The organism is Ktedonobacterales bacterium (genome assembly GCA_036557285.1).
GTDB lineage: Bacteria > Chloroflexota > Ktedonobacteria > Ktedonobacterales > DATBGS01 > DATBHW01.
This window is the reverse complement of sequence record DATBHW010000003.1, coordinates 1-57,671: the sequence shown is the minus strand read 5'-3', so window position 1 is coordinate 57,671 and position 57,671 is coordinate 1. Positions and strand designations below refer to the sequence as shown.

Annotated in this window: 51 protein-coding genes (1 of these 51 running past the window's edge); 23 read left to right on the top strand and 28 right to left on the bottom strand. The window is 60.7% G+C overall.

From position 1 onward, the window contains the following. Together VH599_00670 and VH599_00665 are read right to left on the bottom strand one after the other, a co-directional pair. Positions 1-544, bottom strand: partial view of a DUF1269 domain-containing protein gene (locus VH599_00670; protein ID HEY7346798.1) — the 5' portion only. The gene continues 104 nt to the left of window position 1, outside the view; 544 of the gene's 648 nt are visible here — the first part of the coding sequence; it begins with the start codon at positions 542-544; its stop codon lies beyond the left edge, outside the window. A gap of 139 nt (positions 545-683) precedes the next feature. Continuing rightward, positions 684-1,181, bottom strand: coding sequence for a peroxiredoxin (locus VH599_00665; protein HEY7346797.1), 498 nt, complete (start codon positions 1,179-1,181; stop codon positions 684-686). A gap of 125 nt (positions 1,182-1,306) precedes the next feature. Between VH599_00665 and VH599_00660 the strand changes: the two genes are divergently transcribed. Both VH599_00660 and VH599_00655 read left to right on the top strand, forming a co-directional pair. Then, a complete protein-coding gene (locus VH599_00660; GenBank protein ID HEY7346796.1) occupies positions 1,307-1,489 on the top strand; it encodes a hypothetical protein in 183 nt (60 codons plus the stop codon). Between the two features lie 138 nt (positions 1,490-1,627). Further along, entirely contained in the window at positions 1,628-2,305 is a 678-nt protein-coding gene (locus tag VH599_00655) for a hypothetical protein (protein ID HEY7346795.1), read from the top strand. Between the two features lie 100 nt (positions 2,306-2,405). Here the strand turns inward: VH599_00655 and VH599_00650 are convergent, their stop codons facing one another. Further along, a complete protein-coding gene (locus VH599_00650; protein HEY7346794.1) occupies positions 2,406-4,148 on the bottom strand; it encodes an AMP-binding protein in 1,743 nt (580 codons plus the stop codon). Positions 4,149-4,334: 186 nt separating this feature from the next. Then, complete coding sequence (locus tag VH599_00645; GenBank protein ID HEY7346793.1) at positions 4,335-4,577, bottom strand: hypothetical protein; 243 nt, start codon at positions 4,575-4,577, stop codon at positions 4,335-4,337. 71 nt (positions 4,578-4,648) lie between these two features. On the opposite strand from VH599_00645, the gene VH599_00640 reads away from it, so the two are divergent. Both VH599_00640 and VH599_00635 read left to right on the top strand, forming a co-directional pair. Further along, entirely contained in the window at positions 4,649-6,409 is a 1,761-nt protein-coding gene (locus tag VH599_00640; GenBank protein HEY7346792.1) for a hypothetical protein, read from the top strand. 95 nt (positions 6,410-6,504) lie between these two features. Next, on the top strand, positions 6,505-7,101 hold the full coding sequence (locus VH599_00635) for a Uma2 family endonuclease (GenBank protein HEY7346791.1): 597 nt from the start codon (positions 6,505-6,507) through the stop codon (positions 7,099-7,101). Here the strand turns inward: VH599_00635 and VH599_00630 are convergent. From VH599_00630 to VH599_00615, 4 genes are all read right to left on the bottom strand, one after another. Then, entirely contained in the window at positions 7,098-7,601 is a 504-nt protein-coding gene (locus tag VH599_00630) for a ClbS/DfsB family four-helix bundle protein (GenBank protein HEY7346790.1), read from the bottom strand. The two genes, VH599_00635 and VH599_00630, sit on opposite strands and share 4 nt — an antisense overlap. A 65-nt stretch (positions 7,602-7,666) precedes the next feature. Beyond that, positions 7,667-7,861: a hypothetical protein gene (locus VH599_00625; protein HEY7346789.1), complete on the bottom strand. Its 195-nt coding sequence runs from the start codon at positions 7,859-7,861 to the stop codon at positions 7,667-7,669. A 620-nt stretch (positions 7,862-8,481) separates the two neighbouring features. Beyond that, positions 8,482-9,342 carry a tetratricopeptide repeat protein gene (locus VH599_00620; protein ID HEY7346788.1) on the bottom strand — a complete coding sequence of 287 codons (861 nt, stop codon included), beginning with the start codon at positions 9,340-9,342 and terminating at the stop codon, positions 8,482-8,484. Between the two features lie 138 nt (positions 9,343-9,480). Beyond that, positions 9,481-10,614, bottom strand: a complete 1,134-nt coding sequence (locus tag VH599_00615) for an AI-2E family transporter (protein HEY7346787.1) — start codon at positions 10,612-10,614, stop codon at positions 9,481-9,483. A 441-nt stretch (positions 10,615-11,055) separates the two neighbouring features. Between VH599_00615 and VH599_00610 the strand changes: the two genes are divergently transcribed. The 10 genes from VH599_00610 to VH599_00565 all read left to right on the top strand — a co-directional run bounded on the left by VH599_00610 (position 11,056) and on the right by VH599_00565 (position 26,309). Next, positions 11,056-12,156 (top strand): phenylalanine--tRNA ligase subunit alpha, encoded by a 1,101-nt coding sequence (locus VH599_00610; GenBank protein ID HEY7346786.1) that lies wholly within the window; start codon positions 11,056-11,058, stop codon positions 12,154-12,156. A 15-nt stretch (positions 12,157-12,171) separates the two neighbouring features. Next, positions 12,172-14,757: a phenylalanine--tRNA ligase subunit beta gene (pheT, locus tag VH599_00605; GenBank protein HEY7346785.1), complete on the top strand. Its 2,586-nt coding sequence runs from the start codon at positions 12,172-12,174 to the stop codon at positions 14,755-14,757. Positions 14,758-15,261: 504 nt separating this feature from the next. Then, positions 15,262-16,395, top strand: a complete 1,134-nt coding sequence (locus VH599_00600) for a LacI family DNA-binding transcriptional regulator (GenBank protein ID HEY7346784.1) — start codon at positions 15,262-15,264, stop codon at positions 16,393-16,395. A 238-nt stretch (positions 16,396-16,633) separates the two neighbouring features. Further along, complete coding sequence (locus tag VH599_00595; protein ID HEY7346783.1) at positions 16,634-18,304, top strand: ABC transporter substrate-binding protein; 1,671 nt, start codon at positions 16,634-16,636, stop codon at positions 18,302-18,304. 102 nt (positions 18,305-18,406) lie between these two features. Then, positions 18,407-19,390 (top strand): ABC transporter permease, encoded by a 984-nt coding sequence (locus tag VH599_00590; GenBank protein ID HEY7346782.1) that lies wholly within the window; start codon positions 18,407-18,409, stop codon positions 19,388-19,390. Positions 19,391-19,396: 6 nt separating this feature from the next. Continuing rightward, complete coding sequence (locus VH599_00585; GenBank protein HEY7346781.1) at positions 19,397-20,356, top strand: ABC transporter permease; 960 nt, start codon at positions 19,397-19,399, stop codon at positions 20,354-20,356. A 13-nt stretch (positions 20,357-20,369) separates the two neighbouring features. Next, complete coding sequence (locus VH599_00580) at positions 20,370-21,488, top strand: ABC transporter ATP-binding protein (protein ID HEY7346780.1); 1,119 nt, start codon at positions 20,370-20,372, stop codon at positions 21,486-21,488. Next, positions 21,485-22,600, top strand: coding sequence for an ABC transporter ATP-binding protein (locus VH599_00575; GenBank protein ID HEY7346779.1), 1,116 nt, complete (start codon positions 21,485-21,487; stop codon positions 22,598-22,600). Before VH599_00580 ends, VH599_00575 begins: the two co-directional genes overlap by 4 nt. 23 nt (positions 22,601-22,623) lie before the next feature. Next, positions 22,624-24,057, top strand: a complete 1,434-nt coding sequence (locus tag VH599_00570; GenBank protein ID HEY7346778.1) for a GH1 family beta-glucosidase — start codon at positions 22,624-22,626, stop codon at positions 24,055-24,057. A 269-nt stretch (positions 24,058-24,326) separates the two neighbouring features. Beyond that, on the top strand, positions 24,327-26,309 hold the full coding sequence (locus VH599_00565; protein HEY7346777.1) for a serine/threonine-protein kinase: 1,983 nt from the start codon (positions 24,327-24,329) through the stop codon (positions 26,307-26,309). A 40-nt stretch (positions 26,310-26,349) separates the two neighbouring features. Here the strand turns inward: VH599_00565 and VH599_00560 are convergent, their stop codons facing one another. The 9 genes from VH599_00560 to tkt form a co-directional block, all read right to left on the bottom strand. After that, positions 26,350-26,763 (bottom strand): VOC family protein, encoded by a 414-nt coding sequence (locus tag VH599_00560; GenBank protein HEY7346776.1) that lies wholly within the window; start codon positions 26,761-26,763, stop codon positions 26,350-26,352. A 201-nt stretch (positions 26,764-26,964) separates the two neighbouring features. Continuing rightward, positions 26,965-27,837 (bottom strand): LLM class flavin-dependent oxidoreductase, encoded by an 873-nt coding sequence (locus tag VH599_00555; protein ID HEY7346775.1) that lies wholly within the window; start codon positions 27,835-27,837, stop codon positions 26,965-26,967. A gap of 399 nt (positions 27,838-28,236) precedes the next feature. Then, positions 28,237-29,487 carry a glucose-6-phosphate dehydrogenase assembly protein OpcA gene (locus VH599_00550; GenBank protein HEY7346774.1) on the bottom strand — a complete coding sequence of 417 codons (1,251 nt, stop codon included), beginning with the start codon at positions 29,485-29,487 and terminating at the stop codon, positions 28,237-28,239. Beyond that, positions 29,484-31,124 (bottom strand): glucose-6-phosphate dehydrogenase, encoded by a 1,641-nt coding sequence (zwf, locus tag VH599_00545; protein HEY7346773.1) that lies wholly within the window; start codon positions 31,122-31,124, stop codon positions 29,484-29,486. Before zwf ends, VH599_00550 begins: the two co-directional genes overlap by 4 nt. Before the next feature lie 60 nt (positions 31,125-31,184). Continuing rightward, the gene (gnd, locus tag VH599_00540) at positions 31,185-32,087 is read right to left on the bottom strand and encodes a decarboxylating 6-phosphogluconate dehydrogenase (protein ID HEY7346772.1); all 903 of its coding nucleotides are present in this window, start codon (positions 32,085-32,087) and stop codon (positions 31,185-31,187) included. A 27-nt stretch (positions 32,088-32,114) separates the two neighbouring features. Next, complete coding sequence (tal, locus tag VH599_00535; GenBank protein ID HEY7346771.1) at positions 32,115-33,266, bottom strand: transaldolase; 1,152 nt, start codon at positions 33,264-33,266, stop codon at positions 32,115-32,117. A 243-nt stretch (positions 33,267-33,509) separates the two neighbouring features. Continuing rightward, positions 33,510-33,962: a ribose 5-phosphate isomerase B gene (gene rpiB, locus VH599_00530; GenBank protein HEY7346770.1), complete on the bottom strand. Its 453-nt coding sequence runs from the start codon at positions 33,960-33,962 to the stop codon at positions 33,510-33,512. A 49-nt stretch (positions 33,963-34,011) separates the two neighbouring features. Then, positions 34,012-34,302, bottom strand: coding sequence for a hypothetical protein (locus VH599_00525; GenBank protein ID HEY7346769.1), 291 nt, complete (start codon positions 34,300-34,302; stop codon positions 34,012-34,014). Positions 34,303-34,392: 90 nt separating this feature from the next. Beyond that, positions 34,393-36,441: a transketolase gene (tkt, locus tag VH599_00520; GenBank protein ID HEY7346768.1), complete on the bottom strand. Its 2,049-nt coding sequence runs from the start codon at positions 36,439-36,441 to the stop codon at positions 34,393-34,395. A gap of 287 nt (positions 36,442-36,728) precedes the next feature. Between tkt and trxB the strand changes: the two genes are divergently transcribed. From trxB to VH599_00505, 3 genes are all read left to right on the top strand, one after another. Further along, a complete protein-coding gene (trxB, locus tag VH599_00515; protein ID HEY7346767.1) occupies positions 36,729-37,961 on the top strand; it encodes a thioredoxin-disulfide reductase in 1,233 nt (410 codons plus the stop codon). Positions 37,962-38,466: 505 nt separating this feature from the next. Next, on the top strand, positions 38,467-39,192 hold the full coding sequence (locus VH599_00510) for a sigma-70 family RNA polymerase sigma factor (GenBank protein HEY7346766.1): 726 nt from the start codon (positions 38,467-38,469) through the stop codon (positions 39,190-39,192). Between the two features lie 8 nt (positions 39,193-39,200). Then, positions 39,201-39,464: an anti-sigma factor gene (locus VH599_00505; protein ID HEY7346765.1), complete on the top strand. Its 264-nt coding sequence runs from the start codon at positions 39,201-39,203 to the stop codon at positions 39,462-39,464. A 26-nt stretch (positions 39,465-39,490) separates the two neighbouring features. Here VH599_00505 and VH599_00500 read toward each other — a convergent pair whose 3' ends face one another. The 3 genes from VH599_00500 to VH599_00490 form a co-directional block, all read right to left on the bottom strand. Continuing rightward, on the bottom strand, positions 39,491-40,819 hold the full coding sequence (locus VH599_00500) for a VWA domain-containing protein (GenBank protein ID HEY7346764.1): 1,329 nt from the start codon (positions 40,817-40,819) through the stop codon (positions 39,491-39,493). Between the two features lie 38 nt (positions 40,820-40,857). Beyond that, positions 40,858-41,439 carry a MerR family transcriptional regulator gene (locus tag VH599_00495; protein HEY7346763.1) on the bottom strand — a complete coding sequence of 194 codons (582 nt, stop codon included), beginning with the start codon at positions 41,437-41,439 and terminating at the stop codon, positions 40,858-40,860. Positions 41,440-41,570: 131 nt separating this feature from the next. Further along, the gene (locus VH599_00490; protein ID HEY7346762.1) at positions 41,571-41,744 is read right to left on the bottom strand and encodes a hypothetical protein; all 174 of its coding nucleotides are present in this window, start codon (positions 41,742-41,744) and stop codon (positions 41,571-41,573) included. Positions 41,745-41,853: 109 nt separating this feature from the next. Between VH599_00490 and VH599_00485 the strand changes: the two genes are divergently transcribed. Next, positions 41,854-42,009 (top strand): hypothetical protein, encoded by a 156-nt coding sequence (locus VH599_00485; protein HEY7346761.1) that lies wholly within the window; start codon positions 41,854-41,856, stop codon positions 42,007-42,009. A 591-nt stretch (positions 42,010-42,600) separates the two neighbouring features. Here the strand turns inward: VH599_00485 and VH599_00480 are convergent. Further along, positions 42,601-43,488 carry an alpha/beta hydrolase gene (locus VH599_00480; protein ID HEY7346760.1) on the bottom strand — a complete coding sequence of 296 codons (888 nt, stop codon included), beginning with the start codon at positions 43,486-43,488 and terminating at the stop codon, positions 42,601-42,603. A gap of 229 nt (positions 43,489-43,717) precedes the next feature. On the opposite strand from VH599_00480, the gene VH599_00475 reads away from it, so the two are divergent. Genes VH599_00475 through VH599_00465 form a run of 3 tightly spaced genes read left to right on the top strand, consistent with a single transcriptional unit; the run spans position 43,718 to position 46,024 of the window. Further along, positions 43,718-44,650, top strand: coding sequence for an ABC transporter ATP-binding protein (locus tag VH599_00475; GenBank protein HEY7346759.1), 933 nt, complete (start codon positions 43,718-43,720; stop codon positions 44,648-44,650). Next, positions 44,650-45,360 carry an ABC transporter permease gene (locus VH599_00470; GenBank protein HEY7346758.1) on the top strand — a complete coding sequence of 237 codons (711 nt, stop codon included), beginning with the start codon at positions 44,650-44,652 and terminating at the stop codon, positions 45,358-45,360. Before VH599_00475 ends, VH599_00470 begins: the two co-directional genes overlap by 1 nt. Positions 45,361-45,370: 10 nt before the next feature. Continuing rightward, positions 45,371-46,024, top strand: a complete 654-nt coding sequence (locus tag VH599_00465) for a ComF family protein (GenBank protein ID HEY7346757.1) — start codon at positions 45,371-45,373, stop codon at positions 46,022-46,024. Positions 46,025-46,059: 35 nt separating this feature from the next. Here the strand turns inward: VH599_00465 and VH599_00460 are convergent, their stop codons facing one another. The 7 genes from VH599_00460 to VH599_00430 form a co-directional block, all read right to left on the bottom strand. Further along, positions 46,060-47,550 carry a hypothetical protein gene (locus VH599_00460; GenBank protein HEY7346756.1) on the bottom strand — a complete coding sequence of 497 codons (1,491 nt, stop codon included), beginning with the start codon at positions 47,548-47,550 and terminating at the stop codon, positions 46,060-46,062. Beyond that, on the bottom strand, positions 47,510-48,922 hold the full coding sequence (locus VH599_00455; protein ID HEY7346755.1) for an MFS transporter: 1,413 nt from the start codon (positions 48,920-48,922) through the stop codon (positions 47,510-47,512). Before VH599_00455 ends, VH599_00460 begins: the two co-directional genes overlap by 41 nt. A 107-nt stretch (positions 48,923-49,029) precedes the next feature. Further along, positions 49,030-50,424 (bottom strand): MFS transporter, encoded by a 1,395-nt coding sequence (locus VH599_00450; GenBank protein ID HEY7346754.1) that lies wholly within the window; start codon positions 50,422-50,424, stop codon positions 49,030-49,032. A 122-nt stretch (positions 50,425-50,546) separates the two neighbouring features. Then, positions 50,547-51,440 carry a helix-turn-helix domain-containing protein gene (locus VH599_00445; protein HEY7346753.1) on the bottom strand — a complete coding sequence of 298 codons (894 nt, stop codon included), beginning with the start codon at positions 51,438-51,440 and terminating at the stop codon, positions 50,547-50,549. A gap of 97 nt (positions 51,441-51,537) precedes the next feature. Further along, positions 51,538-52,524, bottom strand: coding sequence for a hypothetical protein (locus VH599_00440; GenBank protein HEY7346752.1), 987 nt, complete (start codon positions 52,522-52,524; stop codon positions 51,538-51,540). 7 nt (positions 52,525-52,531) lie between these two features. Then, positions 52,532-53,731, bottom strand: coding sequence for an MraY family glycosyltransferase (locus VH599_00435; GenBank protein HEY7346751.1), 1,200 nt, complete (start codon positions 53,729-53,731; stop codon positions 52,532-52,534). Between the two features lie 187 nt (positions 53,732-53,918). Continuing rightward, complete coding sequence (locus tag VH599_00430; protein ID HEY7346750.1) at positions 53,919-55,055, bottom strand: DUF4388 domain-containing protein; 1,137 nt, start codon at positions 55,053-55,055, stop codon at positions 53,919-53,921. 473 nt (positions 55,056-55,528) lie between these two features. On the opposite strand from VH599_00430, the gene VH599_00425 reads away from it, so the two are divergent. Continuing rightward, positions 55,529-56,698, top strand: coding sequence for an NDP-sugar synthase (locus tag VH599_00425; GenBank protein ID HEY7346749.1), 1,170 nt, complete (start codon positions 55,529-55,531; stop codon positions 56,696-56,698). A gap of 203 nt (positions 56,699-56,901) precedes the next feature. Continuing rightward, positions 56,902-57,642 (top strand): signal peptidase I, encoded by a 741-nt coding sequence (gene lepB / locus VH599_00420; protein ID HEY7346748.1) that lies wholly within the window; start codon positions 56,902-56,904, stop codon positions 57,640-57,642. Positions 57,643-57,671: the final 29 nt, after the last annotated feature.

Sequence of the window (57,671 nt, the reverse complement as noted above, 5' to 3'; positions counted from 1 at the left end):
TTGTGCGCCCGGCAATGCTGGCTTCGTCGGCCCCAACAGCGGTGTAGGCGACACCGTGACCAGCTTCTAGCTGCTCGGCAATGTCTGCTTTGATTGATTCGGTCACTACGTTGGCCCCATAGTCTGCCAGCATCTCCTCAACGTCTTTGACCCAGGTATGTTCGATCACCGCCACCAGGGCTGAACTGCCGGGGGTCAGCGCCTGGCCGAGCTGTTTGAGCCGCTCATCGGAAAAGCCGGAGTCGTGCAGCCTGGCGGCCAGCCCCCCGATGAGCGCGCCCGCCCCGGCTGCCAGAACCAGCGGCCCCGCCAGCAGCCCGGCGACGGCCCCGACAACGCCTCCGATAGCCGCGCCTTTGCCGCCGCGCATATCTTTTGCCTCTTTGATGTGCAGCTTGCCCTCCTCATCGCGGTGGAGGACAGCGGCATTTTCGATGCCAATGACCTGTTCTTTCTTCGCCTCTTTGAGACGCTTTAAGGCTTCTTCTGCTTCGTCTTCCTGTTGGAAGGCTGCCACAATGACCTGGATAGGAACATCGCTCATGGCTCATCCTCCTGTGTGCTGCTTATCGCCTGCCCCTTGCTGAGAGGCGAACGGATAGTGAGGGCTACCCACCACTACAGCGTTTCTCTTTGCAGAAGGTGTGCCATTTGGATAGCGATCAGCATATGGCGCTGGGGCGCTATGCCTCCTGCTCGCCGCGCAAGGTTTCCAGGGTCTTGAGTGCTTCGGCCACATGGGTCTTCGCGTGAAACTGATCGGTGAACAGATGGCGCACCACACCTTGCTTATCAATGATGTAGGTGACGCGCCCTGGGATCAGCCCAAACCTGGCAGGCACGCCGTAGTGCTTGCGAATGACGCCGTGGGGATCGCTCAGCAGGATAAAGGGGAGCCGGTGCTTCGCGGCAAACTGCTGGTGCGATGCCTCCGAGTTAGAACTGATGCCGATAACTTCCGCGCCAGCATCCTTGAAGACTTCGTAGCTGTCGCGGAAGGCGCAGGCTTCGGCGGTGCAGATGGAGGTGTTATCCGCCGGATAGAAGTACAGGACAACGTTGCTTTTTCCCAGGAAGTCTTTCAGGTTCACTTGATCGCCTGATTGTGTTGCGAGGGTGAAGTCGGGAGCCTGGTCGCCGACCTGCACCCGGCCTTTGACTGCCGTCTGTTGTTTTGCCATGCTGGTCATGTCTCCTTACGTTGGTACCGCTTCTGAAGCGTTTCTTTCTGGGGGTTTGCCCTTCCTGAGAGGAGATACGCTTGCGCTTTACAAGGGGTGGTCTTCGCGGCGCAAGAGAAACGCCCTTGCTTTCAAGTCCCACCACCTATCGGGGGTTGCCACTTGTAGCGCCGCCATCCTGGCGGCTCAACGCTGGCCTGCTGGTCCGGTGGCCTGGGGGCGAACGCTCGCCAGGGCGCAGCGGTGGCCGCCTGGAAGGCGGCGCTACCAGTACCATGCCTCGCTTGCCACCACCTCATGTTTGCTAGAACCTTGCTTTCATGCCGGCTTGACTTTGGCGGTATGCTGAGATGGAGGAGCCGTCTGGAAGGCGGCGCTGCAAGTGACTACCACTCGCATTCAATGGGATGTGGCCTTATTTAGTCAGCATGGAGGGACGTACATCAATGCCTGATAATCTGCCTCAACGGGTCGGCTCCCAATCAGGCGGCTCTGCCGCTCACCCGCCGGAGACGCAGACGCCTCTGTCGCCAGGCGGCGCGCCTGCTGTGGCGAGCAAAACACATGGGCTTGCCCGCTTCTGGGCCAAGCTGGGGCTGCCCGGCCAGATTGCATTAGGAGCGGGCCTGGCGGCGCTGGTCTGCTTCTCGCTGCCCTGGTATGCCGCGCCCGATCGCTCGAAGATTATCAATCGGATGTTTCACACCGCTGCTCATATTGGCTGGAGCGCCGCCGTCAGACTAAGTGGCATCGGCCCGCCTCCTGGCTCGCTGGACCTGTTCCCGCAGCTCTGGTTGATCCCGCTGAGCGCGCTCGCTTTGCTGGTGACGGCCTGGCTCGCAGGTCAGCGCCGCGTCGCGCAGCGACTGGCGGCGGGCATCACGCTGGCGCTTTCGGTCCTGGCGCTGTTGGTGGAACTGAGCTTTTATCTTCAGATACAGGCTCTTGAAGGATTCTTTGGGGTTCAGGAGGAAGAAGGGTCGCTCATCCTCCCGCCAGCCTACAGCGTGACGTGGGGGTTCTGGGTGGCTGTTGCGGTTAGTGCTGTCGCTGTGGCCGCCAGTATCTATACGCTCCAGCCGCGCCCGCTACAGCCGGAGGATGTTGAGGAGTCGGCGTGTTGAAGCCATAGCCGATAGAAGCAGTGAACAGAGCGCCGCCCCGGCAAGCTCCTCTTTGAGTTGCCAGGGCGACGCTGCAACGGGTTGACGGTCCGAGCGAGTATCAGGCGGTCTGGATGTTGGCTGCTTCGCGCAGGCCGAGTTCCTCGATGGACTGGTTGCGCATGATGAACTTCTGAATCTTGCCGGTGACGGTCATGGGGAAGGCGTCCACGAACTTCCAGTAGCGCGGAATCTTGAAGCTGGCGATCTGGCCTTTGCAGAAGGCAACCAGTTCTTCGCTGGTGGCGGTCTGGCCCTCCTTCAGCTTGACCCAGGCCATCACCTCTTCGCCATATTTGGCGTCGGGGACGCCAATGACCTGCACGTCGGCGATCTTGGGGTGCGTATAGAGGAACTCTTCGATCTCGCGTGGATAGACGTTTTCGCCGCCGCGAATGACCATATCTTTGATGCGCCCGACGATGTTCACATAGCCATCCGCGTCCATTGTCGCAAGGTCGCCCGTGTGCATCCAGCGCGCGGCATCTATGGCCTTGCGCGTGGCCTCTTCGTTATCCCAATAGCCCAGCATAATCGAATAGCCGCGTGTGCAGAGTTCTCCCTTCTCGCCGCGTGGCACGATCTGGCCGGTATTGGGATCAACGATTTTAACCTCGACGTGCGGGTGAATCTGGCCGACGGTGCTGACGCGCTTTTCCAGCGCGTCGTCCAGATGTGTCTGGAAGGAGACGGGGCTGGTTTCGGTCATGCCATAACAGATTTCGACATCTTTCATGTGCATGAGATCAATGACCTGGCGCATCACCTGCACCGGACAGGGCGACCCGGCCATGACGCCAGTGCGCAGCGAACTCAGATCATATGTGGCGAAATCGGGGTGCGCCAGTTCGGCGATAAACATGGTCGGCACGCCATAAAGCGAGGTGCAGCGTTCGGCCTGGATGGCCTCCAGCACCGCGCCTGGCTCGAATGCCTCGGCGGGATAGACCATCGTAGCGCCCAGGGACACGCAGCCCAGGTTGCCCATGACCATGCCGAAGCAGTGGTAGAGCGGAACACAAATGCACAATCGGTCCTGTTCGGTAAAACCTTGCAGCGCAGCCACGAAGTACCCATTATTCAGGATATTGTGATGACTCAGTGTCGCGCCTTTAGGGTTGCCAGTAGTGCCAGAGGTGTATTGGATGTTGATGGGGTCATCGAACTCTTGCTCGGCCTGCCGCTCGGCCAACTGCGCAGGAGTGATCTCGCTGGCGCGACTCATCACATCGGCCCAGGTCCACATGCCTGGAGTGCGCTCGTCGCCCAACCGGATAACATGCCGCAGGTGGGGGATACGCCGGGCATCCAGATGTCCTGGCTCACTGCGTTCCAACTCCGGGCAGAGCGTCTGCATCATCTCCAGGTAGCTGGTCGCGCGAAAATTGGGCGAAAGCACCAGTGCGGTGCAGGTTGATTGATTGAGCGCGTATTCCAATTCATTCAGCCGGTAGGCAGGATTGATATTGACGAGAATTGCGCCAATCTTAGCAGTGGCAAATTGGGTGATACACCATTCGGCGACGTTGGGCGCCCAGATGCCCACGCGCTGCCCCTTCTGGATGCCGAGCGCCATCAGTCCACGCGCACACTGGTCCACCTCGCGGCGCAGGTCGGCGTAGGTGTAGCGCAGATGCTGGTGGCGCGAAACCAGGGCCTCGCGGTCTGAAAAACGGCTGACGGTCTGATCGAATGCGTCGCCAATGGTCAGGCCAAGCAGCGGAGTCTGGCTGGCTCCACTCACATAGCTCCATTGCAGCGTGCTTCGGTCATGTCCATTGGCTGCCTGTCCGGCGGTTGTCATTGCTGCCTCCTGTGGATGCGCCAGCGATGGCGCTGACGCCTGCTGCTGCGTTGCGCAAGGGCTACCCTGAGAGAAGGGAAGCATCAGTATTTCGATTATAGCGACGTGGCGGATAGCCGTCAACATCTGGCGGGCCGGGTACAGGGCGCTGTAAACGCCTGCTGGCCGTTTCTACCGCCAGCGCCATTAGGGTTCCACCAATGATCGGGGGTTGCCGCTGGTAGCGCCGCCGTCTCGGCGGCCAACGGTGGCCTGCTGGTCCGCTGGCCTGGAGGGCGCACGCTCGCCCTGGCGCAGCGTTGGCCGCCTGGAAGGGACGCGCGAGCGACCAACGGGAGCGAGACTGCCGAGGCCCAGCCGAGGCAAGCGGCCCTTCCAGAAGGGAGGCGGCGCTACAGGTGGCCCCCGCTTTTTGGTAGAACCCGCCATTAGCGCCTCGTTGACATGGAACGCCTGGCTATGCTACCCTTCTGTCAGGCCGACACAAGGGAGGATAAGCAATGGCGGTTATCCAGGGCAAAACGGTACTCATCTTTGGCGGGTTTGGATTGGCGGGCAGCGCCATCTCTCGCCTGGCGCTGGCAGAGCGGCCAGCCCGACTGATCGTGTCCTCGCTGCACAATGAGCGTGAAGAACAGACTCTGCGCGCGCTGCGCCAGGAGTTTCCTGATACGGCCATTGAGGCCGAGTGGGGCAATATCTTTGTCCGCGAATCGTTGAAAGATTTCAGCCCCGATCAAATCCGCGCCGACCCCGCGCTTCGCCAGACTTATCTCGACGATATGTTTGGCGAGCTTTCTCTGGACGAAGATGCAGCCATCCTCTCTCACTCGATGCTCTATCGGATGATCTTGCGGCATCAGCCGCACATTCTGATTGATTGCATCAATACCGCGACAGCCTTCGCCTATCTGAACGTCTACGAGAGCGCGGCGGAACTGCGCGCCACGCTTGCCGCCGGACGGGATGCCCCACAGGGCAGCCGCGACGATTGGCAGAAGCTGGCGCGCGACGCTGCCGAAAAGCATCTGACGACGCTCTATATTCCCGGGCTGGTGCGCCATGTGCAGATTCTTTTTGCCGCCATTCGCCGCAATCCCCGGCGCTCGACGTACCAGCAGGGCGCTGAAATCTATCTGAAGGTCGGCACGACGGGTACAGGCGGCATGGGCTTCAATATCCCCTACACGCATGGCGAGGAGCGCCCTTCGCGGATGCTGCTCTCCAAGTCGGCGGTGGCGGGCGCGCATACCATGCTGCTGTTCCTGATGGGCCGCACGCCCGACGCGCCCATTATCAAAGAGGTGAAACCAGCGGCGGCCATCGCCTGGGGCCGCGTGGATGTCGGCCCGATCATCCGGCGCAATCGCCCGATCCCCCAGCAAGATTGCCCGCCAGAGGGCGGTATGCGCCTGGAGATGGGCCGCGCCTTCGATCTCGATATGCATCATGGTTGGCAGCCCATCGAAAAGCCGCTGGAGGATGTGTACGTTGATACCGGCGAAAATGGCCTCTTTTCGCGCGAAGAGTTTGCCGCGATTACCGCGAACCAGCAAATGGAGTTTGTGACGGCGGAGGACGTGGCGCAGTTGGTCTTGCACGAGATTCACGGCGGCAATACCGGCCATGATGTTGTCGCCGCGCTGGATGGGGCTGTCCTCGGCCCGACGTATCGCGCGGGCAAGGCGCGCAGCCGGGTGCTGGCGCATATGGACCGCCTGAGCAGACAGCACCACGCGCCCAGCGTGGCCTTTGAGATGCTGGGGCCGCCGCGCCTTTCCAAGCTGCTCTTTGAGGGCTGGCTCTTGAAGCAATGTTATGGTGGCATGAGCGCCGTCGTCGCCAGCACGCCCCAGGCACTGAGCGAGCGGCTGGAAGCGTTCGTGCGCACGTCAGAAGAAGCGCGCATCCGCATGATTTCGGTGCGCATCCCCATTTTGCTCGCTGATGGCGGGACGCTGCTCTGCGGCACGCAGGTGGCGGTGCCGGGCGCTAAAGCGGAACTGACGCCCGCCCGGCTGGAGCGTTGGGCGCACGAAGGCTGGGTAGACCTGCGCCCAGCCGAGATGGAACGCTGGCAGGGCTGGCTGCGTCAGTTGCGCGAGCAGATCAGCCGCGAGGCTGCCCACCCCGGCAGCGGCTCGCACTTCACCCGCCAGTTCACCGACGACGCCACCTGGGAAGCCTGTGACGATCTGGCGATTGGCGAGGTCGTCTCCTGGATTTTCAACCACGTCGAGGGTGGGTATCGCATCAAATAGAAGTAGGGGAACGTTTCCCTGCCGCTTTTCCGGCTGGCCTGGCCTGTGCTAGAATGTCTAGAGAGAGGTCGTTACCCAGCAGAGAGGGGGCGCACATGGGCCGCTACACTATCACCATTGAGCCAGGCGCTCTTACCAGCGCCGAAGAATACGCCCGCTTGCCAGATGAGCCGGGCTGGCACACAGAACTGACCGATGGGAGAGTAATTCGTATGCCGATGGTGAAGGATCATGCGCACGGCTGGATTATTGATAATCTTTCTCGGCGCCTCTCTCCCTATGTGCATGACCGTGAGCTAGGCCGCTTAACCTATAGCCAGGAGGGCTACGATATTAGCAACCCTGGCGCTGAAGGTGAAACGGCCTGGGCGCCTGATCTGGCCTTTGTGGCAACAGAGCGGGTATCCATCGTGCGGGAAGCGCGCCGCCTGGGCATCTACCCTCGCCTGGCGCCCGATCTGGCCGTAGAGGTCATTTCCCCTTCCCAAACCCGTAAAGAAGCCACCGACAAGGCACAGCGGTGGCTGGCCGCTGGTGTGCGCCTGATGTGGGTGATCTGGCCGGAAAGCCAGACGGTAGAGGTCTGGCAGGCTGATGAGCCGATGCGCACGCTCAGCGCGCATGATCGGCTTGATGGCCTGGAGGTCGTCCCTGGCTTCACGATGCCCGTTGCTGAATTGTTTGCGTTTTAGCCCCTTTGGCTCTCCTCCTGCCTGATCTTGTCCAGCCAGGCGCGCATGTCCAGCTCATGTTCCTCGTGAAAATGGGCGAAGAAGGCTGCTCCAGTGAGCGGCTCGCCGCCAATCCAATCGAAGCGGTTGGGGTCCAGCAGTTCGGCTTCGGGAAACGCGCTGAGGATGTCTACCAACTGCTGAAAGACGGCGCGCGACTCCTGGAGTACGTCGGCTACCGGGCGATCCCGGTTGGATGCGTAAATCCAGGCGTTGATCTCGTCGTCTGTCTGTAAATGCGGCGGCCAGGGTGGCGGTGGAGATGACTCATGCCGCAGGGCCGCCTGAAAGCGCCTCACTGTCCGGCTCCGCCAGCCCGTCAGGTGCGCCACGATGTCCTTGACCGACCACCCTCCGGCGACGTCTGGCCGGGTCATACGCGCTTCGCCAATGTCGTCCAGCAGCGCTTCCCAGCGGGCAATTTCGTCCTTGAGATCGTTGAGTAGCTGTGCTTTGCTCATACCGGCGCTTCTAGCGTCCTCCAGTTCGTTTTAGGATAGAGAGAGCATATCACATCAGTCAGCTTTTAGGCGCTGTAGCGCATGGACCAGTCATCGGCCTGGTCCAGCAGTTCGAGATAGCGCGCGAGCTTTCGCGCCTCGTCGTGCTGGCCCTGGCGGCGCAGGTCTTTCAGGCGCAGTAAGAGCGCGTGCTGCTCGCGCAGGCTGACGGACGCCTGCTCGTCTTGCCTGGTCATGGCCTGGATGCGCTGCTGATTCATGGGTGTACCTCGCTTTCAGAAGACAAAAGAGTCCACGCCTCTTATGGGACGAGGCGTGGACTCGTGGTACCACCCATATTAGCAGCGCGTCGCTGCTCACTCACTCAGACAACATCCAGAGCGCATGAACAGACGCGCCTCTAGACGGATCTGGCTCTCGGATAATGGTGAGAGTAACCAGCGTGGCCTACTGCCGGATAGAACCGGGTTCAGCTATGCAGCTCCCAGGTGAATGGATGCCAAAGACCGCGCGAAGCTTCCACCCTGCTTCGCTCTCTGGAACGGCCCCATGCTGGCATCTGTGTTCCTGTTCGTCGCGCTTGCAGTATTCGTTTTTCTGAGCGTAATCATATCATCAACCAGGGCGGCGCGCAAGGGGCGCTGGTCCGGTTGTAGCAAAAGACAGCCGTCCTGTGCCTCCTGGCAGAGTATCCAGGAGGCTTGCCCGCCTGTGATTGAGAAGAATGGCGGCAGATTGGAATGGCAGCGTAGCATGCCTGAATCGGAAGAGACGCTGGCTTGCTATTGGATAGAGTTGTCAGGATAGACGAGAGAGCCAGCCCAGGTCTGGGAGGAAACAAAGGCGAAACTGACCAGGGGGCTGAACTTGGCTCCCAAGGTCAGCTTCGCTCCTTGCGGTTTCGTGAGGACAGTACGTGACGGATGGCTGCCCAAAGTGCTTTGTAACCTCGCCACTTGCGCAAGACGTAGCTTCTGCTCTGCCAGGTAGAAGAATCGCTTGGGTCAAGTGCGAGCGCCTGGTCATACGCGGAGAGCGCCTCTTCGTACCGTTTCTGTTCTGCTAATGCGTAACCTTTCGACTTCCAGATGCGCGGATCTTGCAGATCAAGGGCTGTTGCCTGATCAAAGGCCGCAACTGCCTCTTCGTACCGTTTCAGGGAGATGAGTGCAAAGCCCTTAGCATCCCAGGTGCGAGCATCTCTCGGATCAAGAGCCACAGCCTGCTCGTAAGCCGAAAGCGCCTCCTCATCCCGCTTAAGCCCTGCCAGCGCATTGCCTTTATCAAGCCAGGCAATGGCAAAGGTGGGAGCCAGGCTCTGAGCCTGCTCTGCCGCCATCAACGCCTCATCATAACGACGCAAGAGGCGGAGGGTATCCGCCTTTTTCCCCCAGGCCGAGGCGGCAAGAGGGTCAAGCATTATTGCATGTTCATAGGCAGCGAGAGCCTCCTCATACCGCTTCAAAGCAACCAGGGCCATGCCTTTGTTGATCCACGCTCCGGTATGATTCGGGCTCAGGGTCAGGGCATGCTCACAAGCTGCCAGGGCTTCTTGATAGCGTTTCAGATACCAAAGGATACTTCCTCGGTTACCCCAGGTAATTACACTGTTGGGAAAACGTCTCTCTTCCTCCTGGGAAACCTCCAGTGCTTCTTCATAGCGATGCTCTTTGAGCAAAGCTTCCATTCGCTCGTGCAAGGATTTGGAATTACTCGGATTATTTGTCGCTTCTCCGTCCATTGGAATATGGAGACATCCTCTCATTGAGAAGGAAAGCCTGGCTCTTTGCTAAATAGGCAGAAGCGCTTTGGAGAACACGTGCATGGACTTTACCAATCTCTGACAGCACTGGCCGATGCCTGGCTTCTGGGCAGCAAGCTATCCAACAGTCTCATCCGCTGTCTCGGCGAACGCTGGCATCTCCTCGGCCTCGTCGGCCTGTGGCGGCAGAAACTCTTCTGGATGCTGGCGATGCCACTGGGTCCAGAGCGCCACCAGCACAGCCAGGATCAATCCGGCCAGCGGCGCGGCAAAGATCGCGCCCCAGATGCCAAAGAGTTCTGTGCCTGCTACCAACGCGATGATAGCGATGACCGGATGCAGCCCCAGCGCGCGGCCAATGATGCGCGGTCCGATAATGTCGCCTTCAATGATGTGGACGACAATAAAGTATCCCAACACCAGCAGCGCAATTACCCAGCCTCTGGTGGGCAGCGCGATCAAGACGCAGGTGGCCCCGGAGGCGAAGGTGCCAAGAATGGGGACAAACTCGAAGATAGCGGCCAGGACACCGAGCAGCAGGGCATAGGGCAGGCCAAAGGCGGCCATGCCGCCACCGACCAGCACGCCGATCAACACGGCCATAAAGATCTCGCCGCGAATATAGCCGCCGACGGTACGCCCCAGTGTATCCAGGAAGAACAACATCTGGTTGCGCCGCTTGATGGGCGCCGCGCTGCGCAGCCAGGCGATCACTCGTGGCCCATCAATGACCAGATAGATACTCAGCACGATTACCAGAATCAGGTCCACGATAGCAGAGGCTAATCCGGTGAGGATGGGTACAGCTTCGCCAGCGATCTCTTTGGCGTTGGATTCGGCCCAGTCAATCACCTGCTGCCGCGTCTGGTTGACCTGATCGTCGGTCACACCCAGCGGCCTCAAGAATTGCGCGATGCCTGAAGGATGGTCAGGGGTGCTGGGCTTGAGCAGATCGGGCAGGTTCGCGGCAAAGGCTGTGACCTGCGACACGGCTGTGCTGAAGACGAGATAGCCCAGCGCGCTCAGCGCGCTCAGGGCCAGGATGTACACAATGACCACTGCCAGCGAGCGCGGCAGCCAGCGGTCCAGCAGCCTGACGGCTGGGGTCAGCGCGTAGGCCAGGACGGCGGCCATGCTGATGAGCAGCAGGGACGTGACGACGTGCGAGAGCAACCAGAAGACGACCAGCAGCAGCGCCAGCCAGATCAAGAGAGCCAGCCCGCGATCACGAGCGTTAATCCACGACTGCACTGAAGTCCTCCCTGGTTTCTAATACTGAACAGCCATCTCAACGGTGGTGCGCCCAGCTTATCACGCTTTCAAGCCTTCGGCAAGGGGCTTGCAGATGGTTGCAATTGGTGGTATCATACGGGCAACAAAGTTCATATTGGAAGCGCGACGAACAGGAACATCGGCGCCACCCGGAGGCCGTTGCAGAGAGCGGGGCTGGTGGAAACCCGCACAACCTCTGGCGCTCATTCACCTGGGAGCTGCATAGCTGAACCCGGTTCTATCCGGCAGTAGGCCACGCTGGTTACTCTCGCCATTATCCGAGAGCCAGATCCGTCTAGAGGCGCGTCTGTTCATGCGCTCTGGATGTTGTCTGAGTGAGTGAGCAGCGACGCGCTGCTAATATGGGTGGTACCGCGAGTTGAACCCCTCGTCCCATAGTGGGATGAGGGGTTTTTGTCTATGCTGAACAAGCTGCTGGCGGCCAGGCGCAAGCGCAATCGCCAGCGAGAAGGGAAGAAGCGCATGAGCGCCATCACACAAACATTGGAGCAACTGCGCCAGGACGCTCTGGAGGGTCTGGCGCTGGCGCGGACAAGCGAGGCAGCCAGAGACTGGCACGCAGAGTATCTAGGTCGCAAAGGTCGTCTGACGGCGGTGCTGCGCGGCCTGGGCAGCCTGCCCGCCGAAGAGCGCGCCCAGATGGGCAAGGCCGCCAACGAGATCAAGCTGGCCCTGGAAGCGGCGCTGGAAGAGCGCCAGGCGGCGATTGCCAGGGCCGAGATGGAGGCCGCGCAGAGCGCCGCAGCCGTTGATGTGACCCTGCCAGGGCGCAAGCCAACGGTGGGCAAGCTGCACATTGTTACGACGACGCTGCGAGAAATCTACGCCATCTTTGGCTCGATGGGCTTCCAGGTCTACGACACGCCAGAGGTGGAGACTGACGATCTCAACTTCCAGCAGCTCAATATCCCGCCCGGCCATCCGGCGCGTGACATGTGGGATACATTCTACACAACCACGCCGGAGGTCATCTTGCGCACGCATACCAGCCCCGGCCAGATTCGCGTCATGCGCGAATATGCGCCAGAGCCGATCAGAGTCATCTTGCCGGGCAAGGTCTATCGCTATGAGCAGTTGACGGCTTCCCATGACTTCATGTTCTATCAGGTGGAAGGGCTGGCCGTTGGCAAGCATATCACCTTCACTGATCTGAAGGGGGTCTTCGTCAACTACGCCAATCAGGTGTATGGGCCGGGCCGCCGTCTGCGCTTCCGCAAGAGCTACTTCCCGTTCACGGAACCGAGCGTCGAGATTGATGTGGATTGTGTGATATGCAAGGGCGCTGGCTGCGCGTTTTGCAAGTATACCGGCTGGTTGGAAATCCTGGGCGCGGGCATGGTCCATCCCGTCGTGCTGCAAAATGGCGGCTACGATCCCGCTGAATATAGTGGGTTCGCCTTCGGCATGGGACCAGAGCGCGTTGCGCTGCTCAAGCATGGCATTGACCACATCCGCTACTTCTACACAAATGATGTGCGTTTCCTGGAACGCATTGATTGATCGGAGGCTTGGACGATGTTAGTTCCGCTCTCGTGGCTGAAAGAATATGTTGATCTGGTCACGTCCACCCAGGCTCTGGCTGAGCGCCTGACGCTGGCCGGGATGGAGGTGGAGGGGATTGAGCGTACCGGCGACTGGTGGGACGTCGAGAAAATCGTGGTTGGTCAGATTGTGGCGGTGCAGAAGCACCCCAATGCTGACCGGCTGACGCTGGTGGATGTCGCTTATGGCGGCCCCGAACCAGAGCAGGTGGTGACAGGCGCGCCGAACCTGTTCCAATATAAGGACACCGCGCCGGACCAACTGCCGACGCTGAAAGCGCCCTTCGCCCGTGCTGGCGCGACGCTGCTGGATGCCTACAGCGACGAGGAGCCTCGGCCAAAGAAAGAACTGAAGCCCTCGAAGATTCGCGGCGTCCTTTCCAACGGCATGGTGTGTTCGGAGCGCGAGCTTGGACTGAGCGAGGAGCATGAGGGCATTCTGCTGCTGCCAGAGGATGCGCCGGTGGGCGTCGCGCTGCGCGACTATCTGGGCGATGAGGTGCTGGAAGTGAGTCTGACGCCGGATATGGCCCGCTGCCTGAGCATGATTGGCGTGGCCCGCGAGGTGGCCGCCTTGACCGACGCGCCGCTCCATCTGCCGCCCGATGAATGGCATCCCGGCGGGGATGACGATGCCGCCGCGTATGTCGCGGTGGAGATCGCCGCGCCCGATCTCTGCAACCGCTACATCGCAGCGGTCATCAAAAACGTGCAGATTGGCGAGTCGCCCAGGTGGATGCAGGAGCGGCTGCGCAAAGCGGGCATGCGACCCATCAACAACGTGGTGGACATCACCAACTACGTGATGCTGGAGTGGGGCCAGCCGCTGCACGCCTTCGATTACGATGTGCTGGCGCGGCGCGCGGCCAGGAGCGGCCAGACGAGGCCGCGCGTGATTGTGCGCGCCGCACAGCCGGGTGAAAAGATGGTCACGCTTGACGACGTGGAGCGCGAACTGGATGCCTCGATGCTGCTCATCACCGATACCGCCGGGCCGATTGCCATCGCGGGCGTGATGGGCGGCGGCGAAAGCGAAGTCCACGCCGGGACGCGCACTGTTTTGTTGGAATCGGCGACGTTCGATGGCATCAACAACCGGCGCACAGCGCAGAAGCTCAAGCTGCACAGCGAAGCCAGCCAGCGTTTCACGCGCGGCGTACCCGCCAGCCTGAACCCCATCGCGGCGCGCCGGGCGGCGGAATTGATGCGCCTCTACGCGGGCGGGCAGATCATGCCGGGGATGGTGGATGCCTATCCGGTCCCGCAGACCCGGCCAGTGATCTCTATCACCGAGAGCGAGGTACAGCGCCAGCTAGGCATGCAAGTCAGTCTGGAGGAGATTGCTATCGCCTTGCGCAAGCTGGATTGTGTGGTGGAGCCGCTGGACGCGCTGCCAGCCTCGCCAGCGGAATCCGGCAAGAGCGCCTTTGGCCTCTCGATAAAAGCGGGCGAGCCGCTGCTGCGTGTGCAGCCGCCCTGGTATCGGCTGGACCTTCAGATACCCGCCGACCTGACCGAAGAGGTGGCCCGCGTGATCGGCTACGAGCGCATCGAATCAACGCTGATGGCCGATGTGCTGCCGCCGCAGCGGCATAACCTGACATTGGAGACTGAAGAGAAGATTCGAGATATTCTGGTGGGCTGTGGCTTGCAGGAAACCATCAACTATACGCTGACAACGCCGGAACAGCACGACAAGCTCACGCTCGCTGCCGCGGGCGCGGCGGACCTACCTACCTGCTACATCACGCTGGAAAATCCGCTCACAGTACGGCGGCGGGTGATGCGCCGCTCGCTGCTGGTGAGCGCGCTGGAGAACCTGGAGTTCAACAGCCGCTACACCGCGCGCCTGGCAACCTTTGAGGTGGGCCGCGTCTATTTGCCGGAGCAGGGCGATGGCGTCTTCCCATTGGAGGATCGGCGGCTGAGCATCTTGCTGACGGGGCCGCGCCGCGAGGTTGGTTTCCACCCCGACCCGGCTGGCGCGGAGAACGCCGATTTCTTCGACCTCAAGGGTATCGTCGAAGTCTTATTGGAGCGCCTGGGCGTTCCGGCCAGCGAGATCGCCTATGCGCCTCGGCCTGATACACGGCCCTTCGGCCCGAACTGCGCCGAACTCATCATTCGCGGCAAGGGCGAAGGCGTGCTGGGCATGCTGGACGCGCAGGTGCGCGAGGCGTTTGATCTGCCCGCCAGCCCTATCTGCCTGGCCGAAATACGGATCGAGCCGCTGATAAAACCTGGTTGGAGCCTGGAAGTCATGCAGCCGATCAGCGCCTATCCGTCGGTGGTCGAAGACCTGGCCTTTGTGGTTGCCGAGGGGACACCTGCCCAGCAGGTCGCTGACGCCATTCGCGCAGCGGGCGGCGCGCTGCTGACCAATGTAGAACTGTTCGATCTGTATCGCGGGCAGCCAATTCCGGCGGGGCAAAAATCCCTGGCATACAAGCTGACCTATCAGAGCCTGGAAAAAAGCCTGACCGATGATGCCGTTGCCGCTGTGCGCAATCGCATCATCCGACAGGTAGCGGAAACTGTGGGGGGCGCGCTGCGCGCCTGAAAGCAGCAGCCCGGAAAAAGCGAGGGCAGGAGGTGGTGATGCCCACTATTCCTGCCCTCTTCGTTTGAGGGGCTAACCAGAATGCCGCCCCGCGAGGGAGTGGGGCGGCGTCCATACGATCCGCAGCCTGCGGGGCAAGCGCTGCTGCGGTATCTACTCCGGCGCTGCTGAGCGAAACGCTGGAGTGTGCGGCCTCACATAAGAAGTGTAATTTGACTGTGGAGAGAATACAGCGGTTTTTGACGCCAGAAATGTCCTTGTGGACGAAAAAGTCACAGAGCCATTAGGGCAGTTCTCCACAAATGCCTGCTCTATTGTGCTCTTCTTGAAAAAAACTGCCTCTTACCTCTTGACAAACCAGGTTGGTATCAGTATACTTGTTTGTAACCGGTTCCGAGAACGATACCGATAACGATTACGAGACCGCTCTCAGCCCCTATCCTCGTTCTGGCGCCTGAGAGGATAGCAGTGTAGCTCGCAGGAATCGCCTGCAAGGGGGACCAGATGGCCGGAAAGCTAACGATCCAGGATATTGCCCGTCTGGCGGGCGTCTCCAAGGCCACCGTCTCGCGCGTCCTCAACCACAAGCCCGACGTGGACCCGGCCACCCGTGAACGCATCTTGCGTATCATGGATGAGCAGGGCTTTGTCCCCAGCATCACCGCCGCCGGGCTGGCTGGCGGGCGGCCTCGTATTATCGGGGTGCTGGTTCCCTCCCTGATCTGGCCCTTCATTCCTGAAATCGTGCAGGGTGTCGCCGAGTTTGTCGAGAGGAGTTCCTACGAACTCATTCTCTATAGCCTCTCGTATGCCAGCCACCTGTACGCGAGCAACACGGGCAGCAAGACGGTAGGAGATCGCAGCGCGGCGGTTGATCGCATCGTGGACGCGCGGCTCACCGCAGGTCTGGTGGCGATCACACCCGGCCAATCAGCGGCGCATCTCACCCAATTGCACGAGCAGGGCTTTCCGGTGGTGATGATTGACGACCAGGGCCTGCCGACCAGCGCCCCCTGGGTAGGCGCCGATAATCGCACCGGCGCGTATCAGGCTGTGCGTCATCTGATTGGCCTGGGCCACCGGCGCATCGCGCATATCAAAGGACCGGCCAGCTACCAATGCTCGCAGGAACGCTATCAAGGCTACTGCCAGGCGTTGATGGAAGCTGGCCTGACCCCAGATCCCTCGCTCGTCGTTCAGGGCGATTTCGAGATTGCCAGCGGGCGCACCTGCGCCCATCAACTCTTCTCGTGGGCTGAACCGCCCACTGCTATTTTTGCCGCCAATGACCATATGGCCTGGGGCGTCATGGAAGTTGCGGAGGAAGTGGGCTTGCGGATACCGGAGGATGTCGCCCTGGTCGGTTTTGACAATATGGGAACCTCGGCCCATAAGCGGCCCCCACTTACTACCGTGCGGCAGCCTTTCCACGAGATGGGCCAGCGCGCCGCCGAACTACTCCTGGGGCTGCTGGAATCACCACGGCATCTACCGCTCTATACAAGCGCCACTCCCTTTCTTAAATCTTCTCTCCTCTCATCCGCCTATACCGAGCCTATTCGCATTCTTCTGGACACCAATCTGCTGGTTCGTGAGTCCTGCGGCGCGCAGCAACTGACGCCGCTGCCCAAATTGTAAAATCGCTGGATGCCCGCGCCGTTCAGGGAGACAGCGGCGCCCGCGCTACGATTCATACACATCGTTCTCACGCGTCAATCTCGTTATCTCATCCATCATCAGGAGCGTTGGGCAACCTGTACTGCTCAGAAGGGGGGATACAACAGGAAACTGACAGCAGCAGTAGCAACCTGGCGACGTAGGCGCCTCTGTGAATCAGCGCATGATTCATCTTATCCTTTGTGAGGAGGACTCCATCATGAGGTCTTGGCATCGCCACGCGATGGCGATCATTGGCGCGCTCATCATTCTGAGCGTAGTTCTGACTGGCTGCGGCACGCCCAGCGGCAACAACGGCAGCCAGTATGGCGGGACCGTAACCATAGCGCCCTCGCCTTATGGCCCCTTTACGCGGAACTTCAACCCGTTCCTTCCCAACAGTGACCGCGTTGGCACGCTGGGCATGATCTATGAGACTCTGCTCTCCGTGAACCGGCTGAGTGGCAAGGCCAGCCCCTGGCTGGCGTCAACCTATCAGTGGAACAACGACGCCACCAGCATCACCTTCAATCTGCGCAGCGATGTAAAATGGACAGATACTACCGACTTCACCAGCGCCGATGTCCTGTTCACGCTGAATCTGCTCCATCAATACCCCGCGCTGGATGGCGGCGGCCTGTGGAAAGCCATCAGCGACATCAGCGCCCCGGACGCGCATACCGTCGTGGTCAACTTCAAAGTGCCTTCGGTGCCGATCTTGTGGTATCTGGCCGGGCAAACCTATATTGTGCCTCAGCATATCTGGCAGAATATCAAAGACCCGACCACTGAAACCAACCCCAACCCGATGGGCACAGGACCATTCACCCTGGGATCGTTCAACGCCCAGGTCTATACGCTGAAGAAGAACGCGCACTACTGGCAGGCTGGCAAGCCCTACGTTGACGCGCTCCGCTATCCGGCTTACGACGCTAACGCCGCCGCTGACGTACTCCTCTCGACGGGTTCGTTGGACTGGTCCGGCGTCTTCAGCTCTGATTTGCAGAAGACCTATGTCAACCGCGACCCGGTTCACAACCACTACTGGTTCCCTCCGGCCAACGTCGTCATGCTCTATCTGAACCTGGCGAAGGCCCCGTTCAACAATCTGGCTGTGCGCCAGGCGATCAGCGCGGCCATTGATCGTGAGGCGCTCTCCACCCAGGCAGAGCTGGGCTACGAGCCGGTGGCAAGCCCGACTGCGTTGGTGCTCCCTGCCAACCAGAGTTACCTCGACCCGCAGTATGCGAACACGAAGTTCGGGGCAGCCGACGCCGCCAAGGCGGCTTCGACCCTGGAGGCTGCTGGCTTCACGAAGGGCAGCGATGGGGTCTACGCCGATGCCAGCGGCCATAAGCTGCAATTCAAAATGAACGTGGTGACTGGCTGGAGCGACTGGGTAACAGCCGTCCAGATCATGGCGCAGAACCTGAACGCGGCTGGCATGAAAGTGACCGTCAATGCAATCTCGTTCAATGATTACATCGCGGCGCTTTCCAACGGCACGTTCGATTCGGCGATCTCCTGGACAAACCCCGGCCCCACGCCGTATTATCTGTACCAATCACTGCTGGCGAGCAGCAACACAGCCCCGGTGGGGCAGGCGGCAAACTCCAACTATGAGCGTTGGAGCGATACCGCCACCGACCAGTTGCTGTCCCAGTACGCTGGTTCGCCCGACGCGCAGGTACAGCAGCAGGCAATTGCTGGTCTGCAAAAGATCATGGTCGAGCAAATGCCTGCCATTCCGCTGATGGAGGGCGCGACCTGGTACGAGTACTCGACGGCTCGCTTTGTTGGCTGGCCCGATGAGCACAACCAGTATGCAAGCCCTGCTCCCTGGCAGTTCCCGGATGCTGCGGTGGTGGCGATGAACATTCATAAAGCCTGACGACCCATCTTCGCTCACCGGGCGTTGGTAGCTGGCTGGCCTGTTTCTCGTTCCCTTCCCAGACCGGCCAGCTACCGGCTCCCCTTCCTAAAGGAGCCGCAGATGCAATACCTTCTGCGCCGAATTGGCTTTTACCTTGCGGCCCTCTGGGCTGCCGTGACGCTGAACTTCCTGCTCCCCCGGCTGATGCCCGGCGACCCGGTTCTCTTGCTGATCGCCAGGCTTCAGGGCCGTCTGGACCCGCACGCCATTGATGCGCTCCGCCTTCAGTTCGGGCTGGGCAGCCAGCAAAGCCTCTTCACCCAATACGTGAACTATCTGGATGATCTGGTTCACGGGAACTTTGGCATTTCGATCAATTACTACCCCACGCCCGTTTCAGAGGTGATCGGAACAGGGCTGATCTGGACGCTGGTGCTGGTAGGTACTTCCGCTATTATCAGTTTTTTGTTAGGTACTGCCCTGGGCGCGCTAGCCGCCTGGAGACGCGGCTCCTGGTTCGATACCGTCTTCTCTCCGCTGCTCACTTTTTTTCAGGCAATTCCCTATTTCTGGCTGGCGCTGCTGCTCTTGTATATTCTGGGGCTTGATCTCAAATGGTTCCCGCTCGGCTTCGGCTATTCCATCGAACTAGAACCAGCCTTTAATCTCAATTTCATTCTGGACGCATCCTATCACGCGGTTTTGCCCGCATTTACCATTGTCATCAGTTCGGTGGCTGGCTGGATGTTGGGTATGCGCAACGCGATGCTTACCACACTGGCCGAAGATTATGTGTTGATGGCGCAGGCCAAGGGCCTTCCAGAACGGCGAGTGCTTGTCACCTACGCCGCGCGCAACGCGATTTTGCCCAATATCACCGGCTTTGCTATCTCGCTGGGCTTTGTCATCGGCGGAGCCTTGCTGACAGAAATTATTTTCTCGTATCCTGGCATCGGCTTTATTCTGCTGAGTGCGGTGCAGGCGGAAGACTACCCGCTGATGCAGGCTATTTTCCTGTTGATTGCCCTGATAGTGTTGATTGCCAATTTCCTGGCCGACATCTTTTATGTCGTGCTTGACCCGCGTGTGCGGCAGGAAGGATGAGCGACGATGGCCGTGAAACAGAAGGGTGAGCGACCCTTCATCGCCGCAGACCAGACGCTGGATGTTGGCGCCGCTGGTGAGCCGGGCGCCGTGAAGCCCAGGAATATCTCCGTCCTGGGCAGACTGGTCAGGAATGCGGCGCTGCGCCCCTGGAAGATTCGTCTGGGCCTGGTCATTATCGGGTTCTTTGTCCTGGTAGCGATCTTTGCGCCGCTGATCGCCTGGCAAGACCCACAAGCCTTTAGCCGCGATGCGCTGCTTCCGCCTTCAGCAGCGCACTGGATGGGTACCACGCAGACGGGCCAGGATGTGTTTGCCCAACTGGTGTATGGCACGCGCGTGACGCTGATCGTCGGCTTTACCGTTGGCCTGGTCGCCACGGTCCTCTCGGTTGTGATCGGCCTGATCGCGGGCTACTTTGGCGGCCTGATTGATGAAGTCCTTTCGCTGCTCATGAACGTCTTTCTGGTGATTCCGGCCCTGCCGCTGGCGATTGTGATGGCCGGCTATGTCACGGTGCGCGGCCCAATACCCGTGGCGATTGTGCTGGTGGTGACTGGCTGGGCCTTTGGCGCGCGGGTGCTGCGCGCGCAGACGCTTTCGATGCGCCAGCGCGATTTTGTTGCGGCAGCCCGCGCCAGCGGCGAAAGCACCCTGCGCATCGTCTTTGCCGAGATTCTGCCCAACGAGATCGCCATTGTCTGCGCCAGCCTGATCTTCACCGTGCTGTATGCCATCCTGGCAGAGATTGGGCTGGAGTTTCTGGGCCTGAGCGATGTCACGGTCACGAGTTGGGGCAATATCCTCTACTGGGCGACCAACGGCAATGCGCTGCTTCTGGAGGCCTGGTGGTGGTTTGTGCCAGCAGGGTTGTGCATTGCCCTGCTGGGCGCGGGCCTGGCCTTTGTCAACTTCGGCATTGATGAGATTACCAACCCGCGCTTGCGCGATGCCTCGCGCAGCTAGAGGAGGAGCGGCGATGGGAACCACTACCGTACTGGACATCAAGCACGTCAGCGTTGATTATGCGAGCGCGTCGGGCGCTGTCCATGCTGTGGATGATGTCAGCTTCAGCCTGGGACGTGGGCAGATTTTTGGCCTGGCCGGTGAGAGCGGCAGCGGCAAATCCACTCTGGCCTATGCGATTGCGCGCCTGCTGCGCCCGCCCGCCATCATCACCCAGGGCCAGATGTTGTATTATCCGCGCCCAGGGCTGGACGATAAAAATGAGGACGACAGCATCATGCCGGTGGACCTGCTGGACCTGACACCGGCAGAACTGCGCAACTTCCGCTGGCGCAAGCTCGCCATCGTCTTTCAGAGCGCGATGAACGCCCTCAACCCGGTGCTGGACGTTGGCGCGCAGATCACCGACGTGCTGCGGGCGCACTATCCCGCCATGTCGCGCAAAGCCCAAAAAGACCGCGCCGTCGAACTGCTGCGCCTGGTGGGCATTGCGCCAGACCGCCTGCACAGCTATCCGCACGAACTGAGCGGCGGCATGCGCCAGCGGGCGATTATCGCTATCGCGCTGGCGCTCAACCCGGACATCATCATTATGGACGAGCCGACGACGGCGCTGGATGTGGTGGTGCAGCGCGAGATTCTCGCGGAGATTATGGGGCTGCGCCGCGATTTTGGCTTCTCGGTGATCTTCATTACCCACGACCTCTCGCTCTTGCTGGAGATCGCCGATCAGATAGCGATTATGTACGCGGGCCGCATCGTAGAGACCGCCACACGCGAGCAACTCTATCGCCAGCCGCGCCATCCCTATACCTATGGCCTGCTCCATTCTTTCCCCACGCTGCATGGTCCGCGACGAAGCATGCTCGGCATCCCCGGATCTCCCCCTGATCTGCGGGCTGTGCCTTCCGGCTGCGCGTTTCATCCGCGCTGCTCTTTTGCCTTCGGGGCCTGCCAGTCTGTTGTTCCGACGCTGCTGACACCCTCCTCAGAAGCGCCGGAACAGCAGGTGGCCTGCCACCTCTACGACAGCAGCCTGAATCCGGCAGGGATTCCCCAGGAACTGCGCCCCGCGCCTGTTGAGGAGCAGGTTGATTCGGAACTGGCGCTGCGCAAGAGGGAGGAACGATGAACACCTTCGAGCCTTCGAGAGAAGCTGCTGAGCAGAGAATCGGCCTGAACGGCAATAGAGCGCAGAGCGCCATCCAGGCAGTTCTGGACGAGCCGGTGCTGGAAGCCATCCATTTGCGCAAGGTCTTTCCTTTGCGACAACTGCGCCTTTTTGGCCCGCCGCGCGGCGTCAAGGCGGTGGAAGATGTCTCGCTGGCGCTGCGCCCCGGGCGCTGCACCGCGCTGGTAGGCGAAAGCGGCAGCGGCAAGACCACAGTGGCGCGCCTGCTGGCGCGGCTCTATGGGCAGAGCGCGGGCGCGATTCACTTTCGGGGCCAGCCCATCGGCGGCAAGCGAGCCTGGGGGCTGCGCAACTATCGCCGTCACGTACAGTTGATCTTTCAAGACCCGTTCTCTTCGCTCAATCCGGTGCATACCGTCAGGTATCACCTGCGCCGTCCACTGCGTCTGCATGGACACGCCCATTCAGCAGCGGAGGAGGAACAGCAGATCAAGGCGCTGCTGGAGCGCGTGAACCTGACGCCCGCCGAACAGTTTATGGCGAAGTTCCCACACCAACTCAGCGGCGGCCAGCGCCAGCGCGTCGCCATTGCGCGGGCGCTGGCGGCAAAGCCGGAAGTGCTGCTGGCCGATGAGCCAGTCTCGATGCTGGATGTTTCGATTCGGCTGGATGTGTTGAACCTGCTGCTGCGGCTCAAAGAAGAAGATCGCCTGGCGCTGCTCTATATCACGCACGACATCGCCAGCGCGCGCTACTTTGCTGATGAAACGCTGGTCATGTACGCCGGGCAAATGGTCGAGGGCGGTCCCAGCGAGACCGTCACGCAAACGCCGAAGCACCCCTATACCCAGCTCTTGCTGCTGGCCGCGCCAGACCCTGATCGCATAGCGGCAGGCGCCCAGCAAGAAGATTCTCCGCTGCTGGCGGATCGTGGTGAGCCGCCCAGCCTGATTACCCCGCCGAGCGGCTGCCGCTTCCATCCGCGCTGCCCATTTGCCATGCCTGTCTGCCGCGAGCAGTTCCCCCCGCGCACCGACCTGGGGGCGGGCCACTGGACCCACTGTTTCCTCTACGGGGAAAACGCCGCCGTTTCCAATACAAGCGCAACCTGACCCTTGCTGTTGAAGGAGAACCAATGGGCAACACTGACCAGGCGCACAGCGCCGCCGTGAGCGATATATCGCCGGATGTATCGCTTGCAGACGCCTTCCCCCCCACGTTCCTCTGGGGCGCGGCAACCTCATCCTATCAGATCGAAGGGGCTACCCGCGAGGACGGGCGCGGCCTTTCCATCTGGGACCAATTCGCGGCGACGCCTGGCGCGGTCTATCAGGGCCAGACTGGCGATATTGCCGCCGATCACTATCACCGCATGCAAGATGACGTGAACCTGATGGCCGAGATGGGCCTGGGCGCGTACCGCTTTTCCATCGCCTGGCCGCGTATCCTGCCTAAAGGGTCGGGCAAGGTGAATCAGCGCGGCCTGGATTTCTATGACCGCCTGGTTGATGCCCTGCTGGCAAAAGGCATTACGCCCGCCGCGACGCTCTATCATTGGGATTTACCCCTGACCCTGCACAAACGCGGAGGCTGGCTCAATCGCCAGACGGCCTATGCCTTTGCTGATTACGCGGAAGTTGTGGCAAGGCGGCTGGGTGATCGCGTGGACTGGTGGATTACGCAGAACGAACCCTGGGTGGCGGCGTTTCTAGGCTATGGCGTGGGCGTTCACGCGCCGGGCATGCGCGATATATCCGCTGCCGTCGTGGCCGGGCATCATCTTCTGCTTTCGCATGGGTTGGCGCTGCCCCGCCTGCGCGCCCTGACGCGCCCGACGGCGCAGTTGGGCATCACCCTCAACCTCTATCCGGTCTATCCGGCGAATGATCGCCCGGAGACAGCCCAGGCAGTACAGCGAGCGGACGATTTTCTCAATCGCTGGTTTCTCGAACCGATCTTCTGTGGCCGCTATCCCGACACGCTCTTTGTCGATCTTAAGGTAGCCGCGCCGCCGGTAGAAGACGGCGATCTGGCGCTGATCTCAGCGCCAACAGAGTTTCTGGGCGTGAATTACTATTCGCGCCGGGTGGTACGCGCGCTGTCGCCGGGGAGTGCGCCTGGCCTCTGGAATCCTTCCGCTTTTGAGGATGTTGGCGTGATCCCAGGAGCCACCTATACAGAGATGGGCCAGGGCTGGGAGGTCTACCCCCAGGGGCTGGCCGATCTGCTGGTGCGGCTCAAGAACGACTACGCGCCGCCCGCGCTGCTGGTGACGGAGAACGGCGCGGCCTTTGAGGATCACTGGGATGGCGATGGGCATGTCAGCGATCCCCAGCGGCTAGACTTTGTGCGCGGGCATATTCAGGCGATGGCCGAGGCCGTCGCGCAGGGCGTGCCGCTGCGCGGCTACATGGTCTGGTCGCTGCTGGATAACTTTGAGTGGGGACACGGCTATAGTAAACGCTTTGGCGTGGTCTACGTTGATTATGCGACCCAGCGCCGCATCCTGAAGGAGAGCGGGCGGTGGTACGCGTCCTTTGTCAAGGCGCACCGCCAGGGGCACACCTGATCTTTTGGCAGCCTTCCGCTTCTTCGCTGGCGGCTCCGACTTGTAGCGCCGCCTTCCAGGCGGCCAGTGAAAAGCCGCCTGGAAGGCGGCGCTACAGGTAAAACGCTCCTCTTCATGCTGATGTGATAGTAGGCTGTGACGGCTTGCGCCCCTCACAGCCTATCTTGTGTCCTGGGCGGCGGAGCTTCGTTATTACTCGTTAGAGTATCCATCAACGCGTCGATCTCTATAGGCTGGGAAGACTGTATTCCTGAGAGGCAGGTGGAGTCATGGCCGACATGGTGGGCCAACGCCTGGGGAACTATCGCCTGGTGCGGCTGCTGGGGCGAGGGGGGTTCGCCCAGGTTTATCTTGGCGAGCATCTACGCCTGGAGACACAGGCGGCCATCAAGCTGCTCTCGCTGCACCTGTCGAATGAGGACGTAGAGTCCTTTCTGGCCGAGGCGCGCCTCATCGCGCGCCTGGAACATCCCCATATTATCCGCATTCTGGATTTCGATGTCGAGCAGGAACTCCCGTTTCTCGTCATGGGGTACGCGCCGGGCGGCACACTGCGCCAGCGCCACCCGAAGGGTACACGTCTGCCGCTGGACTCTATCCTCACCTATCTCAAGCAGATTGCCGACGCCCTTCAGTTTGCCCACGATCTCCGAGTGGTCCACCGCGACATCAAGCCGGAGAACCTGCTGCTGGGTCGGCATGACGAACTGCTGCTCAGCGACTTTGGTCTGGCGGCGGTGGCCCGCAGTTCGCGTTCGCAGAGCATGCAGGAATTGAGCGGCACCGTCTCCTATATGGCGCCGGAGCAGCTTCAGGGCAAGCCGCGCCCGGCCAGCGATCAGTACGCCCTGGGCGTGGTCGTCTACGAATGGCTCTGTGGCTCCGCGCCCTTTTACGGCACCGCCGCTGAGATAGCGACGCAGCACCTGCATACGCCGCTGCCCCCACTGCATGAGCAGTTCCCCGCTGTTCCGCCCGCTGTTGAAGCGGTGGTCCTCAGAGCATTGGAGAAAGACCCACACCAGCGTTTTGCGCGGGTGCAGGATATGGCAGAGGCGTTTGAGGAGGCTTGCCAGAGTGTCCTGCCGACGACAGGCGCGCTGCAACCTGGCTCCGCTGCCCGGCGCGTACCCATGAGCGTCACGTCGGGGCAGGCTTCCTTCCACTCTGCTCCCACCCTGAAAGGGAGCGCCTTCCAAACGGCGCTCCCTGGAAAACGCGGCATCTCACGGCGGGCGCTGCTCGTCGGCTCTCTTGCCTTCGTCGGACTCGCTGGCATCGGGGGTGGGCTGGCGCTGTGGGCGCGCGGGCGTCAGCCAGCGTTGGGGACGACGCTGCTGACCTATACCGGGCATCTAAGTTCGGTGGTAACGGTGGTCTGGTCCCCGGATGGCAAACGGATCGCTTCTGGCTCCTCCGATCAAACGGTTCAGGTCTGGGACGGAGCCAGCGGCGGGCATCGCCTGGTCTATCGCGGCCATATGACCAATGTCAACGCGGTGGCGTGGGCGCCAACAGCGGGCGATCAACGGATCGCCTCGGCCAGCGGCAACAGCTTTTTTGGCGGTGAGCATGTTGTGCAGGTCTGGAACGCCGTCACGGCAGAGCGCCTGATCACCTATGAGGGCCATACCCAACCAGTGCTAGGCGTGGCCTGGTCGCCCGATAGCGCGCATATTGCCTCCGGGAGCGCGGACAAGACGGTCCACGTATGGGACGCCAGCAAGGGCAGCCTGATCCTGGCCTACACAGGGCATGCGGCCCTGGTTTCTGCTGTGGGGTGGTCGCCCGATGGGGCGTACATTGCTTCGGCCAGCAACGACACGACCGTCCATATCTGGGACGCGCGCACCAGGGCGCTCCGCTTCCCCTTGAAGCATACCAGTACCGTGAATGCCGTAGCGTGGTCGCCCGATGGCAGGCGCATCGCCTCGGCCAGCGGCAACCTCTTTCTGGGAGGCGAGCATACCGTTCATATCTGGGATGCCGCGACAGGCGGGCTGGTCCTGACCTACAGCGGCCACGCGGCGCCAGTCAGCGCCGTCGCCTGGTCCCCGGATGGGAGGCATATCGCCTCCGCTTCATCCGCTCTGGATAAGACGGTCCGTATCTGGGATGCAGCGAGTGGGGCCACTCGCTACATCTATCGCGGCCATACGCTCGGAGTCACTGCGGTAGGCTGGTCTCCAGATGGGCGGTTGGTTGTTTCCGCCAGCAACGATGGAACGGCGCGGGTCTGGCAAGCTACCTGAAGTGACGCGTCTGTTGCGGTAGTACGCCAGTCACGCCTCTTCAGGCGGTGGGCGCGTTGGCTTGCTGTGGTTGCAGCGGCGTATAGAGTTCGACGAGATAGCCGTCAGGATCGCCCAGGTGGGCCGCGCGGGCCTGCCACGCCGGGCGATCCTGTGGCCCGGCAACTGGCCTGGCGCCGCGCTTGACGAAATCGGCATAGGCAGTGTCAACGTCATCCACGCGGAAGACGAGAACCGCCAGATGACCGGCTGGCCTTGCCGCTGGCACGGCTTCTCCCAGCGCAGTGGCGAAGCCCTCGCGTGTCAAAAACTCTATTCCGGCGCTGTCCGTCTCGAAGTAGGCATAGCCCATCGCCTCGTCACCATACGCCATACGAAACCCCATGACATCGCGCCAGAATCTGATGGAGGCTGCTATATCGCCGACCAGCAGGCGAACGTTCACAAACTTCATGTTATGCTCCTTGTTGTGTGTTTATGTTTCACGTGAAACACGCTGCTGTGCTATGAAACATGCTGCGTGTGTTCCAGGCGGCATCAGTTGCGTGACGCCGCCTGGAACGACGCACTTGCCATGCCTCTTTTGCAGTATAGCAGGGATAGAGGTTACAATTGATCCTGCATTGTCCTCAATGTTCGCAACTGTTGGACGGGTTCAATACCCCCCTGCGGCGGGCCAGGCGATGCGCGGCGGACCCTGGCGGATGCGGGCGCGCACGTCTTCAGGGCTATTAGGGGGCATCCACATGGCTTCGTTCCACCAGGTTGCGCCTGCCTCGGCGAACGGTCGTATCATGGCGATGGCCTGCTCGCGGTCATCGCCGGGCGTTCGGCCTTCCATGACCACATCAAAGGGGGTCGTCTGCTGGCGATGCTCGCTGATATATGCCCGCATGGCTTGGAGGTCTGCGGGGATGACATCGGCAAAGCTGCCGTCGTCGTTCATTCTGGCGGGCAGCAGCCCGTCCCAGCGGAGGACGCGCTGCATGGATTTTGGGCGCGGCCAGGCTCCAACGACCCAGACGGGAATGCGCGGCGATTGGACGGGTGGCGGTAAGAAGGTGAGGTTCTCGACATGATAATGCTTGCCTCTGTAGCTGAAGGGCTGGCCGCTCCAGAGACCGGCCAGAATCTCCAGCCCTTCATCGAGCAGTTCGGCTCTGGTTTTGCGGTCGGTAGCCTCGCCGACTCTGCCGAAGCCAGCGTCGTCGAGCGCGCCCAGGCCCACCGGCAGGACCAGCCGCCCGCGAGAGAGCTGGTCTATGGTGGCGGTTTCGCGGGCCAGCTTCCAGGGCCGCCGCCGCGAGACGGGCGTGAGCATGGTGCCCAGGCGCACGCGCTGAGTCTGCACAGCTATCGCGGCCAGCGCGGCCCAGGGGTCGTAAGCGGGCATCTGGGGGTCAAGTTCGCTGTCAATATAGATACAGTCGGGGATGAAGACGCCATCCCAGCCCGCTGCTTCGGCCTCAACGGCCAGTTCAATGACTATCCGAGCGTCGCCGCCGGGAATGACAAAGCCATACTGCATCTGCGCCTCCTTTGATGGTTAGAGTTTTTCAGGAGCCAACATAAGCGAGTATAGCTGACGATATATGACACCTCGCGTCATATATCATTGGTGTTATACATCGTTGGCATTATACATCATTGGTGTCATACATCGCCATTGCTATATATCGCTGTTGATATATATCGTCAGTGTCATATATCATTGATGTCATAGTATACTGATAAATACTTGCAGCGCCGCCTTCTCAGTCTCTTTCCGACTATTTTTTGAGCCGCACAGGGGAACGGCAGGCGCTGCGCCCTTCCCCACCCTCGCCAGCACGGAGGCCGGCGGTACAGGCAAGAGGCCGCTAGGGACGGCGGCGGTACAGGCAAGAGGCCGCCTGTACCGCCGCCGGGGCGCTTTCTCTCCTGCCGACTATCCTATCAGGCCGCCCGCGACGCTGAGCGCGTCCTCAAAAAGCTCGTCGTGGCTGAAGACTTCTAGTTCGGCGTACATGAGTTCACTGCGCCCAATCGAATCCAGATGGACTGTGCGCGTCTGGCCCCAGGGTGTCCCATCCACTGTGCAGGACGTGGTGGCATGCTCGTGGTCTGCCGAGCGTTGAATAGAAAAGACGCCGGTACGACCCTTGTACATGCTGGTGATCGTTACGGTGATGAGCGCGCCGGCCACAGTCTGCGAGACCATCCAGGCCGGATTTATCTCCGGCTCGCTCTCCTCTACCTGGCGACGGCTCTGAATCAGGGTGGGTTTTTTCTTCCTGGCAGGCGAGGTACGCGGACGAATCTCCACAGCGATGGGGTTCCCGGCGAGTGTGCGCAGCGCCAGGTGATACAGGCCGCCGCTGTGCTTCTGCTGGCCTGGCGCTACAATCCAGCCAAGCTTGCTTGCCAGCCAGCCAACCAGCAGCATTCCCTGGGCTGGATTGGTGACGCCTGCGGTGCGCCCATTCGCCTCGCTGCCAGCATATTCAATGGCGATCTGCGAAATGCCGCTCAGGTAGGGCTGAACCGGCTCCAGATCGAAAAACTGGGCGATGAGTTCGCGCCAGGGCGCGAAACGCTGCCAGTTGAGATCGCTCACTGCCGCGCGATACTGGCGACTCCGCGAGACCCGCGCCAGCGTGAGGAAGTAGTCGCCAACGGTTGTGAACTCCGCTGAATCAACGATCATGCGGTCACTTACTTCGGCCAGGCGCTCGAATATCTTCTGTTCGATTGGCGGGACATCAGCCCACCACGTAAAGACGGGCAGGTTCGCCGCCAGCAAGGGCAAGACGACTCCCGGCAGGTAATTCACTGTCTGGCCCCTGGCTTCAATCATGACCTGTTCGTTGGTATTCTGGCCCTGGCGCGGCGCTTGCTTATAGAGGGAGAGGTCGATCCAGGCTTTCATCTCTTCTTGTGGGAGGTCCGGCTGCGCCAGCAGCAGCACGACGCGCGCGGGATGGCGCTGGAAGAGTTCATCCAGCGCGTTGTTCACTGCCGAAGTAGTGAGCGCGCGCTGGGTGAAGACAACCAAGTTCAGAACGCTGTTCCGCGTGGCGGGATGGCCGCCGTTGGCCGGTGTGGCCGCTGTCGACTCCTTCCAGAGCCTCGCCCATTGGTCTTCAATGGCCTGAATATCTACTGCCAACACGTCCTGCCGCGTGGGTTCAGCGTTCATAATCTTCTCCAGTCTCGGCCTCCGCGCTCTATCAGCACATCGGCCTCTCTAGGCCCCCAGCTTCCGGCTTCGTAAATGGGCAGGTGTGATACTGGATTGGCTGCCCAACCATCCAGCACGCTGGTGATAATCGCCCAGGCTGCCTCTGTTTCGTCGCTGCGGGTGAAGAGGGTGGAATCACCAAGCATGCAATCGAGTAAGAGCCGTTCATAGGCTTCAGGTGGCTCTCCCGCAAAAGCCGAGCCATAGAGGAACTCCATATTGACGCCGCGAATGCGCATCGCTCCGCCGGGCACTTTCGCGCCAAAGCGCAGTGAGATGCCTTCGTCGGGCTGGATGCGCATGGAGAGGACGTTGGGCTGCAACTCTGTGATGTTGGTGTTCTTGAAGAGCATGAACGGTGGGCGCTTGAACTCGATGTCGATCTCCGTGACCCGCTTTGCCAGGCGTTTGCCTGTGCGCAGGTAGAAGGGGACGCCTGCCCAGCGCCAGTTATCAACCTCCAGCTTCATGGCGATATAGGTTTCAGTTGTCGAGTTGGGCGGAACGCCCGGCTCCTCGCTATAGCCTGGGACAAGCTGGTTGTTGAGCCAGCCCTTGCCATACTGGGCGCGCACCGTGTTTTTGCTCACCTGCACCTGTTCGAGTGTGGGAATCGCGTGCAGCACCTTTACCTTTTCATCGCGCACAACATTGGCCTCGAAGCCGACGGGCGGCTCCATTGCGGTGAGCGAGAGCAGTTGGAGCATATGGTTCTGCACAATATCCCGAATGGCTCCGGCGGTTTCGTAATAGCCCGCTCGGCCTTCTACACCGACCTGTTCGGCCACTGTAATCTGTACGTTGTCAATATAGCGGCGGTTCCAGATCGGCTCAAAAATGCCGTTGCTGAAGCGGAAGACCATGATGTTCTGGACGGTTTCTTTGCCCAGGTAGTGGTCAATGCGATAGACCTGGTCTTCGTTGAAGACACGCAGCACTTTGCGGTTGAGTTCTTTGGCGCTCGCCAGATCATGCCCAAACGGTTTTTCGATGACGATGCGCGTCCAGCCGCCTGCTGAGTCGTCGCCATCATGGTTGTCGCTGTTGCCGTGATTCTGGTGGTTGGTGTGGCTGCGCCCGCGATGGTTGGCGACCAGGGCGTGGCCGTGTCCCTCTTTATGCGCCAGTTTGGCCTGCCCCAGTCGCTGAATAATATCGGGATAGTATTCTGGTGAGGTTGCCAGATAGAAGAGGTGATTCCCGTTAATGCCGCGCTCGTGATCAATATGATGGAGCAATTGCCCCAATTCCTCATATCCGGCCAGATCATGAAACTCCGTCTGATGGTAAAACAGCCCTTGCGAAAAGGTCTCCCAAACGGCAGGGTTCACGGGGCGGTTACGCGAGAACTCGTTGATGGCATCTTTGACATACTGGCGCCACTGCTCGTTGCTGATGGGGCGGCGGGCTACCGCCACCACGGAAAACCCAGCCGGCAGCGGGTTCTCCAGCGCCAGGTTATAGAGCGCCGGTAAGAGCTTGCGCTTGGTGAGATCGCCAGTTGCCCCAAAGATGACCACTGCGCAGGGCTGCGGCGTGCGTTCGCCGCGCATTCCGGCGCGCAGTGGATTGGTAAGGACGGCGCTTTCGACCATAACTACTCCCCTCATTGAGTAGGAGTGACTGGCGGCGGTTATAACCGCCGCCAGTCACTCCTACTCGTTTTTGACGGCATGCCCGCCGAATTGATTGCGCAGCGCGGCAATGACTTTCGCGCTGAAGGATTCTTCCTGGCGCGAGCGGAAACGTTCCAGCAGCGAGAGCGTAATGACCGGGGCGGGTACGTCATGTTCCATCGCCTCCAGGACGGTCCAGCGGCCCTCGCCGGAATCGGCCACCCAGCCTTTGATGCTCGCCAGTTTGGGGTCGTGGGCGAAGGCCAGTTCGGCCAGTTCGAGCAGCCAGGATCGGACGACGCTGCCCTGGTTCCAGAGGTGCGAGATTTTCTGGAGGTCCAGGTCGTACTGCGAGGCGTTGAGAACCTCGAAGCCTTCGCCGTAGGCTTGAAGCATGCCGTACTCTATGCCGTTATGGACCATCTTGACCAGATGCCCCGCGCCGTGATCGCCCATATAGCCGTAGCCGTCGGGTGGGGCCAGCGTCTTGAACAGCGGCTCGCAATGCGCGAAGATTGCTTTTTCGCCGCCAATCATCAGGCAATAGCCCACCTTCAGGCCCCAGACGCCGCCGCTGGTGCCTACGTCCATGAAGTGGAAGCCCTTTGCTGTGACTTCCTTGCCCCGGCGAACGGAGTCTTTGTAATACGAGTTGCCGCCATCAATGATGATGTCACCGGGCGCGAGCAGCGGCTCTAACTGGGCAATGTGGTCGTCCACGACCTGCCCGGCAGGCACCATCAGCCAGACGATGCGGGGCGTTTTCAGCTTTTCGACGACCTCTTTCAGCGAGTAGGCCCCGACGACTCTATGGCCCTCCTCGACCAGTTCTCTGGTCTTCTCGGCTGTGCGGTTATAGGCGACGACGCTGTGGCCGCCCTGCGAGAGCCGCCGGACCATGTTGGCGCCCATGCGCCCCAGGCCAATGAATGCAACCTCCATAAACTGTCCTTTCTTTCTCTACCAGAATCAGCCGCCCATGCCAACCAGCAGTTTGCTGCGCTTCTCTTCCAGGGTCTTCAGCAAAGAGTCGAAAGCCTGGGCAAAGAGCTTGCCGCCCTCGTCTTCCAACTGGTCGGTGACAGCCTTATAGCTGATGCCCACCTCTGCGAGCTGCCGGAGGATGCCGCGCGCCTCTTCGATGTCCTGCGTGAGCGTCATCGCCACCTTGCCATGATCCTTGAAGGCTTCTATGGTCTGATTGGGCATGGTATTGATGGTTTCCGGGCCGATCAACTCTTCGACATAGAGGACATCTTTATATTTCGGGTTCTTGGTGCTGGTGCTGGCCCACAGGCAACGCTGCACCATCGCGCCTTTCGCCGCCAGCCGGGCAAATCGCTCGCCCTGGTGGAAGAGTTCCAGATACTTTTGATAGGCCAGCCTGGCGTTGGCGTTGGCTGATTTGCCCAGCAGGTTGGTCAGCTTCTCTTGCTCCGCGCCGCTGGCCGTCTTGATTTTTTCTTCCAGCAGTTTATCAACCAGGGTATCCACGCGGCTGACAAAGAAGCTGGCAACCGAAGCCAGTTTCTCGATTGGCTGTCCGGCGGCCACGCGCTTCTCCAGCGCGTTCAGGTAGGCGTTGGCGACTTTTTCGTAGTAGTCCAGCGAGAAGATCAAGGTGATATTGATGCTGACGCCGTCGGTGAGGCACTGCTCGATGGCGGGCAAGCCTTCGTCGGTCCCCGGAATCTTGACGAAGACGTTGGGGCGGTTGACCTCATCATGCAGGCGGTGCGCTTCGGCAATCGTGCCTCTGGTGTCGTGTACCAGATGGGGCGAGACTTCGATGGAGACGTAGCCGTCACGGCCATGTGTGCGGTCATAGACGGGGCGCAGCTTATCGCAGGCCATCTGAATGTCTTCGACGGCGAGCGCCTCAAAGAGTTCGCCCGCGCTCTTCTTGCCGTCGGCGCGAATCAGTCTGTTCAGCGTTTCGTCGTAGTCGCTGCTGCCGCCAATCGCTTTCTCGAAGATCGAGGGGTTGGAGGTGATGCCGGTAATGGCGTCTTCGGCGATCAGGCGATCAAGTTCGCCAGTGGTGATCAGGCTGCGGCGAATATTGTCGAGCCAGATGCTTTGTCCCGCGTCATGCAGTTGTTGTAAAGAGTTCTTTGTCACGGCGTTTGCTCCTTTCAGAATTACGCCCCATTTCCATACCGCGCTTGATGGACGTTTATGCTATTTTCCCTATCGTAATGGTAAGCCTTCCACCCGCTGCACACAAGCTGAACCGTATTGCGCCGGTTCAGAGGGGGCGCTTAGAATGCCTCACACAACCGACGGTTGGCCCCACCCCTGCCGCCTGGAAGGACGGCGCTACAACCCCACCCCTGCTCGTGCGGAGGTTGTGTGAGGGGGCGCTTATTGCCCCTCGGCCTCGATCTCGCCAACTTTCTTGAGCCGACGCACATGGCGCGGTTCGCCGCTGAACTGCGCGGCAAGAAAGGCGCGAATCAAGTCTGCGGCCAGTTCGGGGCCGACGACGCGCGCGCCCAGGCAGAGGACGTTCATGTTGTCGTGTTCCACGCCCTGGTGGGCGGAATAGTGGTCGTGGCAGACCGAGGCGCGGATGCCTTTCATTTTGCTGGCGGCCACCGCTGCGCCCACGCCGCTGCCGCAGACCAGTACGCCGCGCTCGGCCTGCCCGCTCAAGATGGCTTCGCCAACGGCCCTGGAGAAATCAGGGTAGTCGTCGCCAGGGTCCAGATTGAACGCGCCCACGTCCACCGCTTTGTGTCCCTCTTTACGAAGTTCCTCCAGAATAAACTCTTTGAGGGGATAACCCCCGTGATCCATGCCGACAGCTACGCGCATGATGTGCGCTCCTTCCAGCTATTCAACAGGCAGGGAAGCTTGCTGACGCCTACCGATAGATCGGGCGACCAGCCGAATAGTCGGCGTGATGGCCCATAATGCCATCCTGGCACTCGTTGCAGACGAATCCTGCCTCCTGCCCATCATGCGTACCCGAATGCTCATGCTCGCTGACACACGCGGCAAAAGCGAAGCGATGCCGGAGGGCGGGCCGATCAAAATAGCAATCGAAATAGACCCATTCCCGACAATGGTCGCTCCATGCCTGCCCGCGAAACGTTTCTTTGACGCCGCGCGCCAGGATTTCCTGCTCCAGCGCGCTGAGATGCTCACAAACCATTGCCCCATCCTTACACGTCGCTCAGGCGTGATTGACCTTTTCGGCATTCGCCGGTAGAATATGCCAGGGCTGACACAAGGAGCTAAACTCTTAATGACGATCCGCTTTGAGGATATTGAAACGCAGAGCATGTGCCACGACGTTCTCAACTGTCAGCTCATATTTTTCCATGAGCGTCTTATAGGGCGCTGAAGCCCCATAACGCTCGACGCCAACCACGTCGCCATCCAGGCCGACGTAGCGATACCAACTCATCGGCGCGGCGGCTTCCACGGCCAGGCGCTTTGTGACTGATGGGGGCAAGACGCTCTCTCGGTACTCTTCTGGCTGGCGATTGAAGATTTCCATGCTGGGCACGCTGACGACCCGCGCCTGGATGCCCTGTTCGGCCAGGCGCTTTGCCGCTTCGGTGATCAGCGATACCTCCGAGCCAGAAGCCAGCAGAATGATGTCGGGCTGGTGGTTGGGAGCGTCGGCCAGAATATACGCGCCCCGCTGGAGGCCGCTGGCGGAGGCGTAGACGGCGCGGTCCAGGTGGGGCAGATTCTGGCGGGTCAGCGCCAGCGCCGTCGGGCCGTCTTTGCGGGTCAGCGCCGCGCGCCAGGCTTCGGCGGTTTCGTTGCCGTCGCAGGGACGAATGACGGTGATGTTGGGAATCGCTCGCAGCGCCGAAAGCTGCTCTACCGGCTGATGCGTCGGGCCATCTTCGCCCAGGCCAATGCTATCATGGGTGAAGACATAGATGACGCGCTGCTCCATCAGGGCGGCCAGGCGCATCGGCGGGCGCATATAGTCGGAAAAGATCAGGAAGGTCGCGCCGTAGGGGATTACGCCGCCGTGCAGGGCCATGCCGTTGAGGGTCGCCCCCATCGCATGCTCGCGGATGCCAAAGTGCATATTGCGCCCGCCGGGCTGGACGCCATAATCGGCAACGCCTTTCATCAAGGTATCGGTGGAGGGGGCCAGATCAGCGGCGCCACCGAGCAGCGTCGGCAGCTTTGCCGCGATGGCGTTAATTACTCTGCCGGAGGCGACGCGCGTGGCAATCGGCGGGTCTTCGGGCTTGAAGACGGGTATCTCGGCGTCCCAGCCATCGGGGAGGTTGCCGCTCAGCGCCGTCTTCCAGAGGGACGCGAGATCGGGATGCGCGGCGACATACGCCTCGAAGCGATTCTGCCAGTCGGTCTGGGCCGCTTTGCCGCGCTCCACCGACTGGCGGAACTGCGCCAGGGCTTCATCGGGGACGTAGAAGTCTTTGTCGGGCCAGCCGAGGTTTTGTTTGGTCAGCTTGATTTCGTCCACGCCCAGCGGCGACCCATGCGCCCCGGCGGTGTCGTGCTTGTTGGGGCTGCCCTCGGCGATATGCGTGCGCGCGATAATCAGGCTGGGGCGCAGCGTTTCGGCGCGCGCTCTCTTCAGCGCCTCGCTGATCTGGGGGATGTTATTGCCATCAACGCGCTGGACATGCCAGCCATACGCCGCGAAGCGGTGGCCGACCTCTTCGCTGAAGGCCAGATCGGTATCGCCCTCGATGGTGATATGGTTGTCATCATAGAAGAAGATCAGCTTGCCCAGGCCCAGATGCCCGGCCAGCGAGGCGGCTTCGTGCGAGACGCCCTCCATCAAATCGCCATCGCTGCATATGCCATAGGTATAATGATCCACGATGGTATGCTCAGGCGTGTTAAACACCTCGCCAAGATAGCGTTCGGCAATTGCCATGCCCACCGCGTTGCCGAAGCCCTGGCCCAGCGGGCCGGTGGTCGTTTCCACGCCGGGCGTCAGGCCATGTTCGGGGTGGCCCGGCGTCTGGCTGCCCCACTGGCGAAACTGCTCTAACTGCTCTAGCGGCAGATTGTAGCCGGTGAGATAGAGCAGGCTGTAGATCAGCATGGAGGCATGGCCGCAGGAAAGCACAAAGCGGTCACGATCAGGCCAGGATGGGTCGAGGGGGTTGTGCTTGAGAAAGCGGGTCCACAGGGTATAGGCAACGGGCGCCAGGCCCATTGGCGTGCCGGGGTGGCCGCTGTTGGCCTTTTGCACGCTGTCCATCGAAAGCGTGCGGATGGTGTTGATGCACAATGTCTCCAGCGGAGTCTGCGCTGGCTCGGATGGTGTGTCGGTTTGGGGTGCTGTCAAATCGTCTCGCCTCCTCAGTAGTCAGGTATTCTTCTTCCCTGTCTATCATAGACCAGAAGAGCCTGGAGGGCAAGAAGGCTCACCAGATAGTCTAGCCGCCTGGAAGGCGGCGCTACCAGTACAACGCTTCTCTTCAAGGGTACCGGTTGAGGGTTGGCAGCGCATCGGCAAGATTACCCAAATGCTCCCCTTGTAACAAAGCAGGCCGAAGGGGGACAATACGGGAAGAAATGCGCTCAAACACATTACAGGGTAAAGAAACAGTTGGCTGAAGGAGAATGGTTGCAATGTCGCACACGAATATCACGCTCTATGGCACGCTCTGGTGCAGCGATTGCAAGCGCGCCAAGAAGTTTTTTGGCGAGCAGCGCGTCCACTATCGCTTTGTTGATGTGGACAGCGACACAGAGGGACTGGCCTTTGTGGAGCAGGTGAACCAAGGCAAAGATATTATCCCGGTGATCCTCTTCGAGGATGGTTCAACGCTGGTTGAACCGTCCAATGCGCAACTGGCGGAAAAGCTGGGGCTGCAAACTACCGCCAAAAACCGCTTTTATGATCTGATTATCGTGGGCAGCGGCCCGGCGGGCCTGACGGCTGCGCTCTATGCCGCGCGCGAGGGCATCGAGACGCTGGTGATTGAGCGCGGCGGCGTGGGCGGCCAGGCAGGTGTCACCGAGCGGCTGGATAATTTCCCCGGCTTCCCGGAGGGTATCTCCGGCGCGGAGTTTGCCGACAGGCTGCGCCAGCAGGCGGAGCGGTTTGGCGTCGAAATCCTCTCAGCGCAAGAGGTGACAGAGGTTGGGGTTGATGGCAGCTATCGGCTGGCGCGCACCGCCGACGGTACAGAGTATCGCGCCTGGGCGATCTTGCTGGCGTTGGGTTCCACCTATCGCCGGTTGGGCATCCCCGGCGAAGAGGACTTCATCGGCGCGGGCGTGCATTTCTGCGCCACCTGCGATGGCCCGTTTTATCGCGGCAAAGAGGTGCTGGTGGTTGGCGGTGGCAATTCCGCCGGGGAAGAGAGCCTGTTCCTGACGAAGTTTGCCAGCCATGTCACCATCGCCACGCGGGGCGATGGCCTTTCGGCCAGCAAGGTGGTGGTGGAGAAGGTGCAGGAGAACCCTCAGATTGATGTGCTTACCAACGTTCTTCCGGCAGAGTTCAAGGGCGATACCCGCCTGAAAGCTGTTGTTCTGCGCAATACGCAGACCGGCGAAACCCGCGAAATCACGCCACAAGGCGTCTTCGTGTTCATCGGCCTGAAGCCGAATACGCAGATCGTCAAAAATCTGGTAATGCTGGATGAACGCGGCTTCATCCTTACCGATGGCATGCTCCAGACTAATGTTCCGGGCATCTTTGCCGCTGGTGATTGCCGCGCCGACAGCACAAAGCAGGCGGCATCCGCCGCTGGGGAAGGCGCAGCCGTCGCGCTGGCGCTGCGCCGCTATATCGAGCCGCTTGCCAGTGGTATGCCTAAACACGGCCTGCTCATGGAGGAACTGGCAATGGCCTGAGATGAGGTTCTACCAAGAAAGCGAGGGCCACCTGTAGCGCCGCCTCCCTTCGGGAAGGGCCGCTTGACCGCCCCTTTGGGGAGCGGCCCTTGCGGGAACTGGTCCTGCGGCCTGGGCTGCTTGCCTCGGCTGTTGCCCCGTCCTCTCGCTCCCGTTGGTCGCTCGCGCAGCCCAGTTCCCGCATTCTCCCTCGCTGCGCTCGGTCGCGGGCCGCTGCTGGGCGCGGCCATTCTCGCTCCTGTTGGTCGCTCGCGCGTCCCTTCCAGGCGGCCAACGCTGCGCCAGGGCGAGCGTTGGCCCTCCAGGCCACGGCGCCAGCAGGCCAGCGTTGAGCCGCCAAGATGGCGGCGCTACAAGTGGCAACCCCCGATAGGTGGTGAAACCCTGAGATGACTGGTGTTTGACGATGCCGGGCGCGGCGCGCTATACTTCCTGCGGCGAGGCGGGTCATCGAACGCTCTCCTGATGAGAGCAGGCGCTTGATTCGCTTGAAAGATGGGAAGCGATGAACGAGCCAGCGCGCCAGCCCGACGATATGCCCGATAAAACCGCCATTCAGCGCACCAGACCGGGGGCTGATCCGTCAGGTTCTTCGGCGGCGCTGGATGATCTGCGTCTGGTCGAGGCGCTGCGCAACGGCGACGAGGCTGCGTTCATGACGCTCATCAATCAGTATCATATGCCTTTGCTGCGTCTGGCGATGCTTTACGTGCCGGAGCGCAGCCTGGCCGAAGAGGTGCTTCAGGACACCTGGATCGGCGTTCTTCAGGGCATTCATCGCTTTGAGGGGCGATCTTCGCTGAAGACCTGGATTTTCCGCATCTTGATGAACCGCGCCAGAACGCTCGCGCAGCGCGAGGGGCGCAGCGTGCCTTTTTCGTCGCTGGCAGGCGTTGATAATGGGCCGCTTGATGGGGGGATAGAAGCTGATCGCTTTCTGCCAGCCGATCATCCTCAAAGCCCCGGTAGTTGGGCTTCCTTTCCGCCAGGCTGGGAAGACGTTCCCGAAGACCATCTGCTTTCGCAGGAGACGCGCGGACGCATTGATCAGGCTGTTCAGGCGCTGCCAGCCAGCCAGCGCGAAGTGATTACCTTGCACGATATTGAGGGATGCTCTTCTGAAGAGGTGTGCAGCTTGCTGGGAATCTCGGCGGTGAATCAGCGGGTGCTGCTCCATCGCGCCCGCTCTCAGGTGCGGCGGGCATTAGAGCAGTATTTCAAGGAAGAGTAGGGCCAGCCATGACGATCTCTGACGAACTTAGCTGCAAAGAAGTCGTAGGACTTGTTACCGAATATCTTGAAGCGGCGCTCCTGCCGAAGATGCAGACGCAGTTCGAGGAGCATGTCGCCGACTGCCCCGGCTGTCAGACGTATCTGCGCCAGATTCAGCAAACCATTGACATGCTCCGCAAGCTGGCTGAAGAACCGATGTTTCCTCAAACAAAGCAGCAGCTTCTGAGCCTCTTCCAGACCTGGAAGAACGCTCCCCCTTCAGGCGCGTAAAGTGCGCGGGCCGTCGCTGCCAGGCGTCAGGTCTGTTTCGGCCCGCGATAATCTTTTTGCCCGCGTGATCTGGTCTGATGATGGTACAGCGCCTCTTTAGACATGGCGGGGGACAGCGGGGCATTCGCCATCTGCTCTCCCGTGCTTTCTAACTCGGCGATGGAGGCTTGCAGTTCTTGATCCTCGCCAGCGTATCCGGCGATGGAAGTCGCAACCTTATTCAGTTCTGCGCGTGCGCCCGCAAGATCGCCCTCCTGGCTGCGTTTGATCGCCTCGCGGTGAGCGCGATCCGACTCGTGCAGCCCCACCCAGTGCATGACCGACGGGTCGCGCGCCTCAGCTTCGCAGGCGGCCTGATCGGCATAACTGAAGCGAATGTCCTGCCAGTCGGTGCTGCGCTCGCCGCCATCGGCCACCCAAAGCACCCGCGCCCGCACCACATGGCTATCCTGCCCCTGCTGCGCTGGAAAGCCGAAGCGCACGATGACATGGCGTTCTTCACCGCTCAGCAGATCGCCAATCGCAATCGTCCAGCGCGAAGTCGGCGCAGACGAGGCGTTGGACCAGTATGTGCTGACCAGATCGACCTGTATGGCTGATTCGACCTCGATCTCCAGCCGCACCTGCCGCGCTGAGACCGCCAGCAGATCGCCAAGCTCGCCGATAAAGGTATTGGCAATTTCGTCGGCTGTGCGCAGGTGATGGAACTGGCCGCCGCCCGCCACTGCCATTGGCCCCAGCAGCAATTCGTTATAGTCGTTCCCGATGCCAAAGGTGCTGGTGCCGATGCCAGCATGCTCGCGGATTCCGGCAGCCTCGCTGGCGATTTGCTCCGGGTCGGTGACGCCCACATTTGCCAGCCCATCGGTCAGCAGGAAACAGCGTGAAAGCCCGGCCTCTGCGGCAGGTACGCTTTCGCTGGCAATCGCCTTGCAGCCGGTCAGCCAGCCTTCGTGCAGGGCGGTGTTGGCCCGCGCCTCAATCAGCGCCAGCGCGGCGTTCACGCTGGCTTTGACGGCTGGCGTCACCGCCGACTTCGCCTGAATGACATCAATCTGGTCATCAAAGACCACCACCGCCACCTGATCGCGCTCTTCCAGCCGATCCAATACTCCCAGCGCGGCCTGCTTAGCGATATGTATCTTCTCGCCCTGCATCGAGCCGCTGCGATCCAGCACCAGGGCCAGGGTTAAGGGCGTTCGCTCTGCCTCGGTCCTGACGGCCTCCTGCTCCACCCGCAGATGAAAGTCTATGTGGCGAAAACTGCCGTCCTGGCGAATGAGACGCCGCTCCGGGCGCATCCTCAGTGTGATATGTGCTTTGCTTCCATTCCCAGAACCACTTGCGGCGCTCATGCGCTCCTCCTTTTGTTACTGCTCATCTTTACCACCTATCATCGTTTTTTCTGGTCCGGCGGCCCGGCTGTCCACAGCAGGCGTTCGATCAACCGGCGCTGCTTATCGGCAACATCCACCTTCACATACAATTCCACCCCTGGCGCAAGCTCCCAGCGTTGCCAGACATCGGCGGGCTGATGGGGCAGCGCGTTGACGGGCCGAGGATAGAGCTTTAGAGAGGCCGAAGCCTGGGCCACTGGCGCGGGGCCGGGCGGCGGCTGGCGAGCCTCGCGCGCCTGTTGCAGCAGCATCCCTAAATACTCTTTCGGCGCCTGCGTCTGCGCCGCCTGCTCTCGTTGCATCGCTCGCTTCTCCTCTTCAGCCAGCAGCGCCTGTTCGTCCTCTGACGAGAGGCGCGAAAGCATCTCGCGCATCTCAGCCAGCGGCATTCGCTGCTCCGAAAGCCGTCGAATCAGGCGCAGGCGCAGCAAATGGTCGCTGCTGTAGCTCGCTGCCTTCCCGCGCGCCCCTGGCCCCGGCAATAAGCCTTCGGCAATATAAAAGCGGATGGTGCGCACCGATATGTCGGCGCGCTCGGCCAGCTCTTCAATCGTCAGTGTCTGCTCTTCGTCTTGCATGGGTCTATTATACACAGTAACACTGTCACTGTCAATAGTCGCTGGCGTGTCGTTTCCGGCAAAAATTGGGGGCTGCTCTTTGCAGCGTCGCCATCCTGGCTGCCGATTGAAGATGAGTTTGGCTCAAAGGGTTAACAGGTGACGGTGACGGTGACGGTATTCGCCGGGCCGGTGAATTGGAGGTTCACGGTGGTCCCCACCAGTGAACAGACTCCCGTTTCACCATTGAGAAAGAGCGAGACAGTTGTTGTTCCTCTTTTGGGGAGGGTGCCACTTGTAGAACTCAGGTAGTTCGTTGCGTTCATACCATGCGAATTCGAGGCTTTGGCCCTCCATGCCAGAGAAGATGTACTTGACGAATTGCACAAGGTAAACGTGCAGGTATAACTAGCCCTGCCGGATAGGGCGCAATTCTTGAAATACAAGGTCTTGGGGGTGACTGCAAGGATCGCCGGAGATGGCTTAGCCGTTGGAGACGGCCTGGCAGTGGGCGACGGTGTGGCGGTGGGCGATGGCATGACTGTGGGTGACAGTATGGCGGTGGGCGACAGCACAGTCATTGTCACTTGAGTGCCAGGGGATGCGACCGCAAGGGAGTGAGCATGAGCGAAGAAGGTCTGTTCCAGACCAAAGAAGCCTGCGATAAGCGCCAGAATGAGGAGCGCCATCAGGCACGCGACGAGATAGCGTTTTCCTAGCGATAGAGACTGGAACCTGCGCGTGAAGTACCCCCGCGCTTTAGCGCGGGGCTTCTACGACCCCGTAGAGTCGTGGGCCTCTTCCAGGCCCGGTAACGTGGCTGCATTCACACCTGGCGGGCGTGACTCCGGCTCAAGTGTATCGAATGGCACCCGCGCAAATACGCTAGTGCTTTTACCCGTCGGAACGATTTACGACGGAACCAGCCGAAACACTATTCTCTTGTCAAGGTGCAACACGTTGCCTAGAGTATCGCACGTTTGTTTAAGCGTGTCAAGGCCGCTTATATCCCCAGGTCTGAAGACCGGGGTTTTACGCGGCCCTTGATAACATTGCCTCATTTCATAGAATCATTAAGAATGTGCTAATTCTACTAGAAAGGTTGAGATGAAGCAAGGTTGTTGAAAGCGGCTAACGTCTGGTCGCCAGGATTGGGGCGCTGCAAGTGAAGCGGATGGTGTCTCAGGACGTGCGCAGAAAGGAGGTAATCAGGTTTGCCAGCTCGGTTGGTTTGTGGAAGGGAACCTCGTGGTGAGTCTGTTCCATCACCTGCACGCGGCAGCAGCGCAGGCCAGACATCGCTTCGGGCAGGAAGCGCGCGTTCATTTCCAACTTCTGGTTACGTACCTCTTTGGTGAAGCTGTTGGGGAGTTCGGTCACGACGACGAGTGTGGGGCAGATGATATGTGGATAGAGCGAGGTTGGGCGATAGCGCCACATGCTCTGCAAGGTTTGTTCCCAGGCGGCGGGAGTCATACACTCGCGCACGCTGCCATCCAGTTCTGTCTGGACGGTGGTGGTCAAGGCTCGGGCCACCTCTGGACTCCAGAACAGTTCTGCGCCTTCGTGCTGGGCGTCAAGATAGGCCGAGAGCGAGGGGTACTGCCAGTTGATGCCTTCCATGCCCTGGGCAAACTGCTCCCAGGTTTCGTCTTCAGCCGACCAGATGCCACCATCAACCAGGACTAATTTACTCAAGAGGTTGGGATAGATGGCCGCCAGCGCCAGCGCGGCATAGCCGCCGTAGGAGTGGCCGACGACGGCGACCTGCCCTGGCGAGACTGTCTGGATAAAGCCAGCGAGGTCTTCGGCGATGGTGCGCAGGTCGTAGCCAGATGGCGGCTGATCGCTGCGCCCGCGCCCGCGCAGATCGGGGGCGATGGCTTCGAGGCCAGCCTCGGCCAGATGCTGGGCCACCAGATCCCAGCAGTGACCGGAGGCCAGACCGCTGTGGATGAGGATGATGGGAGGTCGCCCGATGGGGCCGCTCTCACCGGACCATTTCACATAGTGCAGTCGCAAGCCGTTGACGGTGGTAAAGAGGTCAACGCCGTTTTCGAGCATATTCATGTCTGTGTTCCTCGCCAAAAGCAGCTTGAGCGGTTCAACGGTCAACTCATCCAGATGTACCCTCACGTCATTTATCAGCCCGCAGGGTATCATGGCTGAAAGAGGGCAATCTGTCAAGGGATAAGAAGCTCATCTCTTGATTTTTCCCTGGTAATCCAGCTATACTTTTTGGTGACGGTATATAGCAATATGCTATAAAGAGCGGATTCAGGATTTGAGAAGGAGTCGTATGGCTGATTTTGCTATTCGCACAGAACACCTCTCGCGCCACTTTGGGGCGGTGCGGGCCGTAGATGATCTCTCGTTAGAGACGCCAGCGGGCATTGTCTTTGGGTTTTTGGGGCAAAATGGCGCGGGCAAGACGACGACGATCCACCTGCTGCTGGGCCTGCTGGAGCCGACCAGGGGCCAGGCGACGGTGCTGGGATTCGATACGCACACGCAGGCCGATCAGATTCGCGCTCGAACCGGCGCGCTGCTGGAGTTCAATGGCCTGTACGAGCGCATGAGCGCGGAGGATAACCTGGACCTGTACGGGCGCATCTACCATATGTCTGCCGCTGAGCGGCGGGCGCGCGCCAAAGAATTGCTGATTCATCTGGACCTGTGGGACCGGCGCAAAGATCAGGTGGGCAAGTGGAGCCGGGGGATGAAGCAGAAGCTGGCGGTGGCGCGAGCGCTGTTTCATCGGCCTGCGTTGATCTTTCTGGATGAGCCAACCTCTGGTTTCGACCCGATGGCGGCGGCGGCCCTGCGCGATGATCTGGCGGGGCTGGTGGCGCGCGAGGGGGTGACGGTGTTTCTGAACACGCATAACCTGGCGGAAGCCGAGAAGCTGTGTGCGCGGGTGGGGGTGATTCGCCAGGGGAAGCTGCTGGCTGTGGGTACGCCGGATGAACTCCGGCTGCGCCAGGGTGGCCCGCAGGCTGAGATCGTGGGGCGCGGCTTCAGCGATCACCTGCTGGAACTGCTCCGCGAGCGCGCAGAGGTTGCTGGCGCTGAACTGCGCAACGGGCATTTGACGTTGGAACTGCGCGGCGACAGCGAAGTTGGGCCGCTGGTGAGTTTGATTGTCAGGGAAGGCGGCGAGGTGGAGGAAGTGCGCAAGGGCGCGGCCAGCCTGGAAGATGCCTTCCTGGCTTTGATGGAGGAGCAACGCTGATGAGCGATTTTTTCACGATCATCTGGAAGGAATGCAAAGATTCTCTCTTTCAGGGCGGCTGGAAAGCCTGGATTCGCCCGGCCTTGTTGATCGGCGTTATGGGCGTGGTCTGGCCGTTGCTGGGCAAAGCCGCCTGGATGGTGCTGAGTCCGGTTCAGATGGTGGTCATCCTCTTTTTCGCCTTCTTCGTGATTATCTCCATTATTGCCGATTCCATTGCGGGCGAACGCGAACGGCATACGCTGGAAACTCTGCTGGCAAGCCGCATGCCTGATCACGCGATTCTGTTGGGGAAAGTGGCGATTGTCGTCCTCTATGGCTGGGGCGTGATGGTCGTGGGCCTCTTCCTGGGCGCGGTGGTCTCCAATCTGGCGTATGGGCAGGGGCAGGTGCTCTTCTATCCCATCGATCTGCTGCTCTTTACGCTGGCGCTGGGCTTGCTGATCAGCGCGCTGGGGGCCAGCCTGGGCGTGCTGATCTCGCTGCGCATCTCAACGGTGCGGCAGGCGCAGCAGATACTGAGCGTTGGCACGATCCTGTTGGCTATCGCGGTGGCTGCGCTCGTTCAGTTGCTGCCCGCCAGTTTTTTCGTGACGTTCACCGCTGACGAGATTTTGCTGATGGCGGCTGGTGTGGTGGCCCTGCTGGACATTGTGCTGCTGGCCTATACGCTGGCGCGCTTCCAGCGGGCCAGGCTGATCTTGAGCTAGGGCGCCAGCGATGTTGTTGCTTGATCTGCTTTTTCCGCCGCGCTGCGTGGGCTGCGCGCGCGGCGGCCACTGGTTCTGCCCTGTCTGCGTGGCGGCAATTGCGCCTGCTCCGGCGTGGAAAGAGGGGCTGGAGCCGCTGGCGGGCCTGTGGGTGGCGGGCCTCTATGAAGACCCGCTGAGAACAGCGATTCACGCGCTGAAGTACGAGGGCAAGCGCCAGGTGGCGGGGCCGCTGGGGCGGCTGCTGGTGGCGACCTATCGCAGCCAGAACGCGGGGGACACCCGGATGCGCTTCGACGCGCTGCTGCCTGTGCCGCTTCACCCGAAACGCCAGGCGGAGCGCGGGTATAATCAGTCGGCGCTGCTGGCGCGGAGGCTGGCGCGCGGGGTGGGTGTGCCGATAGTGGAAGACGCTTTGCGGCGCTCGCGCAATACGCCGCAGCAGGCGGGGCTGGAGGGGACAAAACGCCGGGCGAATGTCGCCGGGGCGTTTGCCTGCGAGCCAGGCCATCCCGCGCTGGTGGGGCGCAGGCTGCTGCTGGTGGATGATGTTTGCGCGACTGGCGCGACGCTGGCCGCCTGCGCCTGGGCGCTGCGCGCGGCGGGGGCCAGGGAGGTGTGGGGGCTGACGCTGGCGCGGCCCGCGCTCTATCCTGATGCTTAGATGAAAGCCGCAGCGGCGCCTGTCAGCGCGAACGTTCACTCAGGCCAGCGCTGCGCCGCCAGGGACGGCGGCGGTACACGCAAAAGCGCATCATCTGCGCTTTTCACCCGAACAGGAGTCTGGGCGTTTGATGTAACGGTCAGCCCGCCGGGGAGCGCGGCAAGCTGGCGCGCCAGGCGCTGCTCGTAGGCGTTGGCGAGCGGGTTGTGTGGTTTGCGCTGATGCGCCAGGTCATTGACCGAGAGAACCATGCCGAAGCGCACCAGATACTCTTCGATCTGATCACTGGCGGGGGCCGGTGTCCCTGGTTGGCTGCGGGTGGTTGCCTCGATCAGGCACCCGGCGGCGGGGTTTGGCCCGGAGACGAAGCGTGTCCTGGCATACCCACGCGCGTATTGCCCGAAATTGTCCTCTGCGACCAGGCAGCCGGGGTCGTCGGCGATCTGCACATCACGCAAGAGGACAGGCGAACCCTGGTCGGGGCCAAAGAGCGGCTGGACGCGCCAGGACGAGCCATCCCAACCGATGCGCAGGAGGACCGGCTGACTGACCACAGGGGCCGCGCCTGAGTCAATCGGCTGGTCGCGGGCGATGATCTGGCCGTCCAGAGTGGCGTAGTCCCAGGAGGAGCGAATCACCGCGAAGGCCAGCCAATCCAGGGCAGCGGGCGCGCGCGCTGCGGTCTGCCGCGCCTGCCAGGGTACAGGGCAGAGGATGGTACAGTCCTGTCCCTCGATGGAGCAGGGAATACGGCTCAGGGGCTTCATCAGATTCACTGTGCAAGCCTGCTGCGCGTCGTCTGTCGCTAGCTGCATGTCGAGCGTTGCCCATATCGGCTGTTTGGCGGTTGTCTCTCCCTGTTCAGTGACGTAGGTTTCGCCCGGCTGCACAATGTCGCTGAAGCCTGAGAGCGCCATCTGAATGGCCTGAGTGAGCGCCTGACGCTGAGTGGCCGGGAGCGTGTCCAGCGATTCGTGGAGGCTCACGACTGAGGTAGGCTGGCCCGATGCGCCCTGGCTGGCCGCGCGAATAAGTGTGCTGGGGCAGGAAGATTCAGTTGTGGATGGAACGGTGATGCTGCACTGCTGAGGCTGGAATGGCTCGGCGGTCCAGGCCAGGACGTGCTGCCCTCGTGCTAGACGAAGCGGGGCATCAACGCCAATGCGCGGCGGCGCAAGGGGATGCCCATCCAGGGTGATGGTGGTCCAGGGGACATCGGTTTCGAGGTAGAGGAGATCAGCGCCCGGCGCCAGGGTAGGCGTGGGTGTGGGGATGAAGCGTTTCACTGTGTCCACGATTTGATTGCGCACGTCCGGCAGCCCTCCCAGGATCACGACGAACAGGAGAAGGAAGGCGCAGGCCACCAGCGCGATGCGCCGGGCGCGCGCTCTGACTGAGAGGCGCGCCTGGGGCGCGAGCCGAGTCGTGGGATGATGTTCGTCTGGCTTATCGGCTTCGCCCGCTGGTATGGCGCTGATCTCGACCTCAAAGCTGTCTGACGCTGGCTCCTGTTTCTGGTCGTTCATCTGTTTCTGGCTCGGCTGCGGGTTGTCTTGCTGCTGCTGTGGCTACTGGTTCTGACGTATCGGCTCTGGCAAGTGTTACGCCACGCAGGCTGACCATCGCGTAGAGTCCGCCGAGCATGATGAGGATACCTGTGCCCATGAAGATAGTGTCAAATGGGCCAAAGGCTAGGCCCGCCACTGTCGCGTGAAAATCATGCAGGAGGGTGCTTGCCAGTGCGCCAGCAAGCGTGATCGAGAGTATGGACGCCAGGGCTTGAACCGGGTTGAGGACTGCTGTCGCGCGCCCAAGGAACTCACGCGGCGTGGCGTGCAACATCAACGGCCCGACGACGACATTAACCGGGGCGATTGACAGCCCGGCGAGCGCAGCGAAGACCAGCCCAGGTGGAAGGCTCGTCATGCGGGCAAAAGCTATGACGCTGATCCCGGCGGCAAGCAGGCAAGACCAGAAGGTTCTTACCTCGCCAATCTTTGAGGCGAAGATGCTCGCGGCGATAGCTCCGGCGATTGCGCCGATCCCAACGGAGAAATCCAGCCAGCCATAGAGGCTGGCGGGCGCGTGCAGGTTCTGGATGACAAAGAAGACGCCCAGCGCATTGATAGCGCCGATGCCCAGTGTAACCAGGATGACGGTGATGAGGAGTGTCACCAGCACGCGATTGCCGACAAAGAAGCGAATCCCCGCGCCGAAGTCCTGGAAGAAGCTCCCATGCTGACCATCTGCGGCGCTGCTGGAAGCCTGCGGGACGCGCATGGCAAGAATTGTCAGGAACGAGGCGGCGAAAGAAAGCGCGTTGACGATGAGCGCCCACTGTACCCCAACGGCAAAGAGCAGCGGCGCGGCGATGGGCGGGCCAATGACTGTGGCAAGGCTCTGGGTTGTCTGGCCCAGGCCGCTGGCGCGCGCGCGATAGGGTTCTTCCACGATGTCGCCGAGCAAGGTGAAGCGCGCGGGGTTGAAGAACTGGGCGCAGGCGCTTGCCAGGAAGACGATGGCGTAGATGGCGCTAAGCTGCCAGAAGGCGGGGGGCTTTCCGATAGCCACCAGCAGAAGCAGCCCAATAAGGATAGCTCGCGCGGCATCCATTGTCAGCATGGTGCGGCGCTTGTCCCAGCGATCCACAAAGACGCCCGCGATGGGGCCAATGAGAAAGATGGGAAGAGCAGTTGTCAGCAAGACGCCGCTGACAGCCAGCGGCCCCCAGGATTGACCGCTGGCAATGATCGTGGCGATCCAGAGAACCAGGGTGGTATCGAAGACGAAATCGCCGACGTTGGAGATGGATTGCCCGCCCCAGAGGAGGGCAAAGTTGCGATTGATGAAGAAGCCCGGTTTTTTAGTTGCCGACGCGGGGGATGCTGACGTGTCCATACTGGTCCTCCGTTATGTAGACGATGTTTTCGGGAACAACTGGCGCTATCTTGCTTACGCTTTTGATGCCAGCCCGGTTGTAAAAGCTGCCAGAGGTGTTTTCCTTGCTACACGCGGTTGGCAACCAACTCTGAGACGCCTGGCGCGGGCGTGTCTTCGACAACAGGCGGCGGGTCGGTGAAGCCCAGACGCAGCAGGGCATAGATCGAGCCGACCACCCCCAGCAGCGCGCCGCCAGTGAAGATGGTGTCAATGGGGCCAAAGGTCAGGCCGAGCGCCTGGGTATGGAGGCCCAGCAAAATGTTGCTTGCCAGGAACCCGGCAAAGAGGGTTCCCAGTACCTGCATCAGCGCGCCAGTTGGGTTGATGATCGCCATGACCCTGCCGATGTAGGCGCGCGGCGTGACGCGCAGAAGCAGCGGCCAGGCTGGCACATTGACCCCTGCATTAAAGAAACCGCCAATGAAGATGACGATCAGCGCGGGAACAAGACTGGACATCCGCGAATAGACCAGGATAGCGACACTCAGCATGATGAGCGAGCAGGTGAGCGTGCGTACCAGGCCAAGCCGCTGTGTGAACATGCTGGCGAGAACAGCGCCCAGGATAGCCCCTACTCCCTGGACAGTCGCCAGGAATCCGAACAGGCTGATCGGCGCGTGCAGGTTGTCGCGTACAAAGAAGATGTCAAGCGCATTCAATGCGCTGAAGCCCAATAAGACGATGCTCACGACGACGAGGATGGTCAGAATCACCGGATTCCGCACAGAGAACTTCAGCCCGGCAGTAAACTCGCGCAGAAAGTTGGGGTGTTCTCCAGCAGCGCGGCTGGTAGCCGCCCTGGGGGCGCGCACTGCCAGGATCATGATGAAGGAGAAAGCGAAGGAGAGCGCGTTAACGAGCAGGGCTATCTGTGGGCCAACGGCCAGCAGCAGAATGGGGGCCAGCGGCGGCGCAATGATTGACGCCAGGCTGTATGTGGTCTGATCCATCCCGCTGGCCTGCGCGCGATGGGGATCGGCCACGATGTCGCCAATGAGCGCCATGCGCGCCGGGTTAAAGAGTTGGGAGCAGAGGCTGGCGAGGAAGACGACGCTGTAGATGGCGGCAAGCTGTCCGGCCAGTGGGAGACGTCCGCCTGGCAGAAACGGCAAGGGGAGGATGTTGGTCGCCAGCAGGAGCAGGGCGATCAGGATGGCCCGTATGGCATCCATCCAGAGCATGGTGCGGCGCTTGTCCCAGCGGTCCACAAAGACGCCCGCGATGGGGCCAAAGGCAAAGGTGGGAATAAGCACTGCCAGCAAGACGCCGCTGACGGCCAGCGGCGCCCAGGGCTGATGCGCGGCCAGGAAGGCGCTGATCCAGACGACCAGCGAGGTCTCGAAGATGAGATCGCCAAAGATGGAGATGGCGCTGCCGGTCCAGAGCAGGGCGAAGTTGCGGTTGATGAACAGGCCAGGTTTGTGCGTAGACGGCGCATCCGTCGCTGTGATAGTATCCATACCGGGACTCCTCCGTTCGGTGTGGTGTAGAGCTATACAAGCGTGGGTGAGTCCGGCGCGTGGGTAGCTAGAGACAACTCACGCGCCGCCCTTTTCAGGGATGGGCGCCTTCTGCAAGAGAGCTACTTTTTCCCCGGTTCTCCTCCTTTATGTCTGAGGACTTCGCGCACTTCGGGCGAAGCGGTCAGTTTACCCCACAGATGAAAGCTGTAGATGGCGCGCTCGACCAGATCAGGAGGGACATCATCGGCAAAGATGCAAGCGCCAAGCACATACATGTCCAGGACTTCGCTTCGCGCGAGCAGTTTCTCCAAATCCCTCCGCGAGTAGTATGCTGCGCCAGCGACGAAGGTCAGTTCCCGCTTTGGCGCTCTGGTTGGTTTGGAGACCCCTGGCGCATGCAGTGGCACTGCTTCGGGCGCTGGCCCGACATCGCCCCCATCCGTTTGGACGACGGTATCGTAGGCGATGCGCAGGACTGTGCGCTCGCGTTCGCCCGCGATGCCTCGCGCGGCGGTGTATGGCGCTAGCAGGGCATCTGTGCGCTTGCTGAACTCGTCAAATTCCTGGGCGGTCATCCAGTAGTGTTCCGGTGAGAGCTGCAAGACCAGATCGGGATCGTCCCATGCCTGGGCGCTCAGCATCTGCTGGAAGGCCCGGATGACTCCCTGAAAGAGGGGTTGGATGACTTCGGTGAGTGTTGCGACCGCCTCATGGGGGGAGACGCCTTGAAACAAGGTTCCTGGGGCATTGATGTTCTTCGCTACGGCGCGATAGTACTTTTCGAGGATGCCGCCCTTCTCACGGGTCTCAACCAGTTTGAGCAGGCCCACTTTCTCCAATTCATGCACATGGTAGTGCAGCTTCGCGGGAACCTCGCCAAGTACTCCGGCAAGCTGGGTGACGGTCATGGGCTGGCGCTTGAGCTGCTCCAGAATGCGCAGGCGCAGTTCATCGGCAACGGCGCGCAACTGCTCAAGGGTTTCCAGGTTGTAGGTTTCGCGCATCTCTTCCATCGGGTTTCTCAACAGAAATTACTCGATAAAAATATTTTACTTGACAAAAGTATACTGATGGGTCGAGTATTTGTCAAGAGGGAACGGGGAGAAAAAATCAGGCCCCAAACATGAAACTGGCGATCATGGGGCGAAAGAACTGCGTCTCGTCGGCGTCAAACTCGCTGGCCGGGGCGCTGTACCAGAGCGTATAGAGACGTTGGTTGACGCTGATCGAGGCTATGACGGTGTGTTTTCCGCCGTTGGTGTCGGCGCTTTTTTCGGTCCAGGTTTGCCCACCAATGGTGGCCGGTCTGGCGCTGCTGATGTTCCGGGCGTTCATGGTGTTGAGCAGGGCAGTATCGGCCTGCTCCGCGAGTCCATCGGTTGGCATGCCTGGCAGTTCCTGGCCGCTGAGGATGACAAACTCGGCGCCGCCGTCGCTGAACCGCACGCCGTTCAACGGCAGCGGGAGAGAACCTGCGCCGGGCGAGAAGTTCGTGAGCGTCCAGGCGCTGGGGTATTGGATGCTGAAGAGGCCGTTCGGGTCACGGTAGGCGCTGGTTGGGATGGGGGTGGGGGTCGGGGTGTCGGTGGGGCTGGGCGACGGCTGTCGAGTGGGATTGGGGTTGCTGGCGACGCCGTTTGTTCCGGCGCTGCCGGGGGATGTATGGAAGCTGCGCGCGAAGAGCAGCCCGCCGCCGATAACGGCGATCAGCAGGACGATGACGACGATTATCAGCGTCAGCGCCAGCGCCCTGCCCCGACCCTTGCGTGGGGGTACGGCTGGCGGATACCGCGCTGGCGCGGCTGAATAGGGCGGGTAAGCGTTCTGCTGCGGCCAGCCGCCAGGGAGAGGAGCGCCGGGCGCTTGAGGGTTAGCCCCAAAGGGCGCTGTATCAGTCGGCGGGGCATCAGCGGTTGCAAAAGGGTCAGGAGGCGCAAACGAGAGCGGGCCAAACTGGGTGAGGGCGTTGTTGGTGGTGTCGCTGCTTGTCGCGTTTTGGCCGACGATGGTGTGGCCGCAGTAGCGGCAAGCGCCCAGTTCCAGCGCCTGCGCGTCAAGCACTCTTCGGCAGTGGCTACAGTTCGTCGGCGGGGTCATCAGATGGCTAACTCTTTCGGACGCCCCCGCCTCCCGGTGTGGGCGTGGGGTTGGAGAACATCTGCCCCTTTCGGGGTGGCCGGTGGCGGCGGATGACGATGCCCAGGATAATCGCCATTGCCAGGCCGACCAGGATGAGGCCGATCAGGTGAGCCAGGCTGGCTCCTGCGATGCTGATGCTGAAGACGAAGGGGAGGAGGGCATCGGGTAAGATCAAGGAGAACACGGCCAGCAGGCCGAAGAAACCGCTGAGGCTGTAGTAGAGGAGCACGATCTGTCTTTGTGAGAAGCCGCTTTCCAGGAGCTTATGGTGGAGATGGCGCTTGTCATAGTGCAGGGCGCCGCCTCCGCCGCGCAGGCGTTGAATGATGACCAGCGCCACATCCAGCACCGGAATGCCGATCAAAAGCAGCACCGTCGCTACTTTTGCCCCCCCAATGTTTGCCAGAACTGCCAGGGATAGCCCTAGAAACATCGAGCCGCTGTCACCCATGAATATCCTGGCCGGATTCCAGTTATGGGGCAGGAAGCCCAGCACACTGCCCGCGAAGATGCCACAGAGGACGGCGATCACATACTGGCCCAGGACAACGCTCACCACCATGAGGACGACCGCCGCGATCATCGTGATGCCGCCGGCCAGGCCATCCAATCCATCAACGAAGTTGATGGTGTTCATCAGCCCCACTGTCCAGAACCAGGTGAAGGGAATCGCCAGCAGGAGAGGGATGTTCAGGATATTGGAATCCTTGACGTTGGCGATGTACAGCGGGTTATGCAGGAAGGAGATGATGGCTCCGTGTTCGTGCGAATTGCCGAAAAGCAGGCCAGGGAGGATCAAGATGATGACGGTGACGGTCTGTAAGCCGAGTTTGATGCCAGGAGGCAGCCCACGCACATCGTCATACGCCATGACAGCGGTAATGAAAATCGCGGCTGGGATAAATCCTTCGTAGACGAGGGCTTCATGGGTGGTGCTGGGCCAGAAGACGAGGAGCGCGCTGATGAGAAAGGCCAGGAGTATGGCAACCCCACCCAGGCGAGGGACCGGCGACTTGTGAATGCGGCGCTCGCTGGGCTGATCTAACCAGCCCAGGCGGCGACTGAGCCGCCCGATGAGACCTGTAAAGAGATAGGAGAGTATAAGCGCGAGAGCAAACCCGCAGATCAGCGTCACTGCTGGATGGATCGACAATACTGTCAACACGAGCGTCTCACCCCTGGTCAGATGGATAGCAGCACAGGTCGCTTAAAGTTTCTCACACCTTTTGCCAATATCATGCCATAAATGAGGCCATACTGGCCTTATTACTATTAACTCTGGGGGTGTGAGATAGGTAACAGAATTAGCCGTGAAGTTCCCCGCTGTTTTCGCTTATTGATGTAGCTGGTGATCAGGAGGGGAAACGGCCCAGCGGCGCTGACCTGGCCGCCTCGTTCAAGGAGCCGGTATTTTTGCTGACCGCTTCTTCGCCAACGGTTACCAGGCCGCGACTGAGCAGCGAATCAAGGATTTTCAGCGCGCTAAACTCGCTGATGCCCGAGAGTTTGATGATGTCGCCCACGGTGTTGCGGCGGCCAATGACCGAGATCACCCGCCATTCGGCCATTGAAAGCTGCATGCCGGGCAAGGTATCGGTCAGACGGGGCGCGCGATAGATTAAGGTGCGGAGCGATGGGATTTTATTGCGCATTTCCAGAGATTCATCGCCCCGGCGCGAGGCTTCTAGCACCAGATGTTCGGTGCTGACGTTGACGGTGCGCTCCGGCAGGGTCAGGTCTTTATAGAAGGAAAACCGCGCCGTTTTCCAGGCGAAGAGCAGATAGATCGCCTCGCGGCCTGAAGCGCGCTCGGCAAAGGCATGAACGACTTCACCATCAACCAGTCCCAAAACAGCCAGCCGCCCACCATCGCGGAGCAACAGAATACCGGAATGTCCGCCCAGCTTAAACAACTGAAAGAGGTCAGCCAGAGGCACCTCTTCCAGGGAGCCTTTCATGGATGGCAGACAATCTTCATCCAGTAACTGTCGCAGCATGGGGTTCGCCGCCAGGGGATTGAGATAATTCTGTACCACCTGGGCCAGCGATTGAAAATCCTGGGGGGATTTGACGATGAGCGTTCCCGGCGGGCCGCCGAGGCCATCGCTGCTGAAGCAGAGCATAGGCACGCGCTGGAGCGAGGTGTGGCCGCCAATCTCCTGCCAGAGCGGCTGCCCTTCTGAGATACGTTGGAGCGCGCCAAGCGCGCCCGATGGCCCAAAGAGGCTTGGCGGACCCAGGCTCTGGCTGGAGAGCGCGCCAACGTTGACCAGCAAGAGGGCAAAGCCGCGCCGATGGGAGAGCGCCAACTGCACTTCATCAATGCTGCTTGCCAGGGCGACGAGCAATCCAGCGTCTTCCAAAGCCTCTTTGATGAGGCCAGCGATGTGTGGGCGGGTTTCGACCAATACGACGGTGGTTTGCTCGCTCATAGGATGATAATTTCGTCCTTGAGCGATCTGCTGGACCAGATAATCCATAGTCTGCATCTGGCGCCCCCCGTATAGATGTACGCCCGCCTACCTCTGGCATCAGGGGTAGGCGGCGTTCTTGTGTTAGTATAACACATCACTTTTTTGCGCTTGTATAACTTCTCCTCTCTGGTTTGAGCAATAAGAGGGGCCAGGCTGGCTTGCCCTTGCCTCTGTGCTGTAAAGCGACGAAATATGAGGCTGAAACAGTTCGATACTGATCCCCCAAAATTCCTATCTTTTCGGCCATTGTCGTATTCCAGCAGGCTGTCTGTGAGTGGCGCCTCAAGCCAGCAGAATGTGTTGTGATCGCTCGATCATGCTCAAGCGCGTGGATGCAGGCGGAGAAGTGATGTGGCCTGCCCCTGCTTCTACCCGTCTCTGTATGCAAGTGGTATAAATCATGCGAAGGAAATTGGTTAAGAACAACCCTCCGGTTCCTCTGCTCAAAGAGGCCATCAGGTTCGCGCTCGTACTCAAGGAGTCATAATGTGAAAGCAGTTATTCTGGTAGGTGGTGAGGGGACACGCTTGCGCCCACTGACCATCCATCGGCCAAAACCAATGCAGCCTGTCGCCAACCGACCCTTTATAGAGCATGTCTTTCGTTACCTGAAGAGGCATGGCGTGACCGATATTATCTTGAGTATGTGTTATCTGCCCGGCAGTATTCAGGAATATTTTGGGGATGGCAGCGCGTTTGGGGTGCATCTGGTGTATGTTACCGAGGAGCAGGCGCTGGGAACTGCCGGAGCGGTGAAGCATGTGGAGGCGCAGGGCTACCTCGATGCAGATGAGCCGTTGTTTGTTCTGAACGGTGATATTTTGACTGACCTGGACCTGGGAGCGATGCTGGCCTTTCACCGCGAACACGGCGCGCTGGGTACGATTGCCCTGACGCCAGTGGAGGACGTGCGCGCGTATGGGTTGGTGGAGTGTGATGAGGCCGGGCGTGTGCGGCGCTTTATCGAGAAGCCCAAGAGCCTGGAAGGCATCACCACCAATCTCATCAATGCCGGCACCTATATTCTGGAGCCAGACGCGCTGCGTCTGGCCCCCTCTCATCAGTTCTATCAGTTTGAGCAGGGCCTCTTTCCCACCCTCTTGAAGGAGGGTGATGCCTTGTTTGGCTATCCCTCTGATGTATACTGGCTCGACATTGGGACGCCTGAAAAGTATAAGACGGCCAATGTGGATATGCTGCTGAGGCGCGTCTCCGGGCGCCCGGAAGGGGAACAGCGCCTGCAAGGTGTCTGGATGGGGGCAGGCTGCGAGATTGATCCCAGCGCAGAACTGGTAGGGCCGGTGGCGTTGGGGAAGCGCTGCGTGGTGGGCCGGGGCGCGCGGCTGGTGGGGCCGGTGGTGCTGGGGGATGGCTGTCGGGTGGGGCCAGATGTTCAGCTTGAGCAGGCGGTTCTCTGGGAAAATGTGACCATTGGTTTACCGACCTCCGGGCCGGTCAAGGTGGACGCCACGATCAAGACGGACGTTACCCTGGTGCGTAATAGCCTGGTAGGAGCCTGTTGCGCTGTCGCGCCAGGCTGCCAACTTGATGGCGTGGTGATCGGCGATCACTGTACGATTGGCGCTGGCAATATTCTTTCCTATGGACTGAAGCTCTGGCCGCATCGGACTCTGGAGCCTGGGACCATTACCTTCTGACTAGCGCGCGCCCCACTGATGGGGCTTCCAGTGGCCCTGTGCTATAATTGGCAGAGTATGCGGCATCGGCCAGTGCTTTGCTGGCCTGCCTGCTGATTGAAGTGAGTGGACAACCTGGCTGGTAGTGTGGGAATGGGCGATGGAAAAAGCCAGCCGGAGATACCTCTGGCGCAACCCTGTGCCAGATAAAGGATTACTACCGCATGTATCGCTATTCCCAACGTCAACCAACCGATGAGGATTCTACATGGGAAGACTCTCAGCAAGGCTATACAGGAGGATATTCGGGAGGACAACTGCCTCCAGACCCGCCCCGGCGTGGGGGGCGTGGGTGGGATGACTTCAACAGGCCGCTGCCGCCTCCCCGTCCTCTGCCCCGCGCCGCGTCGTCGCGTCGGCGCGCACATCTGGCGCGCGAGATCATCGAGACGATTGTGCTGGCTGTCGTGATCTTTGTGGCGATCCGCCTCTCTGTGCAGACATTCCGTGTGGAGGGAGATAGCATGCTGCCAGGACTGGACTCAGGACAGTATGTGCTGGTGAACCGGCTGGCCTATCTTTTCCACGGGCCGACGCGGGGGGATGTGATCGTCTTCCATTATCCGGTAAACCCAAATGAGGACTTTATCAAGCGGGTGATTGGGCTGCCAGGTGATACGGTTCAGGTCACTCCCACCCAGATCACGGTGAACGGCGCCGCGCTGAAAGAGCCATATATCACGTCGGCGGTGAATGCTACGCCGCGCATCTGGAAGCTTGGCTCTGACGAATATTTTGTGATGGGGGATAACCGCCCGTATAGTTCTGATTCTCGGACCTGGGGGTCGGTACCCAAAGACTATATTATTGGCAAAGCCACGGTGGTCTTCTGGCCGCTGAATAAGTGGGAAGTGATTCCTACCTACGCCAATGTCTTTGCCTCGGTGCCAGCGCCCCCGGCTTAAGCTGATGCGGGTGCAGAGAGAGGGGGGCG

Excerpts from the sequence above, each read along its gene's own strand:
- zwf (HEY7346773.1), bottom strand. The coding sequence starts at position 31,124 with ATGGTCGAAAGCGCCGTCCTTACCAATCCACTGCGCGCCGGAATGCGC.
- VH599_00625 (HEY7346789.1), bottom strand. The coding sequence starts at position 7,861 with ATGAATCAGCAGCGCATCCAGGCCATGACCAGGCAAGACGAGCAGGCG.
- VH599_00525 (HEY7346769.1), bottom strand. The coding sequence starts at position 34,302 with ATGGTTTGTGAGCATCTCAGCGCGCTGGAGCAGGAAATCCTGGCGCGC.
- VH599_00555 (HEY7346775.1), bottom strand. The coding sequence starts at position 27,837 with ATGCAGTATGGCTTTGTCATTCCCGGCGGCGACGCTCGGATAGTCATT.
- VH599_00505 (HEY7346765.1), top strand. The coding sequence starts at position 39,201 with ATGACGATCTCTGACGAACTTAGCTGCAAAGAAGTCGTAGGACTTGTT.
- VH599_00450 (HEY7346754.1), bottom strand. The coding sequence starts at position 50,424 with ATGGATACTATCACAGCGACGGATGCGCCGTCTACGCACAAACCTGGC.
- VH599_00655 (HEY7346795.1), top strand. The coding sequence starts at position 1,628 with ATGCCTGATAATCTGCCTCAACGGGTCGGCTCCCAATCAGGCGGCTCT.
- VH599_00665 (HEY7346797.1), bottom strand. The coding sequence starts at position 1,181 with ATGGCAAAACAACAGACGGCAGTCAAAGGCCGGGTGCAGGTCGGCGAC.
- VH599_00640 (HEY7346792.1), top strand. The coding sequence starts at position 4,649 with ATGGCGGTTATCCAGGGCAAAACGGTACTCATCTTTGGCGGGTTTGGA.
- VH599_00560 (HEY7346776.1), bottom strand. The coding sequence starts at position 26,763 with ATGAAGTTTGTGAACGTTCGCCTGCTGGTCGGCGATATAGCAGCCTCC.
- VH599_00570 (HEY7346778.1), top strand. The coding sequence starts at position 22,624 with ATGGGCAACACTGACCAGGCGCACAGCGCCGCCGTGAGCGATATATCG.
- VH599_00565 (HEY7346777.1), top strand. The coding sequence starts at position 24,327 with ATGGCCGACATGGTGGGCCAACGCCTGGGGAACTATCGCCTGGTGCGG.
- VH599_00490 (HEY7346762.1), bottom strand. The coding sequence starts at position 41,744 with ATGAACGCAACGAACTACCTGAGTTCTACAAGTGGCACCCTCCCCAAA.
- lepB (HEY7346748.1), top strand. The coding sequence starts at position 56,902 with ATGTATCGCTATTCCCAACGTCAACCAACCGATGAGGATTCTACATGG.
- VH599_00550 (HEY7346774.1), bottom strand. The coding sequence starts at position 29,487 with ATGAACGCTGAACCCACGCGGCAGGACGTGTTGGCAGTAGATATTCAG.
- rpiB (HEY7346770.1), bottom strand. The coding sequence starts at position 33,962 with ATGCGCGTAGCTGTCGGCATGGATCACGGGGGTTATCCCCTCAAAGAG.
- VH599_00650 (HEY7346794.1), bottom strand. The coding sequence starts at position 4,148 with ATGACAACCGCCGGACAGGCAGCCAATGGACATGACCGAAGCACGCTG.
- VH599_00635 (HEY7346791.1), top strand. The coding sequence starts at position 6,505 with ATGGGCCGCTACACTATCACCATTGAGCCAGGCGCTCTTACCAGCGCC.
- VH599_00445 (HEY7346753.1), bottom strand. The coding sequence starts at position 51,440 with ATGGAAGAGATGCGCGAAACCTACAACCTGGAAACCCTTGAGCAGTTG.
- VH599_00595 (HEY7346783.1), top strand. The coding sequence starts at position 16,634 with ATGAGGTCTTGGCATCGCCACGCGATGGCGATCATTGGCGCGCTCATC.
- VH599_00455 (HEY7346755.1), bottom strand. The coding sequence starts at position 48,922 with ATGGACACGTCAGCATCCCCCGCGTCGGCAACTAAAAAACCGGGCTTC.
- VH599_00430 (HEY7346750.1), bottom strand. The coding sequence starts at position 55,055 with ATGCAGACTATGGATTATCTGGTCCAGCAGATCGCTCAAGGACGAAAT.
- VH599_00480 (HEY7346760.1), bottom strand. The coding sequence starts at position 43,488 with ATGAATATGCTCGAAAACGGCGTTGACCTCTTTACCACCGTCAACGGC.
- gnd (HEY7346772.1), bottom strand. The coding sequence starts at position 32,087 with ATGGAGGTTGCATTCATTGGCCTGGGGCGCATGGGCGCCAACATGGTC.
- VH599_00600 (HEY7346784.1), top strand. The coding sequence starts at position 15,262 with ATGGCCGGAAAGCTAACGATCCAGGATATTGCCCGTCTGGCGGGCGTC.
- VH599_00495 (HEY7346763.1), bottom strand. The coding sequence starts at position 41,439 with ATGCAAGACGAAGAGCAGACACTGACGATTGAAGAGCTGGCCGAGCGC.
- VH599_00440 (HEY7346752.1), bottom strand. The coding sequence starts at position 52,524 with ATGACCCCGCCGACGAACTGTAGCCACTGCCGAAGAGTGCTTGACGCG.
- VH599_00585 (HEY7346781.1), top strand. The coding sequence starts at position 19,397 with ATGGCCGTGAAACAGAAGGGTGAGCGACCCTTCATCGCCGCAGACCAG.
- VH599_00510 (HEY7346766.1), top strand. The coding sequence starts at position 38,467 with ATGAACGAGCCAGCGCGCCAGCCCGACGATATGCCCGATAAAACCGCC.
- VH599_00500 (HEY7346764.1), bottom strand. The coding sequence starts at position 40,819 with ATGAGCGCCGCAAGTGGTTCTGGGAATGGAAGCAAAGCACATATCACA.
- VH599_00610 (HEY7346786.1), top strand. The coding sequence starts at position 11,056 with ATGCTGAACAAGCTGCTGGCGGCCAGGCGCAAGCGCAATCGCCAGCGA.
- VH599_00590 (HEY7346782.1), top strand. The coding sequence starts at position 18,407 with ATGCAATACCTTCTGCGCCGAATTGGCTTTTACCTTGCGGCCCTCTGG.
- VH599_00630 (HEY7346790.1), bottom strand. The coding sequence starts at position 7,601 with ATGAGCAAAGCACAGCTACTCAACGATCTCAAGGACGAAATTGCCCGC.
- VH599_00580 (HEY7346780.1), top strand. The coding sequence starts at position 20,370 with ATGGGAACCACTACCGTACTGGACATCAAGCACGTCAGCGTTGATTAT.
- VH599_00620 (HEY7346788.1), bottom strand. The coding sequence starts at position 9,342 with ATGGACGGAGAAGCGACAAATAATCCGAGTAATTCCAAATCCTTGCAC.
- VH599_00645 (HEY7346793.1), bottom strand. The coding sequence starts at position 4,577 with ATGGCGGGTTCTACCAAAAAGCGGGGGCCACCTGTAGCGCCGCCTCCC.
- VH599_00470 (HEY7346758.1), top strand. The coding sequence starts at position 44,650 with ATGAGCGATTTTTTCACGATCATCTGGAAGGAATGCAAAGATTCTCTC.
- pheT (HEY7346785.1), top strand. The coding sequence starts at position 12,172 with ATGTTAGTTCCGCTCTCGTGGCTGAAAGAATATGTTGATCTGGTCACG.
- VH599_00460 (HEY7346756.1), bottom strand. The coding sequence starts at position 47,550 with ATGAACGACCAGAAACAGGAGCCAGCGTCAGACAGCTTTGAGGTCGAG.
- VH599_00475 (HEY7346759.1), top strand. The coding sequence starts at position 43,718 with ATGGCTGATTTTGCTATTCGCACAGAACACCTCTCGCGCCACTTTGGG.
- trxB (HEY7346767.1), top strand. The coding sequence starts at position 36,729 with ATGTCGCACACGAATATCACGCTCTATGGCACGCTCTGGTGCAGCGAT.
- VH599_00575 (HEY7346779.1), top strand. The coding sequence starts at position 21,485 with ATGAACACCTTCGAGCCTTCGAGAGAAGCTGCTGAGCAGAGAATCGGC.
- VH599_00465 (HEY7346757.1), top strand. The coding sequence starts at position 45,371 with ATGTTGTTGCTTGATCTGCTTTTTCCGCCGCGCTGCGTGGGCTGCGCG.